The following is a 57,671-nucleotide window of genomic DNA, read 5'->3' on the forward strand; positions in this document are numbered from 1 at the left end:
CCCCCTCCCATCCTTCCCCTTCGCAGGGGAAGGCTTTTTATCAAGCCACCTGAACCGGCACGGCTTTGGCGGTGCGTTTCAGTTGGTTTTCACCTTCGAAATAGGCCACTTTCGGTTTGTGCTGGCGGGCTTGTTCATCTGACATCTGCACGTAAGAACAGATGATCAGCAGATCGCCGACACAGGCACAACGCGCTGCCGCGCCGTTGACTGAAATAATACGCGAACCGCGTTCTGCCGCGATGGCGTATGTCGAGAAACGCTGACCGTTATCAACGTTATAAATATCAATTGCTTCGTATTCCAGAATGCCTGAGGCATCGAGAAAGTCCTGATCGATGGCGCAGGAGCCTTCGTAATGCAAATCTGCCTGAGTTACGTGAACCCGGTGCAGTTTGCCTTGCAGCATTGTACGTACCATTGCGTGTGACCCTTCGTGCGTAAATAGTCTGGGAACCCGCCGGGCTGACATAGCCAAATACTGATGTTTTCCGGCGGCCAACATAGTTGCCGATTTGACCTGCGCTGTCTACTGCGTCAGATCAACCTCCTGATTATCAATCAGTCTGGCTTTGCCCAGCCAGGCCGCCATCAGGATCACCGCAGATGTGCTGTCGACGGACAACTCCTGCAAGGTTTTCGCATCACGGATAAACAGTTCGTCCGGCGTGAAACCCGCTTCGCGAAGCTGCTGCGCGGTTTCCTGCAACATTTCATCGACATGGCGCTCGCCCTGGCTCAGCCGTTCAGCCAGCGCATTCATGATTTTGTTAAGCTGGGGCGCGAGTTTACGTTCCTCGGCAGTCAGATAGCCGTTGCGTGAACTCAGTGCCAGACCGTCTTTAGCGCGCACAATTGGCACGCCCACTATCTCAATATCGTAGCCCATGTCTTCCACCATGGTGCGCAGCAGCGCCAGTTGCTGGAAGTCTTTTTGCCCGAAACAGGCCACCTGCGGCTGCACCAGATTGAACAGTTTGCTGACGATGGTGGAGACGCCACGGAAATGTCCCGGACGGCTCGCACCTTCCAGAATGGTGGAAATCACCGGCACATCAACCTGTGTTTGGGTTGCCAGACCTTTCGGATAGACTTCTGCCGGTGACGGTGCAAATACCAGATCCACGCCGCGTTTGTTCAGCTTCTCGCAGTCTTCCTGCAAGGTGCGCGGATAACGCTCGAGGTCATCCGGGCGCTCGAACTGCATCGGGTTGACGAAAATACTCACCACGACCACATCGCCGCGGGCTTTGGCTTCTTCCACCAGCGTCATATGGCCTTCGTGCAGATTGCCCATGGTCGGCACCAGCGCGATACGTTTGTTATTCTTACGAAAATCCCGGATTTCGCGACGCAGCAGCGCCACGCTGTCAATTATCAACACCAGCCTTCTCCCGATTATTTAAAGGAATGTTCTTCACCCGGATACACGCCTTGCGCGACCTGATCAACATACAAACGCACCGCGCCACGAATATCGCCTGCTTCGCTGAGGAAGTCTTTGGCGAATTTTGGCGTATGGCCGCCGGTAATGCCGAATGCGTCGTGCATCACCAGAATCTGGCCGTCGGTCACATTGCCTGCGCCGATGCCGATAACCGGAATACTGAGTTCTTCGGTGACGCGGCGTGCCAGATCGACCGGCACACATTCCAGCACCAGCAGTTGCGCACCCGCTTCTTCGAGCATCATCGCATCTTTGATCAGCTGATTGGCGGCGACTTCATCGCGACCCTGAACTTTGTAGCCGCCGAAAATATTCACCGACTGTGGCGTCAGCCCCAGATGGCCACATACCGGCACTGCGCGTTCGGTCAGCATTCTGACCGTATCACACAGCCAGCTTCCGCCTTCGAGCTTGACCATATTGCCGCCCGCGCGCATCAGCACGGCGGCGCTTTCAAACGCCTGCTCCGGCGTGGCGTAACTCATGAACGGCAGGTCAGCGAGCAATAACGCGTGAGGTGCGCCGCGACGCACACAGCGCGTATGGTAAGCAATCTCTTCTACCGTCACTGGCAGTGTGGAATCCTGACCCTGAACGACCATGCCCAGAGAATCGCCAATCAGCATGACGCTGATCCCTTGTTCCGCAAACAGCTGCGCAAAACTGGCGTCATACGCGGTAATGGTCGCAAATTTATGTTTTTCCTGCTTCCATTGGCGAAGCTGGCTCAGCGTGGTTGGTTTCATGAACACGTTCCTTTGAATAATTCATCGGATGAATACGATGCCAGTATTCTACTGTATGAGCCGAAAGTCAGACAGCTTGTTTGATAACGGGCAGGATGATCTGTGTCTTAAGAAGTGATTAAGAAGCCTCGGCTATAATGGCAAAAACGGAGGGAACCATGCGAATTCTATTGATTGAAGACGACAAGATGATTGGCGACGGCATCAAAGCCGGGCTGGCGAAACTGGGTTTTACGCTCGACTGGTTTACCGACGGGCTGACCGGCAAGGCCGCGCTTGACAGTGCGCCGTACGATGCCGTGATCCTCGATTTAAGCCTGCCGGGTATGGATGGTATGCAGCTTTTGCGTGAATGGCGAAAGGCTGGCCGGGATACGCCAGTGCTTATCCTCACCGCTCGCGATGCGCTGGAGCAGCGCGTCGGCGGGTTGCAGGCCGGTGCCGATGATTATCTGTGTAAGCCGTTTGCGCTGGTGGAAGTCGCAGCACGGTTGCAGGCGCTGATCCGCCGTCGCCACGGCGTGATAACGCCGAAGGTCACCCATGGCGCAGTGGAATTTGATCCCGCAGCCCGCAGTGTGACGCTCAACGGAGAAGCCGTGACGCTGACCCCGCGTGAAGTGACTGTGCTGGAGTTGTTTCTTCGCAACAAAGGTCGTGTGCTGGCGCGTACGCTTATTCAGGAAAAGCTCTACAGCTGGGAAGACGAGGTCAGCAGTAACGCGGTGGAAGTCCATATTCACCATCTGCGCAGCAAACTTGGCAAAGGCTTTATTCGCACCGTGCATGGCGTGGGGTACACGCTGGGGGATGAGATAAAAAAACCGGGTGAAGGAGGGGAAGCGTGAGGCGGCTGAAGAAACTGCAAAAGCTGAACAATCTGAGTCTGCGCCTGCGCCTTATCCTGCTTTTTTCCCTGCTGGCGCTGCTGACCTGGCTGATTGCCAGCGGTGTAGCGTGGCATCAGACCCGCAAACATATCAACGAAGTTTTCGATACCCAGCAGATGCTGTTCGCCAAACGTCTGGCTGCCACCGGCTTAGGCGACCGGCTCAATCTGCAAAAAGACACTGAGCTGCCGGACACTAAAAAAATGGTCCGCAAGGGCTCACGCGGCCATACCGATGACGACGCGCTGACGTTTGCCATCTTCAATCGTCACGGGCAGATGCTGCTCAATGATGGCGAGAACGGCAAACGCATCCGTTTTGACGGTGACACGCAGGGGTTTAACGATGTCGAGCTGAGAGGGGACAGCGATGTCTGGCGTATGGTCTGGCTGACTTCGCCGGACGGACAATATCGCGTCGCGGTCGGGCAGGAACAGGATTACCGCAATGATATGGCCTGGAGCCTGGTGAGTGGCCAGCTGACGCCGTGGCTGGCTTCGTTGCCCATTTTGTTACTGGCGCTGATTGTGATGGTGACGCTTGAACTGCGGCCGCTGCGCCGCGTGGCGGAAGGTTTGCGTCAGCGCTCGCCGGAAGATGCCGCGCCCATCGAGACTCATCAGTTACCCGGTGAGGTGTTGCCGCTGGCAAATGCGCTCAATTCTCTGTTTGACCGTACGAGTGAGATGCTGGTGCGTGAACGGCGGTTTACGTCTGATGCCGCTCACGAGCTGCGCAGTCCGCTGGCGGCTTTACGTGTGCAAACCGAAGTCGTACAGCTTTCCGGCGATGACGCTGAAATGCGCGACCATGCGCTGGAAAATCTGACGATCAGTATCGATCGCGCTACGCGGCTGGTGGATCAACTGCTGACACTTTCTCGGCTGGAAAGTTTTTCCACGCCTGAAGAGCTGGAACGTATCGACTGGCCTTCGCTGGTCACTCAAAGTCTGGCGGAACAGGATTACCGCGCGCACGGCAAAGGTATCGAATTACGTTTTGAACAGCAGGGCGTTCCGCCTGAAATGCGTGGTCAGTCGCTGCTGCTTTCGCTGATGGTGCGCAATCTGCTGGATAACGCGATCCGTTATTCGCCAGCCGGAACCTGCGTGACGGTGCGACTGAAACCGTGGGGAATGACGGTTGAAGATCAGGGGCCGGGCATCAGCAATGAACATCTGGCAAGGCTCGGTGAGCGTTTTTACCGGCCACCAGGACAGGAACAAACGGGCAGCGGATTGGGGATTTCGATCGTACAAAGGATCGCGCAGTTACATCATCTGAACGTGGTTTATCAAAATAGAGCAGAAGGTGGGTTGGAAGTGCGGGTAAGTCGCTGAGCGACTTACCATTGGGTCAGACCGTTAAGCGGCACGCGGGCGAGCAGAGTTTGCAAGGTTTCGCCGTCAGGGAACACCAGTTCTGGTGCCAGATCGGCCAGCGGATACAGCATGAATTCGCGGTTTTTCATGTCGTAATGCGGCACCGTTAAACGCTCGGTGTTGATCACCTGATCGCCATAAATCAGCATATCAAGATCTAACGTCCGCGGCCCCCAGCGTTCGGCTTTGCGGACGCGTCCCTGATTTTGCTCGATCCCTTGTGTGCAATCGAGCAACTCTTCCGGCGGCAGCAGCGTATCGAGCGCCACCACAGCATTCAGATAATCAGGTTGATCCTGTGGTCCCAGCGGTTTACTGCGGTAAAACGGGGATGCGGCCACAAAGCGGGTGCGCGGCAAATGTGCCAGCGCCTCCAGCGCACAGTTTACCTGGTCAAGCGGACGGGCAAGATTACTGCCCAGAGCCAGGTAAACGCGGATCATTGACCGCCATCCTTGCGCGGCGCCCGTTTACGCGGACGGCGGGTACGTGCACGGCGTGCAGGTACAGCGTCGTCACCCAACGTACCGAGCATGCTTTTCTGCGATGCCGGTGTCGCTTCCTGGAACTCGCCCCACCACTGCGCCAGACTCTGCAATTCGCGGTGCTGTTCGACTTCAGCGCGCAGTACCAGTAAATCATACGCCGCGCGGAACTTAGGATGCTCCATCAGCTTGTGCGCACGTTTGCCCTGACGACGTGACAGGCGCAGTTGCAGCGCCCAGATATCACGTACCAGCGTGGTAATACGTTTTGGAATGGCCAGCGTACGGCATTGCTCGTCGAGCACATCGTTCATTGCCAGCGCGAAGGCGTCGTAATAGGTCAGACCGCCTTCCTGCGCCAGCTTCTGTGCATGCTCGATCACCGGATACCACAGCATAGCGGCGAACAGGAACGCCGGATTGACGCGCTGATCGTTATGCAGACGGTGGTCGGTATTTTTCAGCACCTGAATCAGAATGTGTTCCATCGGGCTGTCGCCTTGCTCAGTAAACTGGCGGGCAATCAGCGGGAACAACGGCTGGAACAGCTGGTATTCACAAAGCTTTTTATACGTCTCGTAACCGTAACCGGCCTGCAACAGCTTCAGGGATTCTTCGAACAGACGCGCTGGCGGGATTTCCTGTAACAGCGTCGCCAGACGTGGGATCGGTTCGGCCGTTTCCGGGCTGATTTTCATGTCCAGTTTGGCTGCGAAACGAACTGCGCGCAGCATACGCACCGGATCTTCACGATAACGGGTTTCAGGATCACCGATCAGACGGATGATGCCGTTTTCCAGGTCGCGCAGACCACCGGTGTAATCACGTACGGTGAAGTCCGCGACGCCGTAATACAGGCTGTTAATGGTGAAGTCACGGCGCTGGGCGTCGTCTTCAATGGTGCCGAAAATGTTGTCGCGCAGCAGCATGCCGTTCACAGCCTGCTGGGATACGTTTTTATCTTCGGTTTCTTCGTGCTGTTCATGGTGACCGCGGAACGTCGCCACTTCGATGATTTCCGGCCCAAACATCACGTGAGCCAGACGAAAACGACGACCAACCAGACGGCAGTTACGGAACAGCTTGCGTACCTGATCCGGCGTTGCGTTGGTGGTGATGTCGAAATCTTTGGGTTTTTTATCCAGCAGCAAATCACGCACACCGCCGCCGACCAGGAAGGCTTCAAAGCCAGACTTGTTCAGGCGGTACAAGACTTTCAGGGCGTTTTCGCTGATATCACGACGAGAAATATTGTGCTCATCGCGGGGAATAATGGTCATCGCACGGGTTTCACCGGCGTAATCGAATGAGGGGCGCGGTTTCTGTACATGTTCGACAGAAGGGCGCGGAGCGCGCTGTATGTTGCGGTCGGCGCGCGGCTCGTTATTACGATCACCACGGTTATCGCTGCGTTCACCACGCGGCGGATAAGATGAAGAAGAGCGGCGGCTGTTGTTATTGCGGCGTTCGCCTCTGTTCGCGTTGTCTTCCCGACGGCCGCGATTTTCACGACGTTCAGGATTGTTTGCCTTCACATTGCCTTCGGCCACAGGAGACGGATCACGACGGGAATTCTCCTCGCGATTAGGTTCTCCATGAAGCGCGGCTTCGTCATGAACAGCCTTTTCTTCACGAACGACTTTATCTTCACGAACTAGCACCTTACGGCAAAAATTGGCTACTCGGGTAAAAATGGTACACCTCGATAGTGACTGAAAAAATTGACGTGACGCAAAAACAGCGGCTAATCATAGCTCACGACAGGCGCTTTGAGAATGCCGAAGTCACATCTGCTATGCATTAGCGCTCTGACGCGGTATCGCTGATGGTGTCCAGTGCGTTGTCGCCCAGCGTAATAATAAAGGCAAAGTATAATCCTGCCAGTTTTCCGGCAACGTTTGCCCTAAAAATTTCAGCGCCTTAATGATAACCGGTCGCGGATCGCCTGCGGGCAGTGCCGGCGCGTGATTCTGCTTGGAAAGCTTGTTGCCTTCTTCATTCACCGCCAGTGGCAAATGCAGATATCCCGGCTGCGGATAACTCAGATGCCGGTACAGCGAAATCTGGCGCACGGTCGGTTCAATCAGATCCGCGCCGCGCACAATGTGATTCACGCCCTGAAAATGGTCATCGATCACTACTGCCAGATTATAGGCAAACAGCCCGTCGCGGCGACGGATAATAAAATCTTCTTCGGCCAGTTTAGGACTGGCCTGTAAATGCCCCTGAAAATCATCGTCAAAACCGTACACCGGCAACGTCTGATGCAGACGTATGGCCGCATTTTTCGGGCTGAGTTGCAGGCTGCGGCAGTGGCCGTCATAGGTGCCACCGATTTGCGCAATACGCTGGCGGGTACAGGTGCAGTAATAACTTTTTTGCTGCTGATACAGCCAGTCCAGCACGTCGCGGTAAGCGCCGTGACGTTTTGACTGCCAGAGTACATCGCCATCCCATTCCAGCCCGTAACGCTCCAGCGTTCTCAGGATACGGTCAGCAGAACCGGGGATTTCACGCGGCGGATCGATATCGTCAATGCGCACTAACCAGATACCGTTTTGTGAGCGGGCATGCAGATAACTGCCGAGAGCGGCGATCAGGGAACCAAAATGAAGGTCACCGGAAGGTGAGGGGGCGAAACGGCCTGTGTAGTGTTGTTCTTGCGGCATACGAATGGGGACAGCGTTAAAAGGGAACGCGGTGCATGACGCACCGCGTGGAACCCGGGGACTTAGCCAGCCATCTGCTTTTCGCGGATTTCTGCCAGAGTCTTACAGTCGATACACAAATCAGCGGTAGGACGGGCTTCAAGACGGCGGATGCCAATCTCAACACCACAGGAATCGCAATAGCCGAAATCCTCGTCTTCCACTTTTTTCAGTGTTTTTTCAATCTTTTTGATCAGCTTACGTTCACGGTCACGGTTACGCAGTTCGAGGCTGAATTCTTCTTCCTGAGCGGCACGGTCTACCGGATCAGGGAAGTTTGCGGCTTCATCCTGCATGTGTGAAACGGTACGATCGACTTCATCCCTGAGCTGATTGCGCCATGCTTCAAGAATCTTTTTGAAGTGAGCCAGCTGAGCGTCGTTCATATACTCTTCGCCCGGCTTCTCTTGATACGGCTGCACCCCAGCGATAGCGAGAATGCTCAAGGACGACGTCTTACGGGTTTGGCCTTCTTGCATGATGCTTCTCCTACATAACACGCACTATGTTCATCCACTTTTCCCGTTCCGGCATAGCCGCAACGTACAGGCTTCGAACATTTCGATCCCCAACGGGGGAAAAAATCAGGCCGCTATAAATAACAGAAGGCAACGAGGTTGGCAATTATTCATCGCAGGTGCTTGACAAGCCTGTGAGGAAAAGCGTATTCGCGACCTGTTTTTTATGCCGCCGACAGGTTATTACAGGGTTATCCGAACTCTTTATGTTCACTGGCTGATATTGCCAGCAGCGGTAACCTTTTTGTGAGGCGCATACCCTCAGCAGAAAGTTCAGCACTGTAGCACATCACTTCGACACCCTTGTTTTGGACATACTTCAGTAAATCGGTATAACGCGGATCAATATGGTGTGCAGCGGATACGCTTTCAATACCTGAATGTAAAACAGCGAAGAAAAGTACCGCCCGCTGCCCCTGCTCTGCCATCGACTGTAACTCGCGTAAATGCTTCTGACCGCGCAGTGTGACTGCGTCGGGGAAGAATCCCAACCCCTCCTGCAGCAACGTGACAGACTTCACTTCAATATAGCAGTCCGGTTGATTTTCTGCCTGTAACATCAAGTCTATACGGCTGTTTTCGGCGCCGTATTTTACTTCTGTTGTTAATTTACTGTAACCGGATAATTCCGGTATTTGCTGTTCATTGATTGCCTCACGGACCAGTTGATTGGCCCGCAGCGTATTGACGCAAATCCAGTGTTTTTGTTGGGTTTCGGTCAGTTCCCAGCTGTGTGGATATTTACGTTTGAGATTGTCCGAGGTGGAATACCAGACGGTGTCGCCGGGAGTCGCGCAACCGGTCATCGCGCCGGTGTTGGCGCAGTGCAAGGTCAGTTCCGTGCCGTCCGGCGTAATCACGTCAGCGAGAAACCGTTTGTAACGTTTGATCAGCGTAGCCGATTGAAGCGCAGGCTCGAAGTGCATGAAAGTTTCCGTGTGAAATGTTCTTGTTAAAAAGAGGGCTAAAAGAGATCAGGTAGCCTGCGTATCGCCCAGCGGCCAGGTTTGCAGACAGTGATAACGGGTGCGCCCCCGCTCAAACAGGGATTCGTACAAACTGAATTCTGTGGCGTCCAGTTGCCAGCCAGGTGTGGCCGGAGGAACCGCGACCGGACGGGTCGCATTGCGGTACAGCGACACATGCGGATGAAACGGCAGTGTACTCTGATGACAACCGTTGCGCGCAGCGTGAGATCGCAATACGGACGCCAGTTGCAACAAGGCATTGGGCGCGCGTTTTGTGCCAATCCATACCACGCCGGAGCCCGGCCAGTGGCCAATATCATCCAGTACTACGCTGAATTTCTGTCCCTGAATGCGCCCGGCGACGCGGGTCAGCGCGGCCTCTTTGAGGGCGCTGACTTCACCGAGAAACGCCAGCGTAATATGCAGATTAGCGGCTGTGACGGGGCGGCCAGTGTCCGCCGGGAAGTGGTCCGCGCGCCACTTAATCACCTGCTTTTGCATTTTTGCGGGCAGCGATAAGGCGAAAAACAGGCGGCGTTCGGCAGACATAGAGATTCCTGTGAAGACAAATCACGGCAACATGCCGGATGTGGGGCTAAATGCTACAATGCCCGCCGTTTAAAGTTAACTCTCATGGAGCATTCATTGTCTTCTTTGCCGGTCAGCGCCGTACTCGAACCGCTTTTAGCTGCACTGCAACAGGCTCAGCAGGTGCTGTTGCTTGCGCCAACCGGTGCCGGTAAATCCACCTGGCTGCCGTTGCAATTGCTGAAACAGGCCAACCTGTCGGGTAAGATCCTGCTGCTTGAGCCGCGCCGTCTGGCGGCGAAAAATGTCGCTTTCCGTCTGGCGCAGCAACTGAATGAAACGCCGGGGCAGACAGTGGGGTATCGCATGCGTGCAGAAAGCAAAACCAGCGCGGCGACCCGTCTTGAAGTGGTGACCGAAGGCATTCTGACCCGCATGGTACAGGCTGATCCCGAACTGACCGGCGTGTCGATGGTGATCCTCGATGAATTCCATGAGCGCAGTTTGCAGGCCGATCTGGCGCTGGCATTGTTGCTCGATGTGCAGAATGCGCTGCGCGATGATTTAAAAATTCTGATTATGTCGGCCACGCTCGACAACCTGCGCCTGTCTTCTTTACTGCCGGATGCGCCGGTGATTGAATCCGCAGGCCGCAGTTTTCCGGTCGACAGGCAGTATCTTTCTCTCGCGACACACGAACGGCTGGATGAAGGCGTGGCGCGGGTAGTCAGCCGTCTGATGAGTGAAAATCACGGCTCGATGCTGCTGTTTTTACCCGGTGTGGCGGAAATCACCCGTGTACAGAATTTGCTGACCGGCAGACTGACGGACGACGTCGATCTCTGCCCGTTGTACGGTGCGCTGTCGCTGGAACAACAGCAAAAAGCCATTCAGCCCTCACCGGCCGGACGCCGCAAAGTGGTGCTGGCGACGAATATTGCTGAAACCAGTCTGACCATCGAAGGTATCCGTCTGGTGGTCGACAGTGGTCTGGAGCGCAGCGCGCAGTTTGACCCGCGCAGCGGCCTGACGCGGCTGGTAACACAACGTATCAGCCAGGCGTCGATGACCCAACGTGCGGGCCGTGCAGGTCGTCTGGAGCCGGGCTTGTGCTGGCATCTTTTCAGCAAAGAGCAGGCGGAACGCGCCAGTGCTCAGGCGGAAGCCGAAATTCTGCAAAGCGACCTGAGCAGTTTCTGGCTGGAGTTGTTGCAGTGGGGCTGTCAGGATCCGGCGCAACTTCAGTGGCTGGATGCGCCGCCTCCCGCTTCGCTGTCTGCCGCAAAAAATCTTTTACAGCAGCTTGGCGCAACCGATGCGCAGGGCAAACTCACCGCTGCCGGACAACGCATGGCCCGGCTTGGCTGTGAGCCGCGGCTGGCGGCGATGCTGATTGCTGCCACAGCACAAAGTCCCGATGCGCTGGCAACGTCGGCGCTGCTGGCGGCAATGCTTGAAGAACCGCCACGCGGCGGGTTACCGGATATGGATTACTGGTTAAGCCGCCCGCAGGGAAACTGGCAGCGGCGGGCAAAACAACTGGCGCAGCGCACCGGCGCGAAAAGCGGTGAGCCGGATGCTTCGCTCGCGCCGTGGTTACTGGCGCGGGCGTTCAGCGATCGTATTGCCCAGCGTCGCGGCGAAGATGGCCGTTATCTGCTGGCGAACGGACTGGGGGCGTCCTTGCCGCAGGATGACGGATTAACCCGCGCACCGTGGCTGGTCGCGCCGCAGTTATTACAGGGCAACAACAGCCCGGATGCCCGTATTTTGCTGGCGATCACGCTGGATATTTCGCAACTTCCGTCGCGCCTGCCGGATGTCGTCAAAGAACAGACGGCGGTAGAATGGGATGAGGAAAAAGGCACGCTGCGCGCCTGGCGCCGCTGGCAGATCGGGCGTCTGGTGCTGAAAGCCAATCCGCTGGCAAAGCCGGACGACGGAGAGCTGCAACAGGCGCTGATCGACTGGATCCGCACGCAGGGTTTGCAGGCGCTGAACTGGTCGGTCGCCGCGGAGCAATTGCGCGTGCGGCTTCTTTGCGCCGCAAAATGGTTGCCGGAAGCCGACTGGCCTTCGGTTGACGATCAGGCTTTGCTCGACGGTCTGGAACGCTGGTTACAGCCTTCTTTACAGGGTGTTCGTTCGCTGAAATCGTTGCAGCAGGTTGATTTACATGATGCCTTGCTAAGGCTGCTTGACTGGCAACAGCGTCAGCGTCTGGACAGCGCGTTGCCGACTCATTACACCGTGCCGACTGGCAGTCGTCTGCCAATCCGTTATCATGCAGACCAGCCACCGGCGCTCTCGGTGAGAATGCAGGAGATGTTCGGCGAGCAGCGTAGCCCGCAACTGGCGGAAGGGCGTGTTGCTGTGGTGCTGGAACTGCTGTCACCGGCACAGCGGCCGTTGCAGATCACCGCCGATCTGGCGGCATTCTGGCAGGGTTCTTATCGTGAAGTGCAGAAAGAAATGAAAGGGCGCTATCCGAAACATCCGTGGCCGGACAATCCGGCGCAGGCATTGCCGACGCGCCGTACCAAGAAGTCTTCAGCGCCATGATGAAATGTGCATGGAAAGAACAATTTTTCAGACATTTCTTCTGGGCGAAACATAAAGCGGGGCACAGAGTAAGCGCCTTGCGGCCTGAACTTCAGGCCAGATAGACTATCCATTTGAAATCAAAAATGAAAATGACTCAGCTAAGCAGAATCATTATGACGAACACAGCAGCACGTTGGGAGATTGACTGATGTCTGGCGATGATCGCGAGCCGATTGGCCGTAAAGGTAAACCTGCCGGGCGCAAGCCTGCGCGGGCTCGTCCCGTTCGCCGTAGCCGCCGGGATGACGACTACGAAGAATACGAAGAGGAAATCGATGACGAGTATGAGGATGATGATGACTACGAAGAAGAACGGGAGTCACGCATGAGCCGTAAAGCCCCGCCGCGTAAAGCGAACAAAGGCGGGAAGAAAAGCGCCAGGCGCCGTCTGTTCTGGTTATTAGTCAAACTGTTTGTCGTCTTCCTGATTTTGCTGGGGATTTACGCGGTTTATCTCAACAAGCAAATTCATGACCGCATCGATGGCGGCAAAGTCTGGCAGTTACCTGCGGCAGTGTATGGTCGTCAGGTCAATCTTGAGCCGGACATGCAAATCAGCAAAGCTGAAATGGTCGGATTGCTGGAAGGCACGCAGTATCGCGAAGTGACGCGCATAACCCGTCCGGGCGAGTTTACGGTTCACGCGAATTACATTGATTTGCTGCGCCGTCCGTTTGATTTTCCGGAAGGAAAAGAAGGGCAGGTCAACGCCCGCCTGATGTTTGACGGCAACAGTCTTTCCGAGATTAAAAACCTGGATAACCAGCGTGATTTCGGTCTGTTCCGCCTCGATCCGCGTCTGATCACTATGTTGCAGGCGTCTAACGCCAACGGTGAACAGCGTCTGTTCGTGCCACGTTCCGGCTTCCCTGATTTGCTGGTCGATACGCTGCTGGCCACGGAAGACCGTCATTTCTATGAGCATGACGGTATCAACTTCTATTCCATCGGTCGTGCCGTGGTGGCTAACCTCACCGCCGGTCATGCGGTGCAGGGGGGATCAACGCTGACGCAACAGTTGGTGAAAAACCTGTTCCTGACCAACGAACGTTCGCTGAGCCGTAAAGCGCGTGAAGCGGTGATGGCGATCCTGCTGGATGCAGATTACAGCAAAGACCGCATTCTTGAGCTGTATCTGAACGAAGTGTATCTCGGCCAGAGCGGTTCTGATCAAATCCGCGGTTTCCCGCTGGCAAGCCTGTATTACTTTGGCCGTCCGGTGAACGAACTGAGTCTGGATCAGCAGGCATTGCTGGTGGGTATGGTGAAAGGTGCCTCGCTGTATAACCCGTGGCGTAATCCGCAAATGGCCTTGCAGCGTCGTAATCTGGTGCTGCGTTTGCTGGTTGATCAGAAAGTTATCGATCAGGAACTGTATGACATGCTCAGCGCGCGTCCGCTGGGCGTGCAGCCGAAAGGCGGGGTGATTTCGCCGCAGCCTGCGTTTATGCAGATGGTGCGTCAGGAACTGCAGGCTAAACTGGGCGATAAAGTTCAGGATATGTCCGGGGTGAAAATCTTCACCACGCTGGATCCGATTTCTCAGGATGCGGCGGAAAAAGCGGTCGAGGAAGGCATTCCGTTACTGCGTAAGAAAAGCGGTTTGAATGATATCGAGACGGCGATGGTGGTGGTTGACCGTTATACCGGTGAAGTGCGGGCGATGGTCGGCGGCGCGGAAACGCAGTTCGCGGGCTTCAACCGTGCGATGCAGGCGCGACGTCAGGTCGGCTCGCTGGCGAAACCGGCGACCTATCTGACCGCGTTGTCTCAGCCGGATAAATACCGGCTCAATACCATCCTTGCCGATCAGCCGCTGACGTTGAAACTGGCAAATGGTCAGACATGGTCGCCGAAAAACGATGACCATCAGTTCCGCGGTCAGGTTCTGTTGGTGGATGCCCTGGCGCGCTCGATGAACGTCCCGACAGTTAATCTGGGGATGGCTGTTGGTCTCGACAACATCACCAAGACGCTGATTGATCTGGGGATCCCTAAAGAGTCGCTGAACCAGACGCCATCAATGTTGCTGGGTGCGATTGCGTTAACGCCAATGGAAGTTGCGCAGGAATACCAGACCATTGCCAGTGGCGGCAACAAAGCGCCACTGTCTGCGGTGCGCTCGGTAATTGCGGAAGACGGCACCGTGCTCTATCAGAGCTTCCCGCAGGCTGTGCGCGTGATCCCTTCTCAGGCAGCGTATCTGACGTTGTATGCCATGCAGCAGGTAGTGCAGGAAGGGACCTCGCGCGCGCTGGCGAACAAGTTCCCGAAACTGCATCTGGCGGCGAAAACCGGTACGTCGAACGAACTGCGTGACAGCTGGTTTGCCGGTATCGATGGCAATCAGGTAGCGATCACCTGGGTAGGCCGCGACAACAACGGCCCGTCCAAACTGTGGGGTTCTACCGGTGCGCTGGTGCTTTACGGACGGTATCTGGAAAACGGCACACCTCAGCCCCTGGATCTGCAAATGCCGGAAGGCATCAGTACGATGAATATTGATGGCAGCGGTAACTTTGTCTGTGGCAACAGCGGCGGCTTGCTGGGCGGCAGTGGCGCGGTGCGTTCAATCCCGGTCTGGACTGATTCGCCGGACGCCATGTGTCAGGCTTCTGTGAGCGCTGTTCAGCAACAGCAACAACAGATCCAGCAGCAACAGCAACAACAACAACAACAGCAGCAATCCGGACAGCAGCAACAGCCACAATCTCAGGATGAGAAGAAAGACAGCAACGGCGTGGCGGGCTGGATCAAGGATATGTTTGGCTCAGGCAACTGATAATTAATTGATTTCGTAAAGCTAAAAAGGGCGCAATGAAAATTGCGCCCTTTTTTATTTGTCATTCTTAATCCAAATTTACCTACCCCATTTCACATTTCCAGCAAGCAAGTCACATTCATTCCCGTTTAATTTATAAGCGTTTTTACCCACATTTAACATGAGGATACTTTTTATTCATTCGGAAAAGCCATGCATTAAATAGGCTTGCAGCCGCGTAAGCATTGAGCATAATATGCAACGTTCATAATAATAATTATCGTTTACATTCCCATTACTCTTCCAGAGATTATGCAATGGCTTCTCAATGCTCGCTTTCAACTTCAGTCCAAAAAGGTGCATTTAAGCGCCGGACGTTAGCTTTAACCCTCGCCGCTGCGCTCGGCTCTGCCGCGTTTTATGCGAGTGCAGCCACCACAGCCCCGGCAAAAGAAGACACTATAAACGTGACCAGCTCGGCGATGGCCGAAGCGGCACCCGAATCTGCGTGGGGGCCGGCGGCCACTATCGCGGCAAAACACAGCGCGACCGGCACAAAAACCGACACGCCACTGGTGAAAACGCCACAATCTATTTCCGTGGTGACCCGTGAAGAAATGGACATGAAACAGCCTGCTTCAGTAAAAGAAGCCTTAGGCTACACGCCGGGCGTTTTCGCCAGCCGTGGCAGTTCTTCCACCTATGATGCGATCGCTATCCGCGGTTTCACATCGGTGAACACCAACCAGTATCTCGATGGCATCAAACTTCAGGGTGACAACTATTCTGAAGTGTCGATGGATCCGTACATGCTCGAGCGTGTTGAAGTGCTGCGCGGGCCGTCTTCCGTTCTGTACGGTAAGAGTAATCCGGGCGGCGTAGTCAGCATGGTCAGTAAACGCCCGACCACTGAACCGCTGAAAGAAGTGCAGTTCAAAATGGGTACAGACAACCTGTACCAGACCGGTTTTGATTTCAGCGACGCCATCGACGACGCGGGCGTGTATTCCTACCGTCTGACCGGCGTGGCGCACAGCCAGGATACTCAGCAGGAGATGGCGAAAGAGAAACGCTACGGTATTGCGCCGTCTTTCACCTGGCGTCCTGATGATAAAACCAACTTCACTTTCCTGAGCAACTTCCAGAACGATCCGGATGCCGGTTTCTACGGCTGGTTACCGCGTCAGGGCACCGTGGTGCCGTATTACGACGCCAACGGTAAAGCACACAAGTTGCCGACCGACTTCAACGAAGGCGAAGAAAGCAACAAGATGTCCCGCAACCAGAAAATGGTCGGTTACAGCTTCGAACACGGCTTTAACGACACCTGGACCGTACGTCAGAACCTGCGTTACACTAAACTCGATACCCAATACAAAGGCGTTTACGGCACCGGTTATGTCGGGAATGGCGTGATGAGCCGCGCGTACGTTCAGTCAAAAGAGAAACTGGCTAACTTCGATGTGGATACCCAGGCGCAGGCTAAATTTGCCACCGCAGATGTCGATCACACCTTGCTGATGGGTGTGGATTACATGCGTATGCGTAACGACATTGATGCCGATTATGGTTCCGCCAGTAATCTGAACATGAGCAACCCGCAGTACGGCAACAGTAATGTGTCCTTGTACTTCCCGTATGAAGTTCTCAACCGTCAGGAGCAAACCGGTCTGTACGCACAGGATCAGGCGGAATGGAACAAGTGGATCCTGACCGTCGGCGGTCGTTACGATTTCGCAAAAAGCTCGACGTTTACCCGTTCAAGCAACAGCGCTACGCAAATTAATGACCAACAGTTTACCTGGCGCGGCGGTCTGAATTACCTGTTTGATAACGGTATCTCCCCGTACTTCAGCTACAGCGAATCCTTTGAACCGACAGCGGGTTCTAACAAGGATGGGAAGCCGTTTGATCCATCAATCGGTAAACAGTACGAAGCGGGTGTGAAATACATTCCGAACGATCGTCCGATCAGTCTGACGGCAGCCGTATATCAGCTGACGAAAACCAAAAACCTGACCAACGATCCTACCGATCAGACGAATACCTTCAGCGTTCAGTCAGGTGAGATTCGTTCCCGTGGTCTGGAACTGGAAGCGAAAGCCGCACTCAACGCCAACATCAACATGACGGCGTCTTACACCTATACCGATGCGAAGTACACGCACGACCTTGCTTATGAAGGCAAGCGTCCTGCTGAAGTGCCTGCGAACATGGCATCACTGTGGGCGGATTACACCTTCCACGAAACTGCACTGAGCGGCCTGACTGTGGGTTCCGGCGTTCGTTACTTCGGTTCAACCTCCAGCTTCTACACGACGGGCGATAAGACTAACGAAGCCTTTAATGTTGCCGGTTACACACTGGTTGATGCGACGATCAAATACGATCTCGCACGCTTTGGTCTGCCGGGCTCTTCCGTTGGCGTGAACGTCAATAACCTGCTGGATCGCGAGTATGTGGCAAGCTGCTACCGCGATTACGCCTGTTACTGGGGCGCGGAGCGTCAGGTGGTTGCCACCGCAACCTTCCGTTTTTAAGAGTCTTCGAATAGTCAGTATGTAAGCACTAAAATCCGGGCACGCAGGTCGTGCCCGTTTCCTGTTCTCAACCCGATGTCGACGTAGAAAATCTTATGCCTGATAACAACGTACATCCGTCTTCCCCGCTGCCAGACAGCGTCTTCCGCCTGCAGGACGTGAGTTTCAGCGTCCCGGGACGCACGCTTCTCGCGCCATTATCCCTGACCTTTGCGCAGGGGAAAGTGTGTGGCCTGATTGGTCACAACGGGTCAGGAAAGTCGACGTTATTAAAAATGCTCGGGCGGCATCAGGCGGCGACATCCGGAACGATTTACCTCAATGACACGCCGCTGGCGCAGTGGGACAGCAAAGCCTTTGCGCGTCAGGTTGCCTATTTGCCGCAGCAGCTCCCCGCCGCAGAAGGCATGACCGTGCAGGAACTGGTGGCGATTGGCCGCTATCCGTGGCACGGCGCACTGGGTCGTTTCAAACATCAGGATAAAGAAAAGGTCGAAGAAGCCATTGCGCTGGTCGGCCTCAAACCGTTCGCCCGGCGTCTGGTGGACAGCCTCTCCGGCGGCGAACGTCAGCGTGCCTGGCTGGCGATGATGGTGGCGCAGGACAGCCGTTGCCTGCTGCTCGATGAACCGACCTCTGCGCTGGATATCGCCCATCAGAAAGATGTGCTGGCCTTGATCCAGCGTCTGAGCCGTGAGAAGGGCTTAACCGTGATCGCCGTGCTGCATGATCTGAACATGGCTGCCCGCTATTGCGATCAACTGATGGCGCTGCGCGGTGGTGAAATGATTGCCCAGGGCGCGCCGGAAGAGATGATGCGCGGCGAGGTACTGGAACAGATTTATGGCATTCCGATGGGTATTCTGCCGCATCCTGCGGGTGGCGCGCCGGTGAGCTTCGTATACTGATATGTCTGATATTTCAAATTTTTCCGGAATCACCCGTCGTCGTCTGTTGCAGATGATGGCGCTTTCTCCGTTGCTGACCTCGGTGCCTGCGCTGTCGGCATCGCGTCCCGATCTCAGCCGCATTATTGCTCTCGAATGGTTACCGGCTGAACTGTTGATCGCACTCGGCGTGATGCCGCTGGCAATTGCCGATATCCGTAATTACAACACCTGGGTGGTTGAACCACCGCTGGCACCGGGCGTGATTGATGTCGGTCAGCGTACCGAACCCAATATGGAACTTATCCAGCAGCTAAAACCTTCGCTGCTGCTGATCACCGCCGGTTATGGTCCGACGACCAGTCAGCTCGAATCCATCGCGCCGGTTCTGGGTGTCAAAGCCAATGACGGTTCGGCAAAACCGCTCAATCTGGCCATCAGTTCCCTGCATAAACTGGCGGATCGTCTCGGTTTACAGGATCGCGCCGAAACGCATTTGCAGCTGTACCGTGACACGCTGTTGCAAACCCGCGAACAGCTGAAGCCGGTCGCGCAGCAGCCGCTGCTGTTAATCACCTTTATTGATACGCGCCACGTTCTGGTGTTTGGCATGGGCAGCATGTTCCATGAAGTGATGGGTGAGCTCGGGCTGACCAACGCCTGGGCCGGGGAAGGCAGTTTCTGGGGCAGCGTATCGGTCGGCGTCGAGCGCCTGACCAGCATTAAAAACGCCCGCGTGTTGTGTTTCGAACACGACAACGCCGACATGATGGAGGCAGTAGCAAAAACGCCGCTGTGGAAATCCATGCCGTTTGTGCGCGCGAACCAGTTCAGCATCGTGCCCGCCGTCTGGTATTACGGTGCAACCTTCAGCGCGATGAATTTCTGTAAAATTCTCACCAGCACTCTGGGGAAACCGGTATGAACCGCCGTTCACTCAGCGTTTCGCTGACTCTCCTTATACTTCTGGCGCTGGCCGCCGGTGTGCTCAGTCTCTACAACCTGAATCAGCAACTGCCTTATGCGCAGTGGCGCGGGGCGTTGTGGCAGCCTGATATCGATAATGTCCAGCAGATGCTTTTCCATTACAGCCTGCTGCCGCGCGTCGCTGTGGTCTTGCTGGCCGGTGCCGGGCTGGGGCTGGTTGGTTTGCTGTTCCAGCAGGTATTACGTAATCCGCTGGCAGAGCCCGCGACGCTGGGTGTTTCGGCAGGCGCGCAGCTCGGCCTGACGGTCGCCACGTTGTGGGCACTGCCGGGCGGGATGATCACCCAGCAGTTTGCAGCCATGGCTGGCGCGGTGGTGATTGGTGCACTGGTGTTCGGCATCGCCTGGGGCAAACGCATGTCACCGGTCACGCTGATCCTCGCCGGTCTGGTGCTGGGCTTGTATTGCGGAGCGGTGAATGGCCTGATTGGCATCTTCAACTACCAGAACCTGCAAAGTCTGTACATGTGGAGCAGCGGGGCGCTGAACCAGCAGGACTGGGATATCGCGAACTTCCTGCTGCCGCGGGTGATTATCGTCTGGCTGCTGGCGTTTCTGTTGCAGCGTCCGATGACGCTCCTGGGGCTGGATGATGGCGTCGCCAAAAATCTTGGCCTCGGCCTGTCAGCGGCGCGTCTTGCTGTGCTGACGCTGGCGATTTTAATGAGTGCGCAACTGGTCAATGCGGTCGGGATCATCGGTTTTATCGGCCTGTTTGCCCCGCTTCTGGCGAAAATGCTCGGTGCACGTCGTCTGGCTGCACGGCTGATCATTGCGCCGGTTATCGGTGCGCTGCTGCTTTGGCTTACCGATCAGGTGATGCAAACCCTCACCACATTTTGGATGGAGATTCCGACCGGTGCCGCGACAGCGCTGGTGGGCGCGCCGCTGCTGTTATGGCTGCTGCCGCGTTTACGCAATAACATGACACCGCCGCCAATGGATCAGGGCGATCACGTACCGGTTGAACGTCAGCATCTGGTGCGCTGGGTGTCACTGGCGCTCGCCGTGCTGTTACTCGGGCTGATGGTTGCACTGATGGCCGGACGCAATGCCACTGGCTGGAGCTGGTCCACCGGTGCAGATTTACAGGCGCTGCTGCCGTGGCGTTTGCCGCGCGTGATGGCGGCGCTGGCTGCGGGTATTATGCTGGCGTCATCCGGTGTGCTGATCCAAAAACTGACCGGTAATGCGATGGCCAGCCCGGAAGTGCTGGGGATCAGTTCCGGTGCGGCGACCGGCGTGGTGGTGATGATGTTTATCGTCCCGGGCGATGCCTTTGTCTGGCTGCTGCCTGCGGGCAGTGCGGGTGCGGCGCTGACGTTGCTGGTGATTATGGTGGCCTCGGGGCTGCGAAGTTTTTCGGCCGAACGTATGTTACTGACCGGTATCGCGCTCAGTACCGCTTTCACCACGCTGATGACGTTGCTGCTGGCGAGCGGCGATCCGCGAATGGGTGGCCTGCTGACCTGGCTTTCAGGTTCAACCTATTCCGTATCCGCTGAAGCCGCCTGGCGAACGCTGATTCTGGCCGGGGTGCTGATGGTTCTTGTGCCATTCTGCCGCCGCTGGATAAATATTTTACCGCTGGGGAGCGTGACCGCGAAATCAGTCGGACTGGCGCTGACGCCTACCCGCCTGGCGATTTTACTGCTGGCGGCGGTGATGACGGCGGCGGCAACGCTGACTGTCGGGCCGCTGAGTTTTGTCGGGCTGATGGCACCCCATATGGCGCGCATGATGGGCTTTCGCCGGGCGGTTCCGCAGTGGATGGTCGCCAGTATTCTCGGCGGGTTGCTGATGGTCTTTGCGGACTGGTGCGGACGGATGATCATTTTCCCGGATCAGATCCCGGCTGGTCTGCTCGCCACCTTTATCGGTGCGCCGTACTTTATTTATCTGCTGAGAAAGCAGGCGGGATAGAGAATTTCAGCCAATAGAAAATAGGGATGTTAGAGCAGATTTTTCTTTGGACGCGGCCTTAGTTCCTCCCCTTCGCAGGGGAGGGAGCGGACTTGACTGGCGCTTAAAGCTTAGCGAAACAACGTCGTGCGGCATCAATCGTGCGCTGAATATCTTCCGGCGTATGCGCGAGAGACATAAAGCCTGCTTCGAAGGCGGAAGGGGCCAGGTAAACGCCTTCTTCCAGCATCAGATGGAAGAACTTTTTGAAACGCTCAACGTCGCATTTCATCACGTCCTGATAGCAGGTCACGGTTTCTGCATCGGTGAAGAACAGCCCGAACATGCCGCCGACGTGGTTCACCACGAACGGAATATTTTCTTTCTGCGCCGCGTCCAGCAAGCCTTCGGCCAGTTGGGTGGTGCGTTCGGTCAGGGTCTGATGTACGCCCGGTTGCGCGACCTGCGTCAGGCAGGCAATACCGGCCGCCATGGCAATCGGGTTACCGGAAAGCGTGCCTGCCTGATAAACCGGACCGGTCGGTGCCAGCGCTTCCATCACGTCGCGGCGTCCGCCAAATGCGCCCACCGGCATGCCGCCGCCGATGATTTTACCCAGACAGGTCAGGTCAGGCATCACATCGTAATACTCCTGAGCACCGCCCAGTGCGACGCGGAAACCGGTCATCACTTCGTCGATGATCAACAGTGCGCCAAATTCATCACAAATTGCGCGCAGACCCGGCAGGAATTCCGGTAATGGCGGCACGCAGTTCATGTTGCCTGCGACCGGCTCCACGATGATGCAGGCGATGTCGTCAGGGAATTGCTCGAATGCAGCACGGACGGAATCGAGATCGTTATAGGTACAGGTCAGCGTATGTTTGGCGAAATCAGCCGGGACACCCGGCGAGTTCGGCTGGCCGAGGGTCAGCGCGCCGGAACCGGCTTTCACCAGCAGGCAGTCGGCGTGGCCGTGATAGCAGCCTTCGAATTTAACGATTTTATCGCGATGGGTGAAACCACGCGCCAGACGGATCGCGCTCATCGTCGCTTCGGTGCCGGAGTTCACCATACGCACCATGTCCATGCTAGGCACCAGGCCGGTCACCAGCTCGGCCATTTTCACTTCCATCTCGGTCGGTGCACCAAAGCTCAGGCCGCGCTCAGCCGCCTCAATCACCGCATTGCGGATTTCGGCGTTGTTATGGCCAAGCACCATCGGTCCCCATGAACCCACGTAGTCAATGTAGGCTTTACCATCGGCATCAAACAGGAAAGCGCCGTCAGCGCGCGCGATGAATAAGGGGACGCCGCCAACGCCGGAGAAGGCACGTACCGGCGAGTTAACACCGCCCGGGATTAGCGCTTGCGCCTGCGTGAACAGACTTTCTGACTTACTCATTATTCGGCTCCTGAATTGCTGGGTTCAATATGTCACGGAAAGATTTATGCGCCCATTCTAGTGAACTGAGCGGCGTTATCAAACCGCTAACCGTGCGGCATTTTGTTGCAGATCCTGTCAGGACGGCAATTTGTATGATTAAATCCATCCATCTTCCATAACATTTTTTATATTTCCCTTTCTGAGATGAATGAATCAGACACTGAAATTTTAGCGGATGCGCCCGTGCGCGGCCCGCGCAAACGCAGCGAAATCCTGCGCCTTTTACTGCGTCGTGATAAAACGCCGGTCACCATTTTGCTGGTCGCCGCAGTGGTCGGTACGGTTGCCGGCTTACTCGGCGTGGCTTTTGAGAAAGCAGTGAACTGGGTGATGGCGGTCCGGCTTGCCGGGCTGGGCGTCTTCAATGATTACTGGATCCTGCTGTGGCCGCTGACATTTGTGTTTTCTGCCGCGCTGGCGATGGTCGGCTATTATCTGGTCCGGTGTTATGCGCCTGAAGCGGGCGGTTCGGGGATCCCTGAAATCGAAGGCGCACTGGAGGAATTACGGCCGGTGCGCTGGTGGCGGGTGATCCCGGTGAAATTCTTTGGCGGCATGGGCACGCTGGGTGCGGGTATGGTGCTGGGAAGGGAAGGGCCAACCGTGCAGATGGGCGCGAATGTCGGGAAAATGATGGTCGATATTTTCCGGCTGCGCAGCGCGGAGGCGCGGCATTCGTTGCTGGCTACCGGCGCGGCGGCCGGGCTTTCTGCGGCATTTAACGCACCGCTCGCCGGTATCCTGTTCATTCTCGAAGAGATGCGCCTGCAGTTCCGTTACAGCCTGATCTCGATAAAAGCGGTGTTTATCGGCGTGATCATGTCGAGTATCGTTTTCCGTATTTTTAACGGCGACGGCGCGGTGATTGAAGTCGGCAGGCTGGCGAGTGCGCCGCTCAATACGCTGTGGTTGTATCTGGTGCTGGGCATGGTCTTTGGTGTGGTCGGCGTCAGTTTCAATGCGCTGATTTTCCGCACACAGGATATGTTTGCCCGTGTGCATGGCGGAAATCTGCGAAAAATCCTGATCATCGGCGGCATGTTGGGCGGATTCTGCGGCCTGCTCGGGCTGGTGCATCAGGAAGTCACCGGTGGCGGATTTGCGTTGATCCCGCTGGCGGCGGCAGGAAAATACAGCCTGATGATGTTGCTGGTGATCTTTGTTGTCCGGGTGGTGACTACGCTGCTGTGCTTTGCCTCCGGCGCACCGGGCGGGATTTTCGCTCCGATGCTGGCGCTGGGCACTTTGCTCGGCACCGCATTCGGCACCGCCGCGCTGGCTTGGTTTCCGCAATATGATATTCAGCCTGCCACCTTTGCCATCGCCGGGATGGGCGCGTTATTTGCCGCCAGCGTGCGTGCACCGCTGACGGGTATCGTGCTGGTACTGGAGATGACCGATAATTATCAGCTGATTTTACCGATGATCATTACCTGCCTGGGCGCGACCCTGCTGGCGCAATTTCTGGGGGGTAAGCCCTTGTATTCCGCCATATTGACCCGCACCTTACAGAGGCAGGAACGTGAGAACGCGGAAAAAGCGCAGGGTGAGATCGCCGCTGAAGGCATCAATAAGCAGGACAGCGCAGCCAAAAATGCCCATACTTGAAGCATTAACTCAGGTATAAGATAATGAGTATATTATTCAGACAGTCAATCCGGCGGCCTGAACAAATGCGGATTGGGAGTGAGAAATTATGAGTGAAGCATTGTTGAATGAAACAACCGCGTTGCCGTTACAGTTTACTGAGGCCGCGGCGCGTAAGGTGAAAAACCTGATTTCCGACGAAGAAAACCCGAACCTGAAACTGCGCGTGTACATCACCGGTGGGGGTTGCAGCGGATTCCAGTACGGTTTCACCTTTGACGACAAAATTAATGACGGCGACATGACCATCGAAAAAGCCGGTGTGGCGCTGGTGGTTGACCCGATGAGCCTGCAATATCTGGTTGGCGGTTCGGTGGATTATACCGAAGGTCTGGAAGGTTCACGTTTTGTGGTGACCAACCCGAATGCAAAAACGACATGCGGTTGCGGTTCTTCCTTTAGTATCTAAATATCCGTCTTAAAGAAAAAGCCCGTTTGCTATGCAGACGGGCTTTTTTTATGTTGAAACCGTCGGTGTGAACAGGGTGCTCAGGTAAGTGAGCATTCACAAGGGGGTTACCATTCGACAGTCACCAGCTTCGAACCGATGCTAATTCCCGGCACGGCATTAATCATGATTTCGCTGATATGCGGTTGCATCATCGTGTGGCTGGCGCAGATGACGGAAGTGCCTGTGCGCGCAGCATCAATCTTGCAACCCGGCAGGATGGTCAGGCTGACGCCAATCTGACCGCCCGCCATGCCCGCAACAGCCGACAGCGGGATCAGTGCGAGCAGCGCACTGAGTAAAAGAGCTTTCATTATTGTTATTCCTGCTGGTGTAGTTCAACAAAATCAGCCTGGCTGAAAAGGTTATCGGTCTAAATTTTACGGCCTTTAATCCAGATTTCTTATGATCGGGAAATAAGTCACGTTTTTATCGTGTATCGCGCCGTTATTCTTATTATTTCGTCTGTAATACAAAGAGATAATGTTAAATCGAGGGCTGGCAACGTACGTAGGATTTTACGCCGGACATGTTACCAGATGACAGGGCAGAATTATTGATTTTGGTTAATAAAGCAACAATTCGGAAAAGCGCCATGCCGGTATTTCGCGGGGGCATGGCTAAATAGTTAGTAAGCATTCACCCCTGAGGCAAGGCTGCAAGCTGCGGGCAAAGTTGTTGTGCGGCAAGAAGAATACGCGGCCCGGCGCGGCTGAACCAGTCAGGATCCAGTGCGATAACCTGCGCGCTGAGCATGGAACGCCAGTAATCCTCGATCACCTGTTTTTGTGATGTTCCGCCCGATATAACAATAACCTGAGGATGACGGCTTAAAACCTGTTCCCGGCTGACCTGAGGCCAGGGCACACGACTGTCGGCGAAAATATTTTTTGCACCACAGACGTTAAGCACTTCACTTTGCATTGTGGTCGCGGCGGCAGTAAACAGCGGCTGGGTGCCGAACTGAATAAAGGCAGAAACCGGCTTTTGGCGATGATATTTCAGCTTCAGCGCCTGCCATTGCTGGCGAAAATCAGCAGCGGCGCGTTTTGCGCTTTCCGGAGAAGGGCTGTACGCCGCAAGTTGTTCCAGCGCTTGTGCTACCTGTTCCGCATTTTGCGGATCAAGATAGATAACGTGGATACCCAGCGAAATCAGCTGATCCAGCGGACGTTGCGGGTTACCGCCACGCCAGGCGAGAACTACATCAGGTTTCAGCGTCACAATACGTTCGACGTTGATTCCCTGCCAGTTCGCCACCTGCTCAAGCTTGCTGGCCTGTGGCGGGTAATCGGAGTAAGCACTAACTCCGATTACCCGGTCGCCCAGACCGGCGGCAAATGCCAGTTCTGTCAGATTGGGTGCCAGACTGATCACCCGTTGGGCCGGCGCCGCAGTTGCTGCCACAGGCAGCAGCAGGCAACTCAGTATGAGGCCGAACCGGCGCATCATTATTCTTCGCCAGCCGCCAGCGCTGTCAGCATCGCATCTACCATCAGGGTGGATTGCTGTGCGGCAACCACCAGGAATTCTTCAAAGCTCAGGTGGGATTCACCATCAGCAACATCAGAAATTGCGCGAACGACCACGAACGGGGTACCGAACAGGTGGCAAACGTGACCGATAGCCGCGGCTTCCATTTCGACAGCAGCAACATTCGGGAAGGTTGCGCGGATACGTGCCAGAGGCGCTGCGCCATTGATGAACGCATCGCCACTGCAAACCAGACCGCGTACGGCGTTCAGGTTGAGTTCACGGATACAGTTTTCTGCCAGTTCAATCAGCGCCGGATCAGCAGTGAACGCAGGCGGGCAACCGGCCATCTGGCCCGGTTCATAGCCAAATGCGGTGACGTCAGCATCGTGATAACGCACTTCATCAGACACGACGATATCACCGACTTTCAGGGTTTTCGCCAGCCCGCCTGCGGAACCGGTATTGATCACCACGTCAGGACGGCAATGTTCCAGCAGCAATGTGGTGCCCATGGCGGCAGACACTTTACCAATGCCGGATTTAAGCAGCGCCACGTCCACACCGTTTAACTGGCCAGTATAGATTTCGCAGCCTGCGCGTTCGATAGTCTGACGGTTGATAATCTTGTCGCGCAGCAGGGTCACTTCCTGCTCCATTGCACCGATAATGCCTACTTTCATATGAATACTCGCAGATGTGGTTGGAATGAGCCGCAGCGTGTGCGGAATTGACGGTTTAATCACGAAAACAATGTGCGATAGTCTATCATGGCTAAAGGTAAGAAATAATCCGTTTGGGGTGCAGGTTGTTACTGCAAAAAGCGCGTCGGTTTGATGTGTGAGTGGCTGAAAAGGTGGGAAATCATGTCCGGGATCGATTTTAAAACGAAATTCAATTTTCAGCGTCCTTTCAGCGCCCCGATCGAGGCACGCGATGACTATGATGTCGTCCGTCAGTTCGAAAGCGATCGCGGGCGCATTATCAACTCGGCTGCCATCCGCCGTCTGCAACAAAAGACTCAGGTTTTTCCGCTGGAGAAAAATGCTGCCGTCCGCAGTCGTCTGACCCATTCCCTTGAAGTTCAGCAGGTTGGCCGTCACATCGCCAAAGAGATCCTCCACCGTTTGCGCAGGCAGAACAAGCTTGAGGCTTACGGGCTGGACGAGGTGACCGATCCCTTTGAAAGCGTGGTAGAAATGGCGTGCCTGATGCACGACATCGGTAATCCGCCATTTGGCCATTTTGGTGAATCCGCCATTAACAACTGGTTTGCTAAGCGGATGGACACCGCCGGTTGCGGCGAAACACCACAGGAAACGGATGCCTGTCTGGTGACGTGTTTGCGCCTGACGCCAGACGATGCTGAACTGAACCAGCTGCGCAGTAAAATCCGCTACGACCTGTCTAATTTTGAAGGCAATGCGCAGGCCATCCGGCTGGTCTTCACCTTGCTGAAACTCAATCTGACTTACAGCCAGACCGCCTGCATTCTGAAATATACCCGCCCTGCGTATTCAATGACTAAACTTCCTTCACATGATTACCTGATGAAAAAACCGGGTTTTTATCTGGCGGAAGAGCCGTTCATCAAAAAACTGCGCAGTGAACTCGGGCTGGGTGAATTTAACCGCTTTCCGCTTACCTACATTATGGAAGCGGCCGATGATATTTCTTACTGCATTGCCGATCTGGAAGATGCGGTTGAGAAAAGTATTTTCAGCGTGGAACAGCTTTATAATTATCTGTGCCGTGAGTGGGGCGCGATAGAGAAAAATGACTTCTTCGATAAAGTGGTTCGCACTGCTTACGAGAAAATGGATAAAGCGAAAACGTTCCGTAATCCGGTGGATTACTTCTTTATGGAACTGCGCGTTCAGACGGTGAAACAACTGGTGCCGCATGCTGCCCGCCGGTTCATTGATAATATAGAAGATATTTATCAGGGTACCTTTAATCATGCGTTGCTGGAAGATGACAGCCAGGCCAACCGGTTGTTAGAGATTTATAAAGCGGTGGCCTTCAAACAGGTATTCAATCATCACGAAGTGGAGGAGCTGGAATTACAAGGCTATCGGGTGATCAGCGGATTACTTGATATTTATAGCCCGTTGCTGGATATGCCATTGACCGATTTTAACCAGCTAGTTCAGGAGGATACGCACAGGAAATATCCGATTGAAACCCGTCTGCTGCATAAGATTTCAGCCAAACATCGTCTGGCTTACAACAATGCCGTGGCGGCGCTGGAAGGATTACCGGTCGCGGAACATGCCGCGCAGGAGTTTTATTACCGTGCGCGAATGATTCAGGATTATATCAGCGGAATGACTGACCTTTATGCATACGATGAATACAGAAGACTCATGGCGGCTGAGTAATTTGTTTTAAAAAGACAAATTGAACTCTCTTTAATTTTCTTTACGGAACTGTTTGAAAAAACGCCATTTGTAAATGCTGACAATAATTTTTTACCATTGTCATTTCGACCCTGATGAACTTCACGCTATTAATACCATCTCAGTATCACGACTACCAAGCAATGCGACTATTTTGGTTGCCACAATAATTTTAAGAGATCCTGAAAAATGAAAAAATCGAGTTTATTCCTCAGCGCATTAGCGTTAAGCATCGGTATGGCAATGGCCCCGGTTTCTTCTGCACTGGCTGCTGAAACTGCGTCTTCCAGCACCAGCACCACTCAGCTTCCTAGCCTGGCACCTATGCTTGAAAAAGTGATGCCATCGGTGGTGAGCGTCAACGTTGAAGGCAGTGCTCCGGTAAAAACACCACGCATGGGTCAGCAGTTCCAGCAATTCTTTGGTCAGAATTCGCCGCTGTGCCAGGACGGTTCGCCGTTCCAGGGTTCTCCGGTGTGTCAGGGCGGCGGTCAGGGGCCTGACGGTCAGCCTGCGCCTGAACAGAAAGAAGATTTCCGCGCGCTGGGTTCCGGCGTCATCATTGATGCCGACAAAGGTTATGTGGTTACCAACAACCACGTTGTTGATAACGCAACCAAAATCAGCGTACAGCTAAACGATGGCCGTAAGTTCGACGCCAAAGTCATCGGCAAGGACCCGCGTTCTGATATCGCGGTGATTCAGTTACAGAATGCGAAAAACCTGACGGCCATTAAGATGGCGGATTCCGAACAACTGCGTGTGGGCGATTACACCGTGGCTATCGGTAACCCGTATGGTCTGGGCGAAACCGTGACTTCCGGTATCGTTTCTGCACTGGGTCGTTCCGGCCTGAATATTGAGAACTACGAAAACTTCATCCAGACGGATGCCGCGATCAACCGCGGTAACTCCGGTGGTGCGCTGGTGAACCTGAATGGTGAACTGATTGGCCTTAACACGGCGATCCTGGCACCGGACGGCGGCAACATCGGTATCGGTTTTGCGATCCCAAGTAACATGGTGAAAAACCTGTCCAAACAAATGATCGAATTCGGTCAGGTGAAACGCGGCGAACTGGGCATTATGGGGACCGAGCTGAACTCTGAACTGGCGAAAGCCATGAAAGTTGACGCACAGCGCGGTGCATTCATCAGTCAGGTCATGCCGAAATCTGCCGCAGAGAAAGCAGGCATTAAAGCCGGTGACGTGATCCTGAGCATGAACGGTAAACCGATCAGCAGCTTCGCCTCGTTCCGTGCTGATATCGGCACCCTGCCAATCGGCACCAAAGTGACGCTCGGCCTGCTGCGTGAAGGCAAACCGATGAACGTTGACGTGACCATTGAGCAAAGCACTCAGACATCGAAAATCGAATCCGGCAACATTTATACCGGCATCGAAGGGGCTGAACTGAGTAACGGTGCGGCAGGTGATCAGAAAGGCGTGAAAGTCGATGAAGTGAAGCCGGGTTCAACGGCGGCGCGCATCGGCCTGAAAAAAGGCGACGTCATTTTGGGTGTGAACCAGCAGAAAGTGACCAATCTGGGCGAGCTGCGTAAAATTCTCGACACCAAACCAAACGTTCTGGCGCTGGATATTCAGCGTGGTGATACCTCAATTTACCTGCTGGCGCAGTAATTTCCGCCTGCTATACCTCACACAAAGCACGCTCCGGCGTGCTTTTTTTTGCCTGTCTTTCAGGGACTCTCATCAATCATGTGGATTTTGCCGGGCCGGTTGGGCATTTGCTTAAAAATGTGATATTCCCCGCAACTTCAATAGGTGCTTTCGCTCTTTGGGCATTTGCATAATGTATGGGCATCGCGGCCTGAGTATGCTGTTTTAACAACGATAAAACAGCAAGGCAGGGGTTCCATGTCGGCATATCATCTCGATGCAAAGCTGGCGCAACAAATTGTTGCCCGCACAATGCAAATTATTGATAGTAATGTGAATGTCATGGATGGTCGCGGACGGATTATCGGCAGCGGCGATGATCAGCGTCTTGGTGAATTGCACGAAGGCGCACTGCTGGCGATTTCGCAGGAGCGCATTGTCGACATCGACGAGGGCGTTGCACGGCATTTGCACGGTGTACGTCCGGGCATCAACCTGCCGTTGCGTATCGATGGTCAGATCGTGGGCGTTATCGGCCTGACGGGCAATCCGTCCCAGTTGCGTCAGTATGGCGAGCTGGTGTGTATGACCGCCGAAATGATGCTCGAACAGGCGCGTCTGCTGCACATGCTGGCGCAGGACAGCCGTCTGCGGGAAGAACTGGTGCTTAACCTGATTCGTGTGGATGAACTCTCTCCGGCGCTGATGGAGTGGGCGCAGCGTCTGGGCATCGACCTCAACCGGCCACGTGTCGCGGCGGTGGTGGAAGTCGACAGCGGACAGCTCGGTGTGGACTCTGCCATGGCAGAACTGCAACAACTGCAAACTTTACTGACCACGCCGGAGCGTGACAATCTGATCGCTATCGTTTCCCTCACCGAAATGGTGGTGCTGAAACCGGCCCTGAACAGCTACGATCGCTGGGATCCTGAGGGCCACCGCCAGCGCATTGATCATCTGCTGTCGCGCATGACCGAAACTGGTCGTCTGCGCGTGCGCATTTCCCTTGGCAACTTTTTTACCGGCCCTGGCAGCATCGCCCGTTCTTATCGCACCGCACGTACCACCATGAGTGTGGGCAAACAGCGGATGCCGGAACAGCGGTGTTACTTCTATCAGGATCTGATCTTACCCGTGCTGCTCGACAGCCTGCGCGGCGGCTGGCAGGCCGATGAACTGGTGCGTCCGCTGGCGCGTCTGAAAGCGACGGATGGCAACGGATTACTGCGCCGCACGCTGACGTCGTGGTTCCACCATAATGTTCAGCCGACCGCTACGTCTAAGGCACTGTATATTCATCGTAATACGCTGGAATATCGCCTCAACCGTATCTCGGAATTAACCGGCCTGGATCTGGGGAACTTCGACGATCGTTTATTGCTGTACGTGGCCCTGCAATTAGATAACAACCATCTGTGACCGCCATCACAGCCGTTTCATTTTTTGTGAAACAACTCGCACGTCGCTGGGCATTTGCCTCAGGATAAATGCAAAGGGCTATTTATGCTTGGTTGATTGCCCAATGAGTAAAGGGAATGTTGTTCATATACTGGCTGCGTTCCTTCCTCTCTGAACCCTACAGTTCTGTGAATGGAATGACTTTTATCTCTGTTTAGAGGCGTTGTCATTAATTCCGGAGAACACCATGGAAACTACCGTTTCAGCAGCCAGTGCCGTCAAAAAAAGAACTAACGCGCGCTACTGGATAGTGGTGATGTTATTTATTGTCACCTCATTTAATTACGGCGATCGTGCCACGTTATCCATTGCCGGTTCGGCGATGGCCAAAGATATCGGGCTGGATTCCGTCGGGATGGGTTATATCTTCTCGGCATTTTCCTGGGCATATGTCATCGGGCAAATACCCGGTGGCTGGCTGCTCGATAAATTCGGTTCGAAAAAAGTTTATTTCTACAGCATTTTCATCTGGTCGTTATTCACCCTGCTGCAAGGCTTTGTCGATGTCTTCAGCGGCTTCGGCATTGTGGTATCGCTGTTTGCTTTACGTTTTCTGGTTGGCCTGGCCGAAGCGCCATCCTTCCCCGGCAACAGCCGTATCGTCGCAGCCTGGTTCCCGGCTCAGGAACGTGGCACCGCAGTCTCTATTTTTAACTCAGCGCAGTACTTCGCCACGGTTATTTTCGCCCCGATCATGGGCTGGCTGACGCACGAAGTGGGCTGGTCACACGTCTTCTTCTTCATGGGCGGTCTGGGGATCGTGCTGAGTTTCATCTGGCTGAAAGTGATCCACGATCCGAAAGATCATCCGGGCGTAAATCAGGCCGAACTTGATTACATGGAAGCCGGTGGTGCGCTGATCAATATGGATCAGAAAATCACCAAAAAAGCCGTCGTAAAAGGCGAAAAAACCTTCCAGATGAAACAGTTACTGAAATCCCGCATGATGATTGGCATTTACATCGGCCAGTACTGCATCAACGCGCTGACCTATTTCTTCATCACCTGGTTCCCGGTGTATCTGGTTCAGGCGCGCGGTATGTCGATACTTAAAGCGGGCATGGTGGCCTCAGTACCGGCGATTTGCGGATTCCTCGGCGGCGTACTGGGTGGAATTATCTCCGACTGGCTGATGCGCAGAACCAGCAACCTGACACTGTCGCGCAAGGCTCCGATTGTGATCGGTATGCTGTTGTCGATGTCGATGATTTTCTGCAACTACGTTGATACCGAATGGATGGTGGTTGGCATTATGGCATTCGCCTTCTTCGGTAAAGGTCTGGGTGCGCTGGGCTGGGCGGTAATGGCCGATACCGCACCGAAAGAAATCAGCGGGCTGAGCGGCGGATTGTTCAACATGTTCGGTAACGTCTCCGGCATCATCACGCCGATCGCTATCGGCTACATTATCGGGACCACCGGTTCCTTCAACGGCGCGCTGATTTATGTCGGCATCCACGCTCTGCTCGCCGTTGTCAGTTACGTGTTTATTGTCGGAAAAATCGAACGTATTCAGCTTCGCCCGTACTACGGTACAGGCACAGTAAAAGGGGAAAGATGATGAGTACGCAATCCTCACCGGTTATCACGGATATGCAGGTCATTCCTGTGGCAGGGCATGACAGCATGCTGATGAATATTGGTGGCGCGCACGGTGCTTACTTCACCCGCAATATCGTTATCCTCAAGGACAGTGCCGGGAACACCGGTGTCGGCGAAGCGCCGGGCGGGGAGGTGATTTACAACACGCTGGTGGAGGCCATTGCTCAGGTGAAAGGCCAGGAAGTGGCGCGCATGAACCGGCTGGTGCATCAGATCCACGTCGGCAATCAGTCATCGGATTTTGACTCTTTCGGTAAAGGTGCATGGACGTTCGAACTGCGCGTCAACGCCGTCGCCGCACTGGAAGCCGCGCTGCTGGATCTGATGGGCAAATTCCTCGGCGTGCCGGTGTGTGAACTGCTCGGGCCGGGCAAACAGCGCGACGAAGTCACGGTGCTCGGTTATCTGTTTTATATCGGTGACCGGCAGAAAACCGATTTGCCGTATCAGGAAGGGGAACGCAGCCATCACGACTGGTATCACCTGCGTCATCAGGAAGCGATGAACAGTGAGGCGGTGGTGCGGCTGGCCGAAGCGGCGCAGGATCGCTATGGCTTCAAAGATTTCAAACTCAAAGGCGGCGTGCTGCCGGGCGAGCAGGAGATCGAGGCGGTTAAAGCACTGGCAAAACGCTTCCCGGATGCGCGGATCACGGTTGATCCGAACGGCGCGTGGCTGCTGGATGAAGCAATCGACCTGTGCAAAGACCTGCACGGTATCCTCAGCTATGCCGAAGATCCGTGCGGTGCGGAGCAGGGTTTTTCCGGCCGCGAAGTGATGGCGGAATTCCGCCGTGCTACCGGTTTGCCGGTCGCCACAAACATGATTGCCACTAACTGGCGCGAGATGCAGCACGCGGTGATGTTGCAGTCGGTGGATATTCCGCTGGCGGATCCGCATTTCTGGACCATGCATGGCGCGGTGCGGGTTGCACAACTTTGCGATGAGTGGGGCCTGACGTGGGGCTGCCATTCGAATAACCATTTCGACATTTCGCTGGCGATGTTTACCCATGTCGGTGCAGCCGTACCGGGTAAACCGACAGCGATAGATACGCACTGGATCTGGCAGGAAGGCAACCAGCGCCTGACCAAAGAGCCGCTGCAAATTGTGAACGGGAAAATCAAAGTGCCTGAAAAACCGGGGCTGGGCGTGGAGATCGATATGGATCAAATCCATCGCGCCCACGAGCTGCACCGGAAACTGCCGACCGGTGCGCGCAACGATGCCGCCGCGATGCAGTATCTGATCCCCGGCTGGACATTCGATCGCAAGCGCCCGGCACTGGGGCGTGGTTAACGGAATCTGAATTCACTAAGGAGTAAGCATGACCTCTTCATCTACACCTAAAATTGTCTCCATGCAGGTGATCCCGGTGGCCGGGCACGACAGCATGTTGCTTAATCTCAGCGGCGCACATGCCCCTTTCTTCACCCGCAACATCCTGATCCTCAAGGACAGCAGCGGTAACACCGGCGTCGGTGAAGTGCCGGGCGGCGAGAAAATTCGTCAGACGCTGGATGATTCGGCGTTGCTGGTGATTGGCAAAACGCTGGGTGAATACAAAAATGTGATGACCGCCGTGCGGGAAAAATTCGCCGACCGTGATGCCTCTGGCCGCGGTTTGCAGACTTTTGATTTGCGTACCACTATCCACGTCGTGACGGCGATCGAAGCCGCGATGCTGGACTTGCTCGGCAAACATCTGGGCGTCACCGTGGCATCATTGCTGGGCGACGGGCAGCAACGTGATGAAGTCGAAATGCTCGGCTATCTGTTCTACGTCGGCGACCGCAACAAAACCTCACTGGGCTATCAGAGCCAGCCGGGCGACAGTTGCGACTGGTATCGCCTGCGCCATGAAGAGGCGCTGACACCGGCGGCGGTAGTGCGTCTGGCGGAAGCAGCATATGAAAAATACGGCTTTAATGATTTCAAACTGAAAGGCGGCGTACTGGCTGGCAGTGAAGAGGCCGAAGCCGTGACGGCGCTGGCGCAACGCTTCCCGCAGGCGCGGATCACACTTGATCCTAACGGTGCCTGGTCGCTGAATGAAGCGATTGCGCTCGGCAAACAACTGCGCGGTGTGCTGGCGTATGCGGAAGATCCATGCGGTGCCGAGCAGGGCTTCTCCGGGCGCGAAGTGATGGCCGAATTCCGTCAGGCAACCGGCCTGCCGACGGCCACTAATATGATCGCCACCGACTGGCGTCAGATGGGGCATACCATCCAGCTGAAATCCGTGGATATTCCGCTGGCGGATCCGCACTTCTGGACGATGCAGGGGTCAGTTCGCGTCGCGCAGATGTGCCACGAATGGGGGCTGACCTGGGGTTCGCACTCTAACAATCACTTTGATATTTCACTGGCGATGTTTACCCAGGTGGCCGCCGCTGCGCCGGGTAAAATCACTGCCATCGATACGCACTGGATCTGGCAGGAAGGCAATCAGCGCCTGACCAAAGAACCGTTGCAGATCAAAGGCGGTAAGGTGCGCGTGCCGGAACAACCGGGTCTGGGCGTTGAGCTGGATATGGATCAGGTGATGAAGGCGCACGAGCTGTACAAAGGCATGGGGCTGGGTGCCCGTGACGATGCGCAGGGCATGCAGTTCCTGGTACCGGACTGGAAGTTTGATCCGAAAAAACCGTGTCTGGTGCGGTAAGTGATATGCAACTATAAAAAAGCCTCTCCGGTGAGAGGCTTTTTACGTTCTGACAGGAAACTCAGCCCCGTGCGTGTGCCGCGGCCTTTTCTATCTGTTCATCCGAAGGGCGTACACCGGTATACAGCACGAACTGCTCGACGGCCTGAAGTGTGGCGACTTCCGCACCGGTAATCACTTTCTTGCCGTGTTCGCGGCCGTAGCGGATCAGCGGGGTTTCTACCGGCAGCGCGACGACGTCAAAGACGATGCTGGCGCGGTCAATCACCGCCGGTTCAAAGGCCAGTGAATCCACTTCCGGCCCGCCCGCCATGCCGATTGGCGTGACATTCACCACCATATCCACGGCAACATCGCCGACTTCTGCTTTCCATTCATAACCGTATTCTTCCGCCAGCGCACGGCCGTTAGCTTCGTTGCGGGCAATGATGTAGCCCTTTTTGAAACCGGCATCACGAATGGCCGCGACCACGGCTTTGCCCATGCCGCCGCTGCCGCGCAGGGCGAAAACGGCATCACGCGGCACCTGATGGCTGTCGAGCAGTTTGGCGACCGCGATGTAATCCGTGTTGTAGGCGCGCAGGAAGCCGTCGTCATTGACGATGGTATTCACCGACTGAATGGCTGTCGCGGAAGGATCCAACTCATCGAGGAAAGGAATGCAGGCTTCCTTGAACGGCATCGAGACCGCGCAGCCGCGAATACCCAGTGCGCGTACGCCTTTCACCGCGGCTTCGATGTCTTGGGTGGAAAATGCTTTGTAGACGAAGTTCAGGTCTAATGCCTGATAAAGGCTGTTATGAAAACGGGTACCGAAATTGCCCGGACGACCGGAAAGGGACATACACAACTGCGTGTCTTTGTTAATTTCCCGACTCATTTCATTCTCCTTTTAAGATGTTCTTTATGACCTTACGGCCTCTTAATGAACCTTAGCTGAAACGATCCGCCCCGACAATCTGCCTCTGTCTCAAATCGGCTGTTATACTTAACAGATGCGTGAACACGGAGGCTGATATGAATTTGGACTTGTTTGATCACCCCGATTTTCACCCCAACTGGCGCGAAGAACTGTGCCCGGGCGCGGTGGTATTGCGCGGTGCGGCGCTGGCAGAGGATGTCGTATTGCTGGCGGAAATCGACCGGATCGCCGGGCTGGTGCCTTTTCAGTATCGCGCCACGCCGGGCGGTTATGCGATGTCGGTGGCAATGACCAATTGCGGTGATGTCGGCTGGGTGACGGACAGGGCAGGTTATCGCTACCAGGCCACCTCGCCGGAAAGTCATCAGCAATGGCCGCCGATGCCGGAATTGTTTCGTTCGCTTGCCGTCAGCGCGGCGGAACAGGCGGGTTTTGCAGGCTTTGAGCCGGATGCCTGTCTGATCAACCGCTATCAGCCGGGGGCGAAAATGAGCCTGCATCAGGACAAAGACGAGCACGATTTCGGCCAGCCGATCGTCTCTGTCTCGCTGGGCTTACCGGCGGTTTTCCAGTTTGGCGGCATGGAGCGCAGTGATAAAACCCAGCGTGTGCCGCTGATGCATGGCGATATTGTGGTGTGGGGCGGCCCGTCGCGGCTGCGTTATCACGGCGTATTGCCACTGAAAGCGGGCGAGCATCCGCTGACCGGATCGTACCGGTTTAATCTTACGTTCCGTAAAGCGACGTAATTCCGTGGGCATCAGGCCGTAAAGCACAGGACTTTGTCCGCATTCTGCTTTACACTGCCGCCCTGCAAAAAATGACATGTTGAATAAATAATTACTTAGGCGGTAAGCGATGAACGGCGTAATCACAACCTGGTTTGAAGATAAAGGTTTCGGTTTTATCAAAGATGAAAACGGCGATAACCGTTATTTCCACGTGATTAAAGTTGCAAACCCTGAGCTGATTAAAAAAGATGCGGCAGTCACCTTTGAACCGACCACCAACAACAAAGGCCTTTCCGCCTTTGCGGTGAAAGTCGAGCCGGAGAGCAAATACATCTTTATTGCCGGTGAGCGTATCAAAATCACCAGCATCAAATCCTTCCTGGCGTTTAACGAAGAGGTTCCTGCTGAAACCAAAATCGACAAAGAAAACGCTGTGCTTTCCGTCGGATTGTTGATGAACCGTATCCGCCCGCAGGAAGAAGAAAAAAAAGCAGAGATGCGCACCATGAAAAAGTTGCTGATCACCACTTTCCAGAACAGCACCTATGTGTTCACTGAAGATGAAATTGACGTGGATGCCACCGTCAAGACGCTGAAAGCGCTGTAACATCCCTTCTCAAACCGGTGCACATCGTGGCACCGGTTCTGCTTTCCCTTCTTTCTTAATACGTCACCGTGACCGTCACCATATCGCTGTAGTTACCTGCGGGCTGATTGCTTTGCGCCAGATTTACGGATGCGGTATACGGAAACGATTGTGAAGTGCCGGTGCCGGTCGCGCTGCTGTCGGTGGAAGCCGTCCATACCGTGCTGTCACCTTTAAATATCTGATATTGCAGATAACGGGTGGTGCCGCCGACGGTGGAGGCCATCTGCCGGTATTGTCCGGACACCGGCACGCTGCTGGTCAGGTTGACGGAATAGCTGGCGTTCAGGGTGCAGCGTACGCTGATAGTATTTGCCACCACTGTGGTCAGGCCGGAAGGCAGTGCAGCACTGCCGAAACCCACATTGGGCGCGCTGTCGATATAACAGAAATTGGTGACATTGAGCGTCAGGGCGACATTGCCCGACACGTTACCGGAGTCTGCGAGACACAGTAAGGTGCCGATAGCCACTGAACACATATTCCATGTCCATGAGATGGGAATGACATCGGTATAAGTGCCTGCGGCCAGATTGGAAATGGCGACCGGCCGGACGTAGAGAGGTAAGGTGCTGTTGGGGCCGGAAAACAAGCCGAGTAATCCCAGCGCCGTGGTGCTGCTCCAGCTGATGGTATCGCCCTGATTATAAACGGCACTGCAGCTGGCATCCTTGCACAGGCTGTAGGGTAAATACTGCCCCGTTGTCCCGCTGTAAAGTCTGGGCTGCGAATTGCTGGGATGCTGAGTCACGCCGATAAACGCGGTGATGGTATTGGTGCCTGCGATGTTAAGCAGCCCGCCAGTACAACTTAATCCGCTGCCCCCTGAGGTGATCAGCGGCGATGAACTGACTGCAAACGAGTTTTGTGTGCCCAGCGTAATGCTCCCGGGCGCCGTCGTGCATCCCGCTTTTGCCCACCACGTTGTACCCAGCAACAGCATCAGCAATAATCCGCGATGCATCTGCTGCCTGAAAATCCTCATGATTTATCTCCTGCCGTTGTTTTCGCTGTGCCGCCGGGGCATGTCAGCGGGCCGACCTGCTCAATGCTGTGACGGGCAGGGTTCAGGGTGAAACTGACCCGGCATAGCGAATGATCTTCCGTCTGGATATTCAGCACGTTGTTTTCCTGTAAGTGCGAGAAGTACACCAGCCCGTCGTAACCGGTGACGGTGGTCTGTTCTGTGTTTTGTTCCGTGACCAGCGTGCCGGGTTTCAGCGGCTGTCCGGCGGCGTCATGCAGGGTGATATTGGCGGACAGCACTTTCTCGACGCTGAATTTCACCACCACGCCGCTGCCTTGTTTCACCGCGATGCGGTCATTGACGTTATTGGTGACCACGTCGGCGGGCAGCGGCAGGGTGTCGATTTCCACTTTGGCCGGATAATACGAACTGACGGTCGGGATCAGCAGGTGGCCGTTTTTATCGGTTTTGCCCATTTTCTGATTCTCGAACAGCACGGGAACATCCGCGTAATGATCGGTATCCACCACGATAAAGGCATCATTGATCTTATCCGACAGGAACCAGTCGTTCGCCATAAACACCACGGATCCGCTCAGATCTGCCCAGTGGGTGTAATCGCCCCGATTGCCGTAGAACCCACCCTGCAGGGTCGCGTAGCGGGATTTCCAGGTGGCGTCGGCCTGCTGATACGGATTGTTGCCGCCGCTGTAAGCCAGATTCCAGCCCAGACCGCCGTCGGTGGGCGTCGCCTTGCTGGCGCCGGTTTGCTCCTGATAATTACCCGCACTGTCGCGCTGTACGCCCGCATTCATATTGATGTTGGTGCCAATCGGAATGATGAACTGCAACTGCGCGCTGTAGCCGGTATCGCCCAGCGTTTTGTTGAGCGATAAAAACATGCTGCTTTGTCCCCACAGCGAGCGGCTGTAAGAAAAATTCACCAGCCGCGTATGCGAATTGTCATAGGCTTCGACATCGTAATACCCGATGCCCATCGTGCCGTTAGCGTTCCCGAACGGCGACGTGCTGAACGTCACCTGATCTGCCTGACGGCTTAACCGCGTGTCGCTGGTGTAAGACGTGATGTCCTGATAACCCGCCGTGCGTTTTGAGCGCAGAGCAGACAGGCTGAATACCGTCGAATAGTAGGAATAGCCCAGCGTGTATTGGCTGCCGTCTTTTTTATCGGTCACGTTCTCGCCCCGCGCACGGTCGGCTTTACTCTGGCTGCCTGAAACACTCAGTGTGCCCCAGGTGCTGACCGCGATATCGGTGCCCAATCCGCCCAGCGCCAGACCCTGTACGGTTTCGGAATGGCCGGACAGCGTCAGGTAATCGCTCAGCCCGTATCGGTAAATCCCGCTGAATGCGGCATCTGAGTAGTCGCCGTTGGTGACGCCATAATTGTTACGTACAGCCCCGAGCGAGAAATCGAAATCGCTGAGGCTTTTGCGCAGCAACGTGTTGGAAACATAAAACGGCACGCTGGTCGAGACCTGACGTCCGACCGCATCGGTGGTCACGATCGTCGCTTCACCGGCGCCATTGATATACGGTACGTTGGTCAGGGTAAAAGGCCCGGAATTGAGGTTATTACTGCTGGCCTTGTAGCCGTTCAGAAACAAATCAACCGTGGTCGGTACCGCCGCCGTGCCGCTGTATTGCAGCAACGGGTAGGTCACCAGATCCGGACGCACGCCAAAGTTACGGCTGATACGCAGGCCGCCCATGCGCGCCGAGTTACTCCACGTCAGGGAATCGCTGACGAAATCCCCGACCTGGTAGCTGATCAGATTTTTCTCGTCGGTGAACCGCCAGAAGGTGTCGTAACGCAGATAACCGTCCTGCGTGGTCTGGCCGCCGTTGCTGTTGTCGGCGTTATCAATGTTGTAGCGGTAAGTGCCGGTATTGGTGACCAGTCCGAGGCTGCTGAATAACCGTTGCTCCATCCAGGTGGCGACAGACTTCGCACCGCCGGGCGGATCGGTGTAGTACGAATCATAGTTAAACAACAGGCCGGTGCTGCTTTGCGACGGCGTGTAATTCATCAGCGGATCGCCGCTGACATTCTGGTTCGGCAGCCAGGCATCTGGCACCGTTAACACCAGTTGCTGGGTGGCCGAATCGTATCTGGCTTTTACGTCCGGCAATTCGCCGACATTGATCAGCCCCTGCCGGCCATTAATGTGGATGTGATTCTTCGCCAGAACACCGGCTTCGACGAAGTAGGCGTTATTGCGATACGTCACCGGCACGACCTGATTATCCGTCTGACCGTTGACCACAACCGACAGATAAAACATGGCGTCCGTGACCACCGGTGCCGCACGCGGGGCATCAGGCAGTGAAGAATATTCCTGCGCCTGTGCACTGAGCGTACTCAGGCATATCAGGCACAGGCTTCCCCGGAAATAAAGCGGTCGCTGATGACCTTCCCGGAGAAGACGTCTGATTGTCATTCGTTGCGGCTCCTGCTGTTACTGGCCGCGTGGAATGACAATCGGTTGGGTGTTATCGGCAATCTGCGCATTGAGTTGCGCCCCTGGCGTCACACCTGCGGGCACTGGCCAGCGCATTTGTTGTCCCGGCAATACATAACCCATAAAGCCGCCCACCATGGTTTTTACGCCTTGTTTCTGGTTACCCGTCGCCGACCAGAAAACGTTACTCAGGCGTGCATGGACGAGGCCGGTATTACCCACCTGCAAATAGGTTTTCCCGCCCTCGGACACCGTACGCCAGTTGAGGATCGGACGCGTCGCCGTGGAAGGGTCGCGTTTCATATCCGCGCGATCGTTGGTCCACAAATTGCCGCCATCCATAAACAGCGGCAGTAAATAACGCATCTGCAATTGCAGACCGACGACCGCTTTGTCCTTCCCCTGCGCGGAGTCGTTCAGCGGAGAAGGGATTTCATCAATAATGATGCGATACGCCTGCTCGGTATTGGCCGGCACCGGCGTGTTGCGGATAAGCCTGATCAACTGACGCTGCCCCGGTGGCACGGTAGCAAATGGCGGGCTGGCGACCACGTTGGTCTGATCGGCATACTTCTCGTTAAAATTCTCCTGCTTCCAGGCCAGTACGCGCACCTGCAAGGACACCGGTTCTGCGCCACGGTTTTCCAGCCACAGGGCAGATCCGTTCTGATCAGATTCAATAATCTGATAGACCGGCCAGACCAGCACCGAACTGGCAGCCTGTGCGTTCACGCAAGACAGAAAGGCACCGAGCAATGCGGCGGTAGTGAAAAGGCGTAGAAACAGTGTCTTCATATTTTTATATCCTGATGATTCAATAAGTTAACGTGACAGTGACGGTGTCGGTATACGTCCCGGCGGAAGGCAGAGGGGTCACAGCGTATAAACGTGCATAAACCGGGTAGGTTTGCGAGGTATCCGGAAAACTGGGGATGGACATCACCAGCGCGCCATTGCCCCAGACCAGACTGCGGGCGGCATCGCGGAAAAGCTGGTAGCCCAGCAGATCGGTATTGGTGGTGTTTTGCATATAGCGGCGTGTGGCGGTGCCGCCGTGAGTACCGTAATCCATGGCAATACTGACGGAGGTACCCGGCGTGCAGGTGACGACCACGGAACCTGCGCCCGTGCTGCTGACAATATCGACGTTGCTGGCGATGTCCGACAGGGAACCGAAGTTGAGGGTGCCGAGACTGGAGATCGGGCTGGCAAGCGAGCTGCCAAATACGCAGCCATTGGTGAGGGTCGCCGAAACGGTAAACGTCGTGGTTGCCGTGGCGGCACGCGCTGAACTGCACAATATCAGCAGCAATAACATCATCGGTAATAACACGGGCGGAAAACGCAGTCTGGCAGGCATCGTCACCTCTACCAGGATACGGTGACATTCACCGTATCCTGATAAACACCGGCGGCAGGGGTGGTCTGTGCCGGAACGCGGCCATAGACCGTGCTCCACTGATCCGCGCCGTTACCGGTGCCGCTGACGCCGGTGGTGTTGTCCCACACGGTGGTGCGTGCCGCCGAGGTGTAAAGGTTGTACTGCAGCGTCGCGGCGCTGTTGGTGGTATTGACCATTCTGCGGGCGGTAACCACACCGCTGCTGCCGCCATCCATGACAATTTTGTAGGTCAGCCCGCTCACACATTTTACGCGGATCGAACCCGCCAGTTGTGTGCTGGTAGCATTCACCGCGCTGCTGAGCGACGCATAATTGCCAAAATTCAGCGTACCGAAACGGGTGCTGCCGGACGTCGTGGTTCCCGCTTCACAGGCGGGCAGCAACGTGGCACTGATGCCTATTGTTGCCGCCTGACTCAGCGGAATGTGCAACTGCACCGACACCAGCAGGGTGGCAGGCAGTAGCCGCAGTACCTTGATGTCCATGATTTTTCCTTCCTTGAACCGAAAGCCAGTCAGAGCCGGACCCGGCGCTGAGGGAAAAACGCTTACCAGGAAAGAGTGGCAACAACGGTATCGTTATAGGTTCCTGCAGCCGGCGTGGTGCTGGTCTGGTCAGCAGGCAGCACACGACCGTAAATCGGGATATTTTGCGCCGTGGTCCCTGTTGTGAGCGTAATTGGCGTATTAATCGCGATTTCGGTGGTACGTGCGGTATCGGAATAGAGGCGGTAAGGAATACTGTTGCCGCTGGATGTCATGGAACGCAGCCCGCCGGTTGCCGCCAGTCCGCCGTTCAGTGACAGCATCGGGGTCAGTCCTGTGCTACAGGCGATGGTGACGGCACCGGTGCCGTCAGCGCCGAATACGGTCCCGTTAATAACGCTGGTCAGATCCGCGTAGTTACCAAAATTCAGCGTACCCCACTGGTTGGTTCCCCCCGTTGATGTGCCGTTACCGACAGTACAACCTGTGCTGATGGTGAGCTGAACGCCTACCTGGCCTGTTAAGGTACCGGCGGCCTGTGCACCTGCGACTAAAGTCAGCGTCGCCGCAGAAAGCACGGCCAGTAATAATGATTTTTTTTCGCCCATGATGACTCCCAAAATAACTTACACGGATGTGTATTCATGCAACGGCGTTGCATGTGGAAATCCTCTGGTGGTTAATAGTTAACGCAAAAAAACGGCAAGAAAAGCCGGTAATAAACAGCGTGCAGGCCGGGTATTATGTTTTCCCTTCACAACGGAGCGGAGCCCTGACCTTATGTGCATGATGAAAAACGCAGTCATGGTTAAATATAAGTTAATAAATTTACCTTAAGGGACTCTTTTCATTATTTTTGTCAATAAGGATAAAAATTCTATAAATTACAAATTATAAAATTTTAATCCTGTTTATATTGATTTTTATTGGTTAATTATTGTGTTACCTAAACAAAAAGATGAGGGTGTTTAACATTTACTTTTGTATGGACATGGGTTTCTTTCCGCGATTGGTTAACAGTGCTACTGATGTTTACCGCGCAGCGCCAGCAACACCAGCAGCGCAGAGAACAGCGTAATCGCCATCAGACACAACAGTAAGGGATGCAATGAGACGGCATAAAGCTGCTGAAGCTGTGCCGTACTGGCTTGTGTAATAAGCTGCTGTGCCACGGTAAGATTACCGGTCGCCAGCCGTTGCGCCGCCTGGCTGATGGCCTCCGGACTGATCGCATCGCCGGTAAAGCGAGCCGCCAGTGCGTTGTGCGTTAACATCGACAGAATAGCGGCGACAATCGCCAGCGAGATGCCTTCTCCGGCCACGCGTGTGGTGCTGAAAATGCCGGTTGCCATGCCCGCCCGTTCTTTCGGCACGACGCTCACCGACAGTCCATCCATCAGCCCCCATGGCAAACCGGTACCGATGCCGACAACCACCATCGGCGCAATCATGCCTGTGACATCCTGCGCCAGCACCGCCTGACTGAGCCAGCCCAAACCGGCGGCGGCAATCACCAAACCTGATGTGCACAACACGCCTGCCGAAATCCAGCGCGTCAGCCACGCGGCCAGCAGTGGCACAATCAGCATCGGGACAGAAAGTGCCATCATCATCAGCCCGGCGCGTTCTTCGCTCAGTCCGGAGACCCCGATAAACAGCATCGGCAACACCACCAGCAGCACCACGAAACAGAAACCCGTCGCCAGCGGAAGTGCCTGCACACCGATAAAACGGATATAACGGAACAGGGATAAATCCAGCATCGGGTTTTTCACCCGCAGCTCAACAACCACAAATACCGCCAGCAACAGCGCCGCGCCTCCCAGCAGGGAAAGTACCCGTGTACTGTGCAGACCAGACTGTGGAATTTCCATCAGCGCCCAGGTCAGCAATGCCAGCATGGCGGTAAAGGACAGCGTCCCCGGCCAGTCGATGCCGGATGCCTGCGGATTCCGCGTTTCACGCATTTTTCCGGCGCCCGTTATCAGGGAAAGAACGGCAATCACCGTCGCGGAGAAAAACACCGAACGCCAGCCGAAGTTTGCGATAAGCACGCCTGCGAGAAAGGGGCCGAAGGCCAGTCCGACGCCAAAACTGCTGCCCATCAGGCTGAAAGCCCGGGTACGCGCTGGGCCATCGAATTCCTGCGCCAAAGCAGCCGCACCACCGGCCAGCGCACCGGCAGCAGCAATACCCTGCGCGGCGCGCAGTAAATCAATCCACAGCAAACTGCTGCTGAAAGCCTGGAGTAACGACAACAGCGCAAACAGAGAAACGCCGCTGACGAACACTTTTTTGCGCCCCAGTTCATCGGCCAGCGCCCCGGCCGCCATCAGAAAACAGCCGAATGTGAGCATGAACGAATTGGTGATCCAGCTCAGTGCCTGCGCGCTGCCGCCGAGTTCACGGGCAATGGCGGGTGTTGCCACCGCACCGCTGACAAAATTGAGCGGCAAAATTACCGCCGCCAGACACACGGTAAATAGCACCTGCAGGCTGCCTGATGAAGATGAGGTCATTGTTCGCTTTCCTGATATTGGGGTATAACAGTGATGATAAATTGTCTTGAATATGGCGGAAACAGGTTGTAAGTCCGAGGATTGCGGACTAAATCGCTCGAATAAACAGGAGTGAAAATGGAAAATCTCAACGGCCTGCTGGCCTTTGTTCGCGCTGCCCAAAGTCAGAGTTTTGCCGCAGCAGCGGAGCGCATGGGCATTTCGGCCTCGGCGGTGGGGAAAAGCGTGGCGCGCCTTGAGGAAAAACTCAGTGTGCGGCTCTTCAACCGCAGTACGCGGCGTATCAGCCTGACCGATGAGGGCCAGCTATTTTTTGAACGCTGCCAGCATATTGTTTCGCAACTGGAAGAGGCAGAACAGGAACTGGTACGGATCTCCGCTGTGCCGCGCGGCAAATTACGCATCACCGCGCCGGCTATCGGCTATCGCATACTGCTGCCGCATTTGCCGGAATTCCGTCAGCGTTATCCCGATGTTGAGCTGGATCTGGATTTCAGTGATCGCATGGTGGATGTCATTGATGAAGGATTTGATATCGCCATCCGCAGCGGCGAACTGAACAGTTCGCAGATGATGTCGCGCCGCCTCGGGCCGTTTCGTTTTGCGATTGTCGGCGCGCCACATTATTTCGCCAGGCATCCTGCGCCGCTTACGCCTGACGACCTTTATCAGCACGCTTGTCTGCGCTACCGCTTTCCGGGCAACGGACAATGGCAGGAATGGGAGATGACCAGCGTGACGCCGCCGGAACTGCCGCTGGCACTGAGCAGTAATAATCTGGAGTCGATTTTACAGGCGACGATACAGGGACTGGGGCTGGCGTATGTGCCGGAATTCATCGTGCGGCCATATCTTGAATCCGGTGAGCTTATTTCGGTACTGCCTGCGTATCTTAAAGAAGGCGGGAAGTTTTCGGTGGTCTGGCCAAGCAGCCGCCATATGCTGCCAAAAGTGCGGGTGTTTATTGATTTTCTGACCGAAAAACAGGTCCTGGGAGATATCACATCCGCATAAAAAAACGGGGCACAAGGCCCCGTGAGATGTTTTAACGCGCATCAGAACATGTCACCAAGAGATCAGATTTGCTTCCACTGTGACCATTCGCCGGTAAATTCGGCTTTGCCCGGCTGATTGCCCTGCGTCCAGTAGTTGGCCTGGTAGTCTTTACCGTTCAGGCTGACTTTGTCGCCGGTGTTGTACACTTTGCTGGCATCCCAGGTGGCATATTTGCCTGCCGGAGAAGGCGTTGGTGTAGGTTCTGGCGTTGGCACAGGCGTTGGCACAGGCGTTGGCTCAGGGGTCGGCTCCGGTGTCGGTTCCGGTGTTGGCTCTGGCTCAACGGCTGCTTTACCCAGCACTGTTACCACGATGCTTTTCGATACCGATTTTTCACCGTGTTCATCGGTGACTACCAGTGTGAAGTTGAAGTCAGATTTACTGACCAGCTCTGGTGCGGTGAAGTCTGCGGAGACCGCATCGTACGAGGACAGTGCGATGGCGGCTGGTGCAGTCCATTTGTAGGTGAGTTTATCGTTGTCTTTATCGGCAGAACCTGCCGCGCTCAGACGCACTTTGGCACCGCTGAACACCTGCAGGGCAATATCACCGGTAGGCGCAGTATTGGTTTCTGAAGGGACTTCATCTTCCGGAACCTGACCGTCGATATTGACACCTTCAAAGTAGAAAGGCGCCATATCGATAACCTGATTCTGGATAGTACAACCCAGACCTTCGCGTGCCGCATTGACCAGCAGACCGTTGTCCTGATCGATAGTCCAGGTGAACAGTGCGCCCAGTCCTTTTTCAACCACATAACGGCCTTTTTCACGCACGGTACGTGGGGTATCAATGGACATGAAAATGCCGGTGTCTTTGTTATAAAGATAATCAGCATCAGCGACCTGATCGGTATACACCTGGAAGCCATTGCGTCCTGACTGATTTTCCAGATCCAGGTAGTTATTCACCATGTCGTACCATTCGGTGGTACCGCTTTCGAATGTACCGACGGTGGTTTTACCTTCAACAGGAGTATAGGTACCTTCTAAAGGAGAATAGCTTTCCAGTACCGCATTTTGCGCGTTACGGGAATAGGCCGCATAGCCGACATTCATGCGGTCAGCCGGGAACCCTTTCGACAGCAGATAGTTAATGATGGTGTCAATGCCCCAGCCGCCTTCAACCAATGCATGTAAATTGGTGTGATGCGACAATTTTTCTGCCCACGGCGTACCGAAAAAGTCATAGGTCATCAGGTTAACGCCGTACAGACCGGCTTCAAGCAGGGCCGGAACGTTGGATTTTTCCAAAATAGTGACCACGGCGGAGCTGGCAATACTGATTTTTACATCAGAACGTTTGATGGCGGCCATCTGTTTGGTGATTTCAGCAATCAGCAGCGCATAGTTCGCGCCATCATTATCATCATACGGGTTGTTATTCCCGGTGTTGCCCGGGTATTCCCAGTCGATATCCACTTCGCTGAACATCGGGAAACGGGTGAACAGACTGGCAATACTTTTCGCGAAGATGGTACGACTTTCTGCGGTTTTTGCCATATTGTGGAAGCCGTTACTTAACGTCCAGCCACCAATACTCATCGAAAGCACCAGATCATGACCCACTGCTTTGGCGCGTTTTTGCAGGTCACGTAAGCCACCGACCAGACCTTTTACATTGGCTTGCGTCGCGGTGGCCGGAGAAAGTTCCACCCAGCCCGGATTGTCCAGGTTGTTATTGACGGAGGAGCCAAAGTCACCCCACGGATCCAGGAACGTCGCCTGATGGGTGGTTTTACCCAGTTGTTGTGCGGCATTGGCCACGGTATTGGCTTTTTCACCCTGGTCGCCAACAATCCCAACGAAACCAAGGATGATTTTGTCGTAAGCAGTCGGTGGAATGTTTGCGAGGTCAAAACCACGGCCGCGGGCTTCTTTGCCTGCCTGCGAATTCTGCAGACGGCCATCATATTGTGACCAGTCGGTGTAATAGCCAAATACTTTTGGCTTATTCGCCGTATTGTATTTGTTATAAACCGGTTTCGTCACACGTGCCGACGTATAGCTGTAATTTTCAGTTTCTGTGGCTGGATTAAAACCGTCCAGAGTATAAGAGGACTGGGTTAACTCGTCGGTCTTAATGATTTTGCTGGTAGACATAGTATTTTCCTAAATTTTGAATGAGTACATAAACAGCCGGTTGCTGCTGGTGGATATATTCGATCCGGAAATAAAAACCGACAAATCATATTGAGATATAAATAAAATTGACTAATATAAAATTCATGGTTGTTTTTTGAACGGCGAAATTTAGCGGGTTTTATCGTCATCAATAATCACGTTGATGATAAAAAGACATATCACAAATTAATCATAAAAAGCATTGATTTTCAGCTTGTTGAATGCTTTCTGCATGTTGAGTGAGAATTAAGTGGTTTTTGAGTTTTACTTAATATCCCCCCGTTTTTTTTGATTCAGTCACATCTTAACTAAAATACTTAATATTAATCCTATTGCCTGTGGTGAAAATAATAAAAACAGATACGCTTAATCATCAGCAAAGATTAAGGGGTAGGTACAAATGGCTGAAATAATGGAGGAGAGAGGATGATGGCTGTATATCTTATAAATGGCGAATATGTCTTTAATGAAAAAACCAAGGAGTTTAAAAAACTTCACAGTGATGTGAATATTAAACTGACTTCAATGAGATCACGTTGCCTGAGTTATATTATTGAACATGCAAAAGATGAAGTGATCGAAAAAGAGGCCATCTCTGTCGCGTTATGGGGAAGCCGCAGTAAATTCACCAGCGATGCCAGTTTGACCCAGACCCTTTATTTAATCCGCCGCGATCTTAAATTTGCCGGGCTGGATGAATTCTTCATTACTGTGCCGAAATCAGGCATTCGTGTCAGTACCTCGGCCACTGTGGAAGTCATGGAAGAGAAGGTATCACCGGTTAAGAACCTCAGACCGTGGATACTGATGTTTGGTTTTTTGGTGTCGGTACTGTTAATCGGTACCGCGTTGTTTCTGACGTTTCAACTTTAACTGTTGTCCGGAGGAAGACCTTATGTTTACCAACCCTGTGATTAATTCCGTACTGAAAAACGAAGGTGGCTATGTAGACCACCCGAATGATACCGGTGGCCCGACGCATTGGGGTATCACCGAAAAAACGGCCCGCAGTTATGGCTATACCGGAAAAATGACCGATTTCACGAAAGAAGATGCTTATCTGATCCTTGAAAAGAATTACTGGTATCAGCCGGGATTCGACAAAGTGTATGCCATTGCGCCAGGTCTGGCGCTGGAACTGTGCGACACCGGCACCAACATGGGACCGGCAGTGGGTATCCGATGGTTGCAGCGCTGGCTGAATGTATTTAATCACGGTGAAGCATATTATGGTGATATCGTCGTGGACGGCAAAATCGGCCCCGGTACGCTAAAGGCGTTAACACAGTTCATTGAGAAGCGTGGCACCGAGGGAGCGGGCGTGTTAATCACTTCTATTAATTGCAGTCAGGGGCAACGTTACCTGGAGTTGGCAGAAGGGCGTAGTGCGAATGAGTCGTTTGTTTACGGCTGGATGAAGGGGCGGATAACGCTTTAAATATGCTCGGAATATGTGATTAATACGCACGCAACTCAAAACGCTTCACAATATTAAAGGTGGATTTTTATGAAAACTGAATGCATAAAGAGCTGTATTATTTATTTCGAAGCAAACGCCCCCTTTATCTGGAGAGTAAATAATGAACGAGTCAAGTACAATTAACTTTGATTACAATCTTATCAAGATAATGAATGAAGTGATTGTTTCTGGGAATATTTCAAAAGCAGCAGAAAATCTGAATCTTACACCTTCTGCAGTAAGCTTATCGATAAATAAGCTCAGACGACATCTGGGTGAAGAACTGTTTTACCGCACGGCCACGGGTCTGAAACCCACCGCCACTGCGCTGGATATCCATGATTCTTTTGTCAACGCCATTACGATTATTGAAGATGTTTTACAGTCCTCAAGAACCGAAGGGCCATCGGGTGCCATATTGCGGGTAATGTGTCCGGATGTTCTGGAGGACTATTATTTTAACCGGATGTATAAGAACGAAAGTGGAAAGTCAGTAAAGGTCGAATTTTCTAATTCAACGAATATTAAGAGTGATGAAATGGTAAGGAGTTTGTTACAGGCAAATATCGATGTTGTTATTTCGCATCATGCTCTGAATCATGAGAAAATCACCTCAATAAAAATTGATGCCATGGATGAGTTTGTTATCCTGTGCGGTGCCAGCAGTTTATTGTCCAACCAGAGAGAACTGGCGTTAATGCATTACTACGCATTACCTCACGCTGTCTATAACGACGGTATTTATAATGATTTTACCGGTCTTCTCGGCACGACGTTGACGATTAATGCACCTTACGCGGGTCTGGTTAAAGTCATTTACCGCTCTTCTTCCATCAACGGTATCATCAGCGCGCTCGAACGCAGTGATATGCTCACTGTGTTACCCAGGGTGCTGGCGGATTACTTTATCAGGGAGCGGCATTGCAAGTTAAAGTGCTTTGATCTACCTAAAGAAATTTCAATAAAGGACTCTCCGGTCTACATGAATTACCTTTCAAACAGCAGTAAGCGACGCTATGTTCATCTGGTGATGTCACAGCTGAAAAGCGCGGAATCAATATGAAGGATGTGGCAAGAAATGCGGTTAACGTGATTTAAGAGAGTGTTTGTTTATTTTTTAATGATTTTTTTTTAATAAAAAATCAGCACCGGATTATCAAAATTAATTATTGATCTGAAGTGATTATGGCTTTGATGATGGCCGGATTATCATTGTCGCAGTTATCTCAATCTTTATTAATTAATCTATGAGGTTTTCGTCATGATCAGTCTTCATGCTAAAGAAGTTGTGTTTATAGAATTTGAGTTATTAGTTTCTATATTAGTTATGTCATCCTGGGGTGGCCTGGTGCGATTTATCATGCGCTGCAAAAGTAAGCCCACTGTGGAGGATGTTTATAAATGTTTTGCGCAAATCGTTGTGTCGTGTTTCACAGGTTTCCTGCTAAGCATTGTTTTCATCGAAAGGGATATGGGTTTTAATATGATCCTGATGACCTCCGGTATAGGCGGTGTGTTAGGCGGGCCACTATTAATTCTGGCAGGGGACCGGGTGAAAAAATTAGCGGGAACTTTTACACTGGCCCAACGGTAAACAACTTTATTCACTAAGTATTCAAAGTTTGTTCATAAGTATGTGGACTGATTCCGGGTGATCAGTCCGCATTTTTTATTGTTCTTCGAATAAATTTATAAGTGGTTTTTGATAAATATCATCCGTTTTTTATGATGTTTATGGCTTTGTTTTTATTAGCCTGTATGCGCTTATGCGATTAGCCTTTTAACTGACAGGGCAGGGGGTAGTACAGAAACTCTGACCGGTTAATGTTATGCAGAAAATAACTTTCAGCATTTAACTTCGACTATTTATATAAGGTTGTCCTTATGCGCAGAACTAAAGATAAATACCTTTTGAATCTTATTACACTTTCCTGTCTGATGGCCTGTGTTGCTCCGGCAATGGCAGCCGATACGTCGGACCCCTATGTCATCAAAGAAAGTGATCTGATTAAAAAAGAAAACAGCCTGACTCAAAACCCGCTGATGCAGGAGGTTAAGGCGTCTATCCGCACACTGGATAATGCTTCCGTCGATAAAATCGCCCCCGGCCGCAGCGATAACCCGGCTAACGTGAAGCGGGTGGACAGCATTCTGGGCAGTGATAAGTGGGAACACATTTTCCCGCTGCGTGACCCGAGCTATACCTACACCAAATTCCTGCAGGCCATCGGCAAGTTCCCAGCCGTGTGCGGAACGTATACCGACGGACGCGATTCGGATGCCATTTGCCGTAAGGGCCTTGCCACCATGTTTGCACACTTCGCACAGGAAACCGGCGGCCACGAGAGCTGGCGCCCGGAAGCCGAATGGCGTCAGGGGCTGGTCTATCTGCGAGAAATGGGCTGGAAAGAAGGGCAGAAAGGCGGCTATAACGGCGAATGTAATCCGAATGTCTGGCAGGGACAAACCTGGCCTTGCGGCAAAGATGCCGACGGCGATTTTGTCAGCTACTTCGGTCGCGGTGCCAAACAACTTTCTTATAACTATAACTACGGCCCGTTCTCCGATGCGATGTTCGGCACGGTCAGAACCCTGCTGGATAAACCGGAGCTGGTGGCTGATACCTGGCTGAACCTTGCCAGTGCGGTATTCTTCTACGTCACGCCGCAGGCACCGAAGCCGAGCATGCTGCATGTGATCGACGGCACCTGGCAGCCGAACGATCGTGACAAAGCCAACGGTCTGGTGCCGGGATTCGGCGTGACTATTCAGATCATCAATGGCGGTGTTGAGTGCGGTGGCTCGCAGGAAATCGCGCAGGGCCTGAACCGTATCTCCTACTACAAAAGCGAAGCGGAATACCTGAAAGTGCCGGTTCCGGCTAATGAAGTGCTGGGCTGTAAAAACATGAAACAGTTTGATGAAGGTGGCGCCGGTGCGCTGCCGCAGTACTGGGAACAGGACTGGGGATGGTCATCAGAAACGCCAACTGGCCTGACGTATTCCTGTCAGCTGGTCGGTTATCAGACACCGTTCTCCGCGTTCAAAGAGGGCGATTACAAACGCTGCGTCCAGCACTTCTTTAACGTGAAAGTGGTCGATGATGCCGGTAAAGAAGAAGCGGTGACACCTGCTCCTGAACCGACGCCAGCACCAACACCGGAACCGACACCAGTCCCGGCTGACGGTAATTCAGCGCCGGTGGCAAAACTCTCCGGTCCGATTGGTGATGTGGAAAGCCAGGCGAATGTGACGCTCAATGCAGCAGAATCTACCGACGCTGACGGCGATAAACTGACCTACAGCTGGTTGCTGCCGAACGGGTCCACCCTCGCCGGTAACGATCGTGAATCGCTGAGTTTTGTCGCACCCGTGGTCACCGCTAAGCAAAGCTTCAACTTTACCCTCACCGTGTCCGACGGGAAGAAAAGCAGTGTGGCCACCTACGTGCTGACGGTCACACCGAAGGTATTGCCGATCCCTGATGAAGGCACCAGCATCGGCTGCGCTGACAACTGGGATGCCGGTAAAGTGTATAACGGCGGAGAAAGTGTTAACTGGAAAGGTAAGGAGTATCTCGCGAATTACTGGACTCAGAACAATGAGCCAGGTAACCCGTCGTTCACTGGCGAATGGTCACAGTGGAAAGAGATCAAAGCCTGTAAGTAACGTGTAAGTCATTAACAAATCAATGGCAAGTCCGGTTTCCGTTCATCGGGGAAAACTAAAATGGGTGCGATTTCCGCGCCCATTTTTTTCATCCCTGCTGGCCGCGTTTGTCCAGCCATCTCCCCGTTTCACCCAGTGCTTCATCAAGATTTTCGCGACCAAAACCGATACGCAGGAAATCTTCCGACACCCTGTTCAGTTCTGATGCGTAGGCGACAGAAGGGATCACCATCACACCGGCTTCTTCCACCAGTTGTGTGGCAAAGGCTTCTGCGCCTTGCTCACCGGTAAAACGTGGGAACGCCAGCACACCGGCTTTCGGCACGCTGAGCCTGAACAGGTGCGGGTATTGCGCCAGAAATTGAGTCAGTGTTACGAGCTGGCGGCGCGAGCGTTCCATCACCCGTTCAAGGATCGGTGCGCGGGCATTGAGTGCCACCGTGGTGAGAAACTCGCCGGGCATGGAATTACAGATCGACAGATACTGCTTCATGCGCTCGAGTTCCCGCATCCACGCTTTATCCTGGCAGGCCACCCAGCCGATGCGCAGCCCCGGTAATCCGTAAGCTTTGGAGGTCACGTTCAGCGAAATGCCACGTTCGTAAATATCCGCCAGTTGCGGCAGCCGGTCAGCCGGATCAAACTCTGTCAGCCGGTACACTTCGTCCGAGAAAATCCAGATCCCGCGATCGCGGCATAACCCGACCAGTTCGTCGAGTTGCTGACGGCTAATCAGCGCGCCGGTCGGATTGTGCGGAAAGTTAATCACCAGCACTTTGGTATTGGCGCGCAGCGCGTCGCGGACTTTGCCGGTATCCAGCGCCCAGTCGTTATTTTCATCAAGCGCCACGCCGGTGACGTCACACAGCGATAACGGCACGCTTTCCAGCGACTGATAATTTGGGGTGATCACCACGGCGTGATCGCCGGATTTGAGCAACATCTGAAAACTGGCGTAAATCGCTTCGTCGGCACCGGCAAAACTGATGACGTCCTGCGCGGTGACATTTTTATAGGTCGAGGCGATGGCGTCGAGCAGTTCCGGCGTTCCGCGCAGTGGCGGATAATCCAGCATGGTCTGCATGAACGGCGCGCGGTGTTCTTTCCCTGCCAGTTCAAATAACGTATCCAGGCTCATCGATTCAGGATAGGAAGAGGACAGCGGAAAACGTACAGCGTGTTCGAGGCGCGAGAGATAGCTGATTAAACGGAAATCTTCAGGAAAAGCCATGATATACCTGCGATAAGAAGTCAGAGCATTTGAAAATAAAAAGTTTAGCGGCGGTGGCCTTGCGCAAAGCGGCGCTCAAGGCGGCTTTGCAGCAGTTCCAGCACGATCGACATAATCCAGTATATTGCCGCCGCAGTCGCCAGCATTTCCATATAACGATAGGTGCTGCGCCCGTAGGATTGCGCCAGAAAATTCAGCTCCCACAGCCCCATCAGTGACACCAGAGACGAATCTTTCAGCATCGAAATAAACATCGAACCGGCGGGCGGGATAATGATGCGCAGTGCCTGCGGCGCGGTGACGTGAACGGCCACCGTCCAGCGTGACACGCCGAGCGCCAGCGCGGCTTCCTGCTGACCGCGCGGCACCGAGAGCACGCCGCTGCGGATAGTTTCCGCCAGATACGCGCCGTAGTTCATCGACAGAGCGATAATGCCCGAGCTGAGCGCCCCGAGCACAATTCCCACCTGCGGCAGCGCCAGATAGATAATCAGCACCTGCACCAGCAGCGGCGTGCCGCGAAACAGCGAGGCGTAAAACGTCGCACAACCAAACGCCAGCGCATTTTCAGACATCCGGCCGAGCGCGGTAATCAGGCCAATCAGCAGACAGAAAAACATCGAGCAGGCGGTGATCATAATGGTCAGCGCCGCGCCCTGAATAAAGCCGTCCGGCGACAGGCGCAGGCCAAGCAGGAACGGCAATTTCTGCCCAATCAGGCTCCAGTCCAGCCCCATTTTGCTGAACGCGCCGAGCAGCAGGCTGAGCAAAATCAGCCACGTCAGCCCGGTTTTAAATTTAAACGCATGTGCGTGGTGCCAGCGCTCCGGCGTTTCCACTTTCGGCTGGCTGTCCGGGATTTGTGGCATTACGGTACCTCGTGGGTAATATCTTCACCCAGCCAGTGCTGAGAGATTTTCGCCAGCGTGCCATCGTCGCGCAGCGATTTGATGGTATCGGCCACTTTCTTGTCCCATTCGGCGTCACCTTTGTCGGTGGCTACCCAGTTCGGTTCAGCATAAAGCTCGGTGACAATTTTAAACACCGGCGCACGTTTGATGCGGGCATTCGCGGTGGCTAAATCTGACACCACGCCGTCGAGGCGCACACCCGGCCCGAGCGCCAGATTCTGGAACGCCACTTCTTCGTCACTTGGGATCACGTGTACGTTATCGAACGGGAATGTGATGGGCTTGCTGCCCGGGATCACCAGCGTTTTTTGCAGATAGGTTTCGTAGGTTGAACCAATGCCGACGCCAATCTTTTTATTGCTCAGATCGGCCGCCGATTTAATGCGGTCGTCTTTCTTATTGACCACTAAGACCGCCGGAGAGTTGTAATACGGCGTCGGAAAATCCAGTACTTTGGCGCGCTCGGTGTTTGGCGTCATCGAGCAGATACAGGTATCCCAGCGACCCTGCCATTTACCGCCGACAATCGTTTCCCAGCCCGGTGCGATGATTTCAAGTTTTACGCCCATGCGCTGCGCCACCGCTTTCGCCACATCCACGTCAAAACCGGCCAACTGGTTATTATCATCAATAAAACCAAATGGCGGGTAATCGTTAACGATCGCATTGCGCAGCACACCGGTTTGGGTCACGCGATCCAGCGTCGCACCGGCAAATGAGGCAGCAGAAAACAGTGTGGCGGCAAGGAGAGTCACAGCTACAAACGGAGTGCGCATAAATGGAGTTCCTTAAACGTAACCAGAATGGGAATTTATTGTGAAAACCTACACTAACTTTTAGACGTATAGAAGTCTAAATTAAACCTTTTCTGACTTACAGTGAACTCTGCGGGAAATCCTCCCAATGACAGCGCATTACTTCAATCCGGGGGTTAACTCAGTAATCCCGCTCCGAC

50 protein-coding genes (1 of these 50 running past the window's edge) are annotated in these 57,671 nt (G+C 54.2%); 24 read left to right on the plus strand and 26 right to left on the minus strand.

All coding sequences use genetic code 11. The features are described 5' to 3' along the window. Positions 1-40: 40 nt before the first annotated feature. The 3 genes from panD to panB form a co-directional block, all read right to left on the minus strand. Positions 41-421, minus strand: coding sequence for an aspartate 1-decarboxylase (panD, locus tag UC14_RS07155; protein ID WP_013576951.1), 381 nt, complete (start codon positions 419-421; stop codon positions 41-43). 108 nt (positions 422-529) lie between these two features. Further along, positions 530-1,384, minus strand: a complete 855-nt coding sequence (gene panC, locus UC14_RS07160; protein ID WP_112150944.1) for a pantoate--beta-alanine ligase — start codon at positions 1,382-1,384, stop codon at positions 530-532. A gap of 14 nt (positions 1,385-1,398) precedes the next feature. Further along, positions 1,399-2,193 (minus strand): 3-methyl-2-oxobutanoate hydroxymethyltransferase, encoded by a 795-nt coding sequence (gene panB / locus UC14_RS07165; protein WP_013576949.1) that lies wholly within the window; start codon positions 2,191-2,193, stop codon positions 1,399-1,401. A gap of 158 nt (positions 2,194-2,351) precedes the next feature. On the opposite strand from panB, the gene qseB reads away from it, so the two are divergent. After that, positions 2,352-3,041, plus strand: coding sequence for a quorum sensing response regulator transcription factor QseB (qseB, locus tag UC14_RS07170; protein WP_112197465.1), 690 nt, complete (start codon positions 2,352-2,354; stop codon positions 3,039-3,041). 23 nt (positions 3,042-3,064) lie between these two features. Beyond that, complete coding sequence (gene qseC / locus UC14_RS07175) at positions 3,065-4,423, plus strand: quorum sensing histidine kinase QseC (RefSeq protein ID WP_173362117.1); 1,359 nt, start codon at positions 3,065-3,067, stop codon at positions 4,421-4,423. A 5-nt stretch (positions 4,424-4,428) separates the two neighbouring features. On the opposite strand, the gene folK is transcribed toward qseC, so the two are convergent. The 6 genes from folK to thpR form a co-directional block, all read right to left on the minus strand. Next, the gene (folK, locus tag UC14_RS07180; RefSeq protein ID WP_037033383.1) at positions 4,429-4,908 is read right to left on the minus strand and encodes a 2-amino-4-hydroxy-6-hydroxymethyldihydropteridine diphosphokinase; all 480 of its coding nucleotides are present in this window, start codon (positions 4,906-4,908) and stop codon (positions 4,429-4,431) included. Continuing rightward, positions 4,905-6,230, minus strand: coding sequence for a polynucleotide adenylyltransferase PcnB (pcnB, locus tag UC14_RS07185; protein WP_037033568.1), 1,326 nt, complete (start codon positions 6,228-6,230; stop codon positions 4,905-4,907). Before pcnB ends, folK begins: the two co-directional genes overlap by 4 nt. Before the next feature lie 513 nt (positions 6,231-6,743). After that, positions 6,744-7,619 carry a tRNA glutamyl-Q(34) synthetase GluQRS gene (gluQRS, locus tag UC14_RS07190; protein ID WP_112197467.1) on the minus strand — a complete coding sequence of 292 codons (876 nt, stop codon included), beginning with the start codon at positions 7,617-7,619 and terminating at the stop codon, positions 6,744-6,746. A 62-nt stretch (positions 7,620-7,681) separates the two neighbouring features. Further along, positions 7,682-8,137 (minus strand): RNA polymerase-binding protein DksA, encoded by a 456-nt coding sequence (dksA, locus tag UC14_RS07195; protein WP_013576943.1) that lies wholly within the window; start codon positions 8,135-8,137, stop codon positions 7,682-7,684. Positions 8,138-8,367: 230 nt separating this feature from the next. Continuing rightward, the gene (sfsA, locus tag UC14_RS07200) at positions 8,368-9,102 is read right to left on the minus strand and encodes a DNA/RNA nuclease SfsA (protein WP_013576942.1); all 735 of its coding nucleotides are present in this window, start codon (positions 9,100-9,102) and stop codon (positions 8,368-8,370) included. Positions 9,103-9,150: 48 nt separating this feature from the next. Further along, positions 9,151-9,693, minus strand: coding sequence for an RNA 2',3'-cyclic phosphodiesterase (gene thpR, locus UC14_RS07205; RefSeq protein WP_112150941.1), 543 nt, complete (start codon positions 9,691-9,693; stop codon positions 9,151-9,153). 96 nt (positions 9,694-9,789) lie between these two features. Here thpR and hrpB point away from each other — a divergent pair, with 96 nt between their 5' ends. The 6 genes from hrpB (at position 9,790) to fhuB (ending at position 21,374) form a co-directional block, all read left to right on the plus strand. Further along, the gene (gene hrpB / locus UC14_RS07210; protein ID WP_112197468.1) at positions 9,790-12,234 is read left to right on the plus strand and encodes an ATP-dependent helicase HrpB; all 2,445 of its coding nucleotides are present in this window, start codon (positions 9,790-9,792) and stop codon (positions 12,232-12,234) included. Between the two features lie 190 nt (positions 12,235-12,424). Next, a complete protein-coding gene (mrcB, locus tag UC14_RS07215) occupies positions 12,425-15,058 on the plus strand; it encodes a bifunctional glycosyl transferase/transpeptidase (RefSeq protein WP_112197469.1) in 2,634 nt (877 codons plus the stop codon). Between the two features lie 296 nt (positions 15,059-15,354). Then, a complete protein-coding gene (gene fhuA, locus UC14_RS07220) occupies positions 15,355-17,577 on the plus strand; it encodes a ferrichrome porin FhuA (protein ID WP_112197470.1) in 2,223 nt (740 codons plus the stop codon). A 95-nt stretch (positions 17,578-17,672) separates the two neighbouring features. Then, positions 17,673-18,485 (plus strand): Fe3+-hydroxamate ABC transporter ATP-binding protein FhuC, encoded by an 813-nt coding sequence (gene fhuC, locus UC14_RS07225; RefSeq protein ID WP_013576937.1) that lies wholly within the window; start codon positions 17,673-17,675, stop codon positions 18,483-18,485. Between the two features lies 1 nt (position 18,486). Further along, positions 18,487-19,389, plus strand: coding sequence for a Fe(3+)-hydroxamate ABC transporter substrate-binding protein FhuD (fhuD, locus tag UC14_RS07230; protein WP_037033375.1), 903 nt, complete (start codon positions 18,487-18,489; stop codon positions 19,387-19,389). Continuing rightward, positions 19,386-21,374 (plus strand): Fe(3+)-hydroxamate ABC transporter permease FhuB, encoded by a 1,989-nt coding sequence (fhuB, locus tag UC14_RS07235; protein WP_112197471.1) that lies wholly within the window; start codon positions 19,386-19,388, stop codon positions 21,372-21,374. Before fhuD ends, fhuB begins: the two co-directional genes overlap by 4 nt. Positions 21,375-21,477: 103 nt before the next feature. On the opposite strand, the gene hemL is transcribed toward fhuB, so the two are convergent. Further along, positions 21,478-22,758 carry a glutamate-1-semialdehyde 2,1-aminomutase gene (gene hemL / locus UC14_RS07240; RefSeq protein ID WP_013576934.1) on the minus strand — a complete coding sequence of 427 codons (1,281 nt, stop codon included), beginning with the start codon at positions 22,756-22,758 and terminating at the stop codon, positions 21,478-21,480. Positions 22,759-22,944: 186 nt separating this feature from the next. Between hemL and clcA the strand changes: the two genes are divergently transcribed. Both clcA and erpA read left to right on the plus strand, forming a co-directional pair. After that, positions 22,945-24,408, plus strand: coding sequence for a H(+)/Cl(-) exchange transporter ClcA (gene clcA, locus UC14_RS07245; protein WP_041673167.1), 1,464 nt, complete (start codon positions 22,945-22,947; stop codon positions 24,406-24,408). A gap of 88 nt (positions 24,409-24,496) precedes the next feature. Next, complete coding sequence (erpA, locus tag UC14_RS07250; protein WP_013576932.1) at positions 24,497-24,856, plus strand: iron-sulfur cluster insertion protein ErpA; 360 nt, start codon at positions 24,497-24,499, stop codon at positions 24,854-24,856. A 107-nt stretch (positions 24,857-24,963) separates the two neighbouring features. Here erpA and UC14_RS07255 read toward each other — a convergent pair whose 3' ends face one another. From UC14_RS07255 to mtnN, 3 genes are all read right to left on the minus strand, one after another. After that, positions 24,964-25,209: a hypothetical protein gene (locus tag UC14_RS07255; RefSeq protein WP_013576931.1), complete on the minus strand. Its 246-nt coding sequence runs from the start codon at positions 25,207-25,209 to the stop codon at positions 24,964-24,966. Positions 25,210-25,534: 325 nt separating this feature from the next. Next, entirely contained in the window at positions 25,535-26,347 is an 813-nt protein-coding gene (gene btuF / locus UC14_RS07260; RefSeq protein ID WP_112197472.1) for a vitamin B12 ABC transporter substrate-binding protein BtuF, read from the minus strand. Continuing rightward, positions 26,347-27,051 (minus strand): 5'-methylthioadenosine/S-adenosylhomocysteine nucleosidase, encoded by a 705-nt coding sequence (mtnN, locus tag UC14_RS07265; RefSeq protein ID WP_013576929.1) that lies wholly within the window; start codon positions 27,049-27,051, stop codon positions 26,347-26,349. The genes btuF and mtnN overlap by 1 nt, the downstream gene beginning before the upstream one ends. Before the next feature lie 183 nt (positions 27,052-27,234). Between mtnN and dgt the strand changes: the two genes are divergently transcribed. The 6 genes from dgt (at position 27,235) to gudD (ending at position 36,112) form a co-directional block, all read left to right on the plus strand. Then, complete coding sequence (gene dgt, locus UC14_RS07270; RefSeq protein WP_013576928.1) at positions 27,235-28,749, plus strand: dGTPase; 1,515 nt, start codon at positions 27,235-27,237, stop codon at positions 28,747-28,749. A 207-nt stretch (positions 28,750-28,956) separates the two neighbouring features. Continuing rightward, entirely contained in the window at positions 28,957-30,408 is a 1,452-nt protein-coding gene (degP, locus tag UC14_RS07275; RefSeq protein WP_013576927.1) for a serine endoprotease DegP, read from the plus strand. A gap of 237 nt (positions 30,409-30,645) precedes the next feature. Continuing rightward, positions 30,646-31,806 carry a CdaR family transcriptional regulator gene (locus tag UC14_RS07280; RefSeq protein ID WP_013576926.1) on the plus strand — a complete coding sequence of 387 codons (1,161 nt, stop codon included), beginning with the start codon at positions 30,646-30,648 and terminating at the stop codon, positions 31,804-31,806. A gap of 226 nt (positions 31,807-32,032) precedes the next feature. Beyond that, complete coding sequence (locus UC14_RS07285) at positions 32,033-33,406, plus strand: MFS transporter (RefSeq protein ID WP_112197473.1); 1,374 nt, start codon at positions 32,033-32,035, stop codon at positions 33,404-33,406. After that, the gene (locus UC14_RS07290) at positions 33,403-34,746 is read left to right on the plus strand and encodes an enolase C-terminal domain-like protein (RefSeq protein WP_013576924.1); all 1,344 of its coding nucleotides are present in this window, start codon (positions 33,403-33,405) and stop codon (positions 34,744-34,746) included. The genes UC14_RS07285 and UC14_RS07290 overlap by 4 nt, the downstream gene beginning before the upstream one ends. A 28-nt stretch (positions 34,747-34,774) precedes the next feature. After that, positions 34,775-36,112 carry a glucarate dehydratase gene (gene gudD / locus UC14_RS07295; RefSeq protein WP_013576923.1) on the plus strand — a complete coding sequence of 446 codons (1,338 nt, stop codon included), beginning with the start codon at positions 34,775-34,777 and terminating at the stop codon, positions 36,110-36,112. 61 nt (positions 36,113-36,173) lie between these two features. On the opposite strand, the gene UC14_RS07300 is transcribed toward gudD, so the two are convergent. Then, the gene (locus UC14_RS07300) at positions 36,174-36,992 is read right to left on the minus strand and encodes a shikimate 5-dehydrogenase (protein ID WP_013576922.1); all 819 of its coding nucleotides are present in this window, start codon (positions 36,990-36,992) and stop codon (positions 36,174-36,176) included. A 137-nt stretch (positions 36,993-37,129) separates the two neighbouring features. Here UC14_RS07300 and alkB point away from each other — a divergent pair, with 137 nt between their 5' ends. Both alkB and UC14_RS07310 read left to right on the plus strand, forming a co-directional pair. Further along, positions 37,130-37,783 (plus strand): DNA oxidative demethylase AlkB, encoded by a 654-nt coding sequence (alkB, locus tag UC14_RS07305; protein ID WP_112197474.1) that lies wholly within the window; start codon positions 37,130-37,132, stop codon positions 37,781-37,783. A gap of 109 nt (positions 37,784-37,892) precedes the next feature. Further along, on the plus strand, positions 37,893-38,372 hold the full coding sequence (locus tag UC14_RS07310; protein ID WP_013576920.1) for a cold-shock protein: 480 nt from the start codon (positions 37,893-37,895) through the stop codon (positions 38,370-38,372). 55 nt (positions 38,373-38,427) lie between these two features. Here UC14_RS07310 and UC14_RS07315 read toward each other — a convergent pair whose 3' ends face one another. The 7 genes from UC14_RS07315 to UC14_RS07345 all read right to left on the minus strand — a co-directional run bounded on the left by UC14_RS07315 (position 38,428) and on the right by UC14_RS07345 (position 46,267). Continuing rightward, positions 38,428-39,396 carry a spore coat protein U domain-containing protein gene (locus UC14_RS07315; protein WP_013576919.1) on the minus strand — a complete coding sequence of 323 codons (969 nt, stop codon included), beginning with the start codon at positions 39,394-39,396 and terminating at the stop codon, positions 38,428-38,430. After that, on the minus strand, positions 39,393-41,840 hold the full coding sequence (locus UC14_RS07320) for a fimbria/pilus outer membrane usher protein (protein WP_112197475.1): 2,448 nt from the start codon (positions 41,838-41,840) through the stop codon (positions 39,393-39,395). The genes UC14_RS07315 and UC14_RS07320 overlap by 4 nt, the downstream gene beginning before the upstream one ends. An 18-nt stretch (positions 41,841-41,858) precedes the next feature. After that, complete coding sequence (locus UC14_RS07325) at positions 41,859-42,656, minus strand: molecular chaperone (protein WP_112197476.1); 798 nt, start codon at positions 42,654-42,656, stop codon at positions 41,859-41,861. 19 nt (positions 42,657-42,675) lie between these two features. Beyond that, positions 42,676-43,221 (minus strand): spore coat U domain-containing protein, encoded by a 546-nt coding sequence (locus tag UC14_RS07330; protein WP_112197498.1) that lies wholly within the window; start codon positions 43,219-43,221, stop codon positions 42,676-42,678. A gap of 8 nt (positions 43,222-43,229) precedes the next feature. After that, complete coding sequence (locus UC14_RS07335; RefSeq protein WP_112197477.1) at positions 43,230-43,748, minus strand: spore coat U domain-containing protein; 519 nt, start codon at positions 43,746-43,748, stop codon at positions 43,230-43,232. Positions 43,749-43,810: 62 nt separating this feature from the next. Continuing rightward, positions 43,811-44,356: a spore coat protein U domain-containing protein gene (locus UC14_RS07340; protein WP_112197478.1), complete on the minus strand. Its 546-nt coding sequence runs from the start codon at positions 44,354-44,356 to the stop codon at positions 43,811-43,813. 414 nt (positions 44,357-44,770) lie between these two features. Then, positions 44,771-46,267, minus strand: a complete 1,497-nt coding sequence (locus UC14_RS07345) for an MFS transporter (RefSeq protein ID WP_112197479.1) — start codon at positions 46,265-46,267, stop codon at positions 44,771-44,773. Between the two features lie 117 nt (positions 46,268-46,384). Between UC14_RS07345 and UC14_RS07350 the strand changes: the two genes are divergently transcribed. Continuing rightward, complete coding sequence (locus tag UC14_RS07350; RefSeq protein ID WP_112150928.1) at positions 46,385-47,281, plus strand: LysR substrate-binding domain-containing protein; 897 nt, start codon at positions 46,385-46,387, stop codon at positions 47,279-47,281. 62 nt (positions 47,282-47,343) lie between these two features. Here the strand turns inward: UC14_RS07350 and UC14_RS07355 are convergent, their stop codons facing one another. Continuing rightward, a complete protein-coding gene (locus UC14_RS07355; protein ID WP_112197480.1) occupies positions 47,344-49,425 on the minus strand; it encodes a glycosyl hydrolase family 18 protein in 2,082 nt (693 codons plus the stop codon). Positions 49,426-49,875: 450 nt separating this feature from the next. On the opposite strand from UC14_RS07355, the gene UC14_RS07360 reads away from it, so the two are divergent. The 5 genes from UC14_RS07360 to UC14_RS07380 all read left to right on the plus strand — a co-directional run bounded on the left by UC14_RS07360 (position 49,876) and on the right by UC14_RS07380 (position 54,574). Further along, complete coding sequence (locus UC14_RS07360; protein ID WP_228388988.1) at positions 49,876-50,319, plus strand: transcriptional regulator; 444 nt, start codon at positions 49,876-49,878, stop codon at positions 50,317-50,319. A 22-nt stretch (positions 50,320-50,341) separates the two neighbouring features. Next, positions 50,342-50,884 (plus strand): glycoside hydrolase family 108 protein, encoded by a 543-nt coding sequence (locus UC14_RS07365; RefSeq protein ID WP_015690389.1) that lies wholly within the window; start codon positions 50,342-50,344, stop codon positions 50,882-50,884. Positions 50,885-51,026: 142 nt separating this feature from the next. Next, positions 51,027-51,968 (plus strand): LysR family transcriptional regulator, encoded by a 942-nt coding sequence (locus UC14_RS07370; protein WP_013576908.1) that lies wholly within the window; start codon positions 51,027-51,029, stop codon positions 51,966-51,968. 198 nt (positions 51,969-52,166) lie between these two features. Further along, on the plus strand, positions 52,167-52,499 hold the full coding sequence (locus UC14_RS07375; RefSeq protein WP_015690388.1) for a phage holin family protein: 333 nt from the start codon (positions 52,167-52,169) through the stop codon (positions 52,497-52,499). Positions 52,500-52,789: 290 nt separating this feature from the next. Beyond that, the gene (locus tag UC14_RS07380) at positions 52,790-54,574 is read left to right on the plus strand and encodes a chitinase (protein WP_112197482.1); all 1,785 of its coding nucleotides are present in this window, start codon (positions 52,790-52,792) and stop codon (positions 54,572-54,574) included. Positions 54,575-54,662: 88 nt separating this feature from the next. Here UC14_RS07380 and UC14_RS07385 read toward each other — a convergent pair whose 3' ends face one another. The 4 genes from UC14_RS07385 to UC14_RS07400 form a co-directional block, all read right to left on the minus strand. Further along, positions 54,663-55,805: an aminotransferase class I/II-fold pyridoxal phosphate-dependent enzyme gene (locus tag UC14_RS07385; RefSeq protein WP_112197483.1), complete on the minus strand. Its 1,143-nt coding sequence runs from the start codon at positions 55,803-55,805 to the stop codon at positions 54,663-54,665. A 44-nt stretch (positions 55,806-55,849) separates the two neighbouring features. After that, positions 55,850-56,674 (minus strand): amino acid ABC transporter permease, encoded by an 825-nt coding sequence (locus tag UC14_RS07390; protein ID WP_037033345.1) that lies wholly within the window; start codon positions 56,672-56,674, stop codon positions 55,850-55,852. After that, on the minus strand, positions 56,674-57,492 hold the full coding sequence (locus UC14_RS07395) for a transporter substrate-binding domain-containing protein (RefSeq protein WP_015690384.1): 819 nt from the start codon (positions 57,490-57,492) through the stop codon (positions 56,674-56,676). Before UC14_RS07395 ends, UC14_RS07390 begins: the two co-directional genes overlap by 1 nt. Positions 57,493-57,647: 155 nt before the next feature. Further along, positions 57,648-57,671, minus strand: partial view of a DUF1345 domain-containing protein gene (locus tag UC14_RS07400; RefSeq protein ID WP_013576902.1) — the end only. 636 nt of this gene lie beyond the right edge of the window; only the last 24 of its 660 coding nucleotides appear in the window; its start codon lies beyond the right edge, outside the window; its stop codon occupies positions 57,648-57,650.

Origin of the sequence: Rahnella sp. NRRL B-41462, from assembly GCF_003263525.1 — a bacterium.
Lineage (GTDB): Bacteria > Pseudomonadota > Gammaproteobacteria > Enterobacterales > Enterobacteriaceae > Rahnella > Rahnella aceris.

Coding starts and splice junctions, on each gene's coding strand:
- mrcB (WP_112197469.1), top strand. CDS start 12,425: ATGTCTGGCGATGATCGCGAGCCGATTGGCCGTAAAGGTAAACCTGCC.
- UC14_RS07280 (WP_013576926.1), top strand. CDS start 30,646: ATGTCGGCATATCATCTCGATGCAAAGCTGGCGCAACAAATTGTTGCC.
- UC14_RS07380 (WP_112197482.1), top strand. CDS start 52,790: ATGCGCAGAACTAAAGATAAATACCTTTTGAATCTTATTACACTTTCC.
- fhuC (WP_013576937.1), top strand. CDS start 17,673: ATGCCTGATAACAACGTACATCCGTCTTCCCCGCTGCCAGACAGCGTC.
- UC14_RS07375 (WP_015690388.1), top strand. CDS start 52,167: ATGATCAGTCTTCATGCTAAAGAAGTTGTGTTTATAGAATTTGAGTTA.
- qseB (WP_112197465.1), top strand. CDS start 2,352: ATGCGAATTCTATTGATTGAAGACGACAAGATGATTGGCGACGGCATC.
- UC14_RS07340 (WP_112197478.1), bottom strand. CDS start 44,356: ATGGGCGAAAAAAAATCATTATTACTGGCCGTGCTTTCTGCGGCGACG.
- fhuA (WP_112197470.1), top strand. CDS start 15,355: ATGGCTTCTCAATGCTCGCTTTCAACTTCAGTCCAAAAAGGTGCATTT.
- UC14_RS07320 (WP_112197475.1), bottom strand. CDS start 41,840: ATGACAATCAGACGTCTTCTCCGGGAAGGTCATCAGCGACCGCTTTAT.
- clcA (WP_041673167.1), top strand. CDS start 22,945: ATGAATGAATCAGACACTGAAATTTTAGCGGATGCGCCCGTGCGCGGC.
- panB (WP_013576949.1), bottom strand. CDS start 2,193: ATGAAACCAACCACGCTGAGCCAGCTTCGCCAATGGAAGCAGGAAAAA.
- btuF (WP_112197472.1), bottom strand. CDS start 26,347: ATGATGCGCCGGTTCGGCCTCATACTGAGTTGCCTGCTGCTGCCTGTG.
- degP (WP_013576927.1), top strand. CDS start 28,957: ATGAAAAAATCGAGTTTATTCCTCAGCGCATTAGCGTTAAGCATCGGT.
- UC14_RS07385 (WP_112197483.1), bottom strand. CDS start 55,805: ATGGCTTTTCCTGAAGATTTCCGTTTAATCAGCTATCTCTCGCGCCTC.
- UC14_RS07370 (WP_013576908.1), top strand. CDS start 51,027: ATGAACGAGTCAAGTACAATTAACTTTGATTACAATCTTATCAAGATA.
- UC14_RS07255 (WP_013576931.1), bottom strand. CDS start 25,209: ATGAAAGCTCTTTTACTCAGTGCGCTGCTCGCACTGATCCCGCTGTCG.
- hemL (WP_013576934.1), bottom strand. CDS start 22,758: ATGAGTAAGTCAGAAAGTCTGTTCACGCAGGCGCAAGCGCTAATCCCG.
- UC14_RS07290 (WP_013576924.1), top strand. CDS start 33,403: ATGATGAGTACGCAATCCTCACCGGTTATCACGGATATGCAGGTCATT.
- UC14_RS07350 (WP_112150928.1), top strand. CDS start 46,385: ATGGAAAATCTCAACGGCCTGCTGGCCTTTGTTCGCGCTGCCCAAAGT.
- erpA (WP_013576932.1), top strand. CDS start 24,497: ATGAGTGAAGCATTGTTGAATGAAACAACCGCGTTGCCGTTACAGTTT.
- gudD (WP_013576923.1), top strand. CDS start 34,775: ATGACCTCTTCATCTACACCTAAAATTGTCTCCATGCAGGTGATCCCG.
- UC14_RS07395 (WP_015690384.1), bottom strand. CDS start 57,492: ATGCGCACTCCGTTTGTAGCTGTGACTCTCCTTGCCGCCACACTGTTT.
- UC14_RS07310 (WP_013576920.1), top strand. CDS start 37,893: ATGAACGGCGTAATCACAACCTGGTTTGAAGATAAAGGTTTCGGTTTT.
- UC14_RS07315 (WP_013576919.1), bottom strand. CDS start 39,396: ATGAGGATTTTCAGGCAGCAGATGCATCGCGGATTATTGCTGATGCTG.
- pcnB (WP_037033568.1), bottom strand. CDS start 6,230: ATGACCATTATTCCCCGCGATGAGCACAATATTTCTCGTCGTGATATC.
- dgt (WP_013576928.1), top strand. CDS start 27,235: ATGTCCGGGATCGATTTTAAAACGAAATTCAATTTTCAGCGTCCTTTC.
- mtnN (WP_013576929.1), bottom strand. CDS start 27,051: ATGAAAGTAGGCATTATCGGTGCAATGGAGCAGGAAGTGACCCTGCTG.
- fhuD (WP_037033375.1), top strand. CDS start 18,487: ATGTCTGATATTTCAAATTTTTCCGGAATCACCCGTCGTCGTCTGTTG.
- UC14_RS07335 (WP_112197477.1), bottom strand. CDS start 43,748: ATGGACATCAAGGTACTGCGGCTACTGCCTGCCACCCTGCTGGTGTCG.
- UC14_RS07345 (WP_112197479.1), bottom strand. CDS start 46,267: ATGACCTCATCTTCATCAGGCAGCCTGCAGGTGCTATTTACCGTGTGT.
- UC14_RS07360 (WP_228388988.1), top strand. CDS start 49,876: ATGGCTGTATATCTTATAAATGGCGAATATGTCTTTAATGAAAAAACC.
- dksA (WP_013576943.1), bottom strand. CDS start 8,137: ATGCAAGAAGGCCAAACCCGTAAGACGTCGTCCTTGAGCATTCTCGCT.
- gluQRS (WP_112197467.1), bottom strand. CDS start 7,619: ATGCCGCAAGAACAACACTACACAGGCCGTTTCGCCCCCTCACCTTCC.
- panD (WP_013576951.1), bottom strand. CDS start 421: ATGGTACGTACAATGCTGCAAGGCAAACTGCACCGGGTTCACGTAACT.
- UC14_RS07325 (WP_112197476.1), bottom strand. CDS start 42,656: ATGAAGACACTGTTTCTACGCCTTTTCACTACCGCCGCATTGCTCGGT.
- fhuB (WP_112197471.1), top strand. CDS start 19,386: ATGAACCGCCGTTCACTCAGCGTTTCGCTGACTCTCCTTATACTTCTG.
- thpR (WP_112150941.1), bottom strand. CDS start 9,693: ATGTCTGCCGAACGCCGCCTGTTTTTCGCCTTATCGCTGCCCGCAAAA.
- UC14_RS07330 (WP_112197498.1), bottom strand. CDS start 43,221: ATGCCTGCCAGACTGCGTTTTCCGCCCGTGTTATTACCGATGATGTTA.
- UC14_RS07365 (WP_015690389.1), top strand. CDS start 50,342: ATGTTTACCAACCCTGTGATTAATTCCGTACTGAAAAACGAAGGTGGC.
- alkB (WP_112197474.1), top strand. CDS start 37,130: ATGAATTTGGACTTGTTTGATCACCCCGATTTTCACCCCAACTGGCGC.
- UC14_RS07300 (WP_013576922.1), bottom strand. CDS start 36,992: ATGAGTCGGGAAATTAACAAAGACACGCAGTTGTGTATGTCCCTTTCC.
- sfsA (WP_013576942.1), bottom strand. CDS start 9,102: ATGCACTTCGAGCCTGCGCTTCAATCGGCTACGCTGATCAAACGTTAC.
- UC14_RS07390 (WP_037033345.1), bottom strand. CDS start 56,674: ATGCCACAAATCCCGGACAGCCAGCCGAAAGTGGAAACGCCGGAGCGC.
- folK (WP_037033383.1), bottom strand. CDS start 4,908: ATGATCCGCGTTTACCTGGCTCTGGGCAGTAATCTTGCCCGTCCGCTT.
- UC14_RS07355 (WP_112197480.1), bottom strand. CDS start 49,425: ATGTCTACCAGCAAAATCATTAAGACCGACGAGTTAACCCAGTCCTCT.
- UC14_RS07285 (WP_112197473.1), top strand. CDS start 32,033: ATGGAAACTACCGTTTCAGCAGCCAGTGCCGTCAAAAAAAGAACTAAC.